66 protein-coding genes and 1 pseudogene (2 of these 67 running past the window's edge) are annotated in these 57,671 nt (G+C 41.5%); 63 read left to right on the forward strand and 4 right to left on the reverse strand.

Annotation, left to right across the window (positions count from 1 at the left end; genetic code table 11):
- Positions 1-357: the end of a hypothetical protein gene (locus ACXAEY_RS08670; RefSeq protein ID WP_474811378.1), read on the forward strand. Its footprint begins 1,371 nt before the window's first position; 357 of the gene's 1,728 nt are visible here — the last part of the coding sequence; the start codon falls outside the window, past its left edge; its stop codon occupies positions 355-357.
- Between the two features lie 150 nt (positions 358-507).
- Here ACXAEY_RS08670 and ACXAEY_RS08675 read toward each other — a convergent pair.
- Positions 508-1,023: pseudogene (locus ACXAEY_RS08675) on the reverse strand (asparaginase); the annotation flags it as partial.
- Positions 1,024-1,147: 124 nt separating this feature from the next.
- On the opposite strand from ACXAEY_RS08675, the gene prsW reads away from it, so the two are divergent.
- From prsW to rpsA, 7 genes are all read left to right on the forward strand, one after another.
- Complete coding sequence (gene prsW / locus ACXAEY_RS08680; RefSeq protein WP_270179079.1) at positions 1,148-1,834, forward strand: glutamic-type intramembrane protease PrsW; 687 nt, start codon at positions 1,148-1,150, stop codon at positions 1,832-1,834.
- Positions 1,835-1,957: 123 nt separating this feature from the next.
- On the forward strand, positions 1,958-2,746 hold the full coding sequence (gene sleB / locus ACXAEY_RS08685) for a spore cortex-lytic enzyme (RefSeq protein ID WP_270180572.1): 789 nt from the start codon (positions 1,958-1,960) through the stop codon (positions 2,744-2,746).
- Between the two features lie 16 nt (positions 2,747-2,762).
- Entirely contained in the window at positions 2,763-4,112 is a 1,350-nt protein-coding gene (gene ypeB, locus ACXAEY_RS08690; RefSeq protein WP_474811381.1) for a germination protein YpeB, read from the forward strand.
- Between the two features lie 12 nt (positions 4,113-4,124).
- The gene (locus tag ACXAEY_RS08695; RefSeq protein ID WP_270179077.1) at positions 4,125-4,292 is read left to right on the forward strand and encodes a DUF5359 family protein; all 168 of its coding nucleotides are present in this window, start codon (positions 4,125-4,127) and stop codon (positions 4,290-4,292) included.
- A gap of 133 nt (positions 4,293-4,425) precedes the next feature.
- The gene (gene cmk / locus ACXAEY_RS08700) at positions 4,426-5,097 is read left to right on the forward strand and encodes a (d)CMP kinase (RefSeq protein WP_270179076.1); all 672 of its coding nucleotides are present in this window, start codon (positions 4,426-4,428) and stop codon (positions 5,095-5,097) included.
- Positions 5,098-5,101: 4 nt separating this feature from the next.
- Positions 5,102-5,683, forward strand: coding sequence for a lysophospholipid acyltransferase family protein (locus ACXAEY_RS08705; RefSeq protein WP_474811384.1), 582 nt, complete (start codon positions 5,102-5,104; stop codon positions 5,681-5,683).
- A gap of 188 nt (positions 5,684-5,871) precedes the next feature.
- Complete coding sequence (gene rpsA, locus ACXAEY_RS08710; protein WP_270179074.1) at positions 5,872-7,017, forward strand: 30S ribosomal protein S1; 1,146 nt, start codon at positions 5,872-5,874, stop codon at positions 7,015-7,017.
- Positions 7,018-7,063: 46 nt separating this feature from the next.
- Here rpsA and ACXAEY_RS08715 read toward each other — a convergent pair whose 3' ends face one another.
- The gene (locus tag ACXAEY_RS08715) at positions 7,064-7,201 is read right to left on the reverse strand and encodes a YpzI family protein (protein WP_270179073.1); all 138 of its coding nucleotides are present in this window, start codon (positions 7,199-7,201) and stop codon (positions 7,064-7,066) included.
- Between the two features lie 119 nt (positions 7,202-7,320).
- Here ACXAEY_RS08715 and ACXAEY_RS08720 point away from each other — a divergent pair, with 119 nt between their 5' ends.
- From ACXAEY_RS08720 to ndk, 17 genes are all read left to right on the forward strand, one after another.
- The gene (locus ACXAEY_RS08720) at positions 7,321-7,923 is read left to right on the forward strand and encodes a YphA family membrane protein (protein ID WP_474811387.1); all 603 of its coding nucleotides are present in this window, start codon (positions 7,321-7,323) and stop codon (positions 7,921-7,923) included.
- Complete coding sequence (locus ACXAEY_RS08725; protein ID WP_270179071.1) at positions 7,920-8,810, forward strand: YIEGIA family protein; 891 nt, start codon at positions 7,920-7,922, stop codon at positions 8,808-8,810. Before ACXAEY_RS08720 ends, ACXAEY_RS08725 begins: the two co-directional genes overlap by 4 nt.
- A complete protein-coding gene (locus ACXAEY_RS08730) occupies positions 8,807-8,992 on the forward strand; it encodes a capping complex subunit for YIEGIA (protein ID WP_270179070.1) in 186 nt (61 codons plus the stop codon). The genes ACXAEY_RS08725 and ACXAEY_RS08730 overlap by 4 nt, the downstream gene beginning before the upstream one ends.
- Positions 8,993-9,165: 173 nt before the next feature.
- Positions 9,166-10,479, forward strand: coding sequence for a ribosome biogenesis GTPase Der (der, locus tag ACXAEY_RS08735; RefSeq protein WP_270179069.1), 1,314 nt, complete (start codon positions 9,166-9,168; stop codon positions 10,477-10,479).
- A 32-nt stretch (positions 10,480-10,511) separates the two neighbouring features.
- Positions 10,512-11,111 carry a glycerol-3-phosphate 1-O-acyltransferase PlsY gene (plsY, locus tag ACXAEY_RS08740; RefSeq protein WP_270179068.1) on the forward strand — a complete coding sequence of 200 codons (600 nt, stop codon included), beginning with the start codon at positions 10,512-10,514 and terminating at the stop codon, positions 11,109-11,111.
- Between the two features lie 13 nt (positions 11,112-11,124).
- A complete protein-coding gene (locus ACXAEY_RS08745) occupies positions 11,125-12,177 on the forward strand; it encodes an NAD(P)H-dependent glycerol-3-phosphate dehydrogenase (RefSeq protein WP_270179067.1) in 1,053 nt (350 codons plus the stop codon).
- An 85-nt stretch (positions 12,178-12,262) separates the two neighbouring features.
- Positions 12,263-12,514 (forward strand): stage VI sporulation protein F, encoded by a 252-nt coding sequence (locus tag ACXAEY_RS08750; RefSeq protein WP_270179066.1) that lies wholly within the window; start codon positions 12,263-12,265, stop codon positions 12,512-12,514.
- Between the two features lie 254 nt (positions 12,515-12,768).
- Positions 12,769-12,966, forward strand: a complete 198-nt coding sequence (locus ACXAEY_RS08755; RefSeq protein ID WP_270179065.1) for a DUF2768 domain-containing protein — start codon at positions 12,769-12,771, stop codon at positions 12,964-12,966.
- Between the two features lie 37 nt (positions 12,967-13,003).
- Positions 13,004-13,723 (forward strand): hypothetical protein, encoded by a 720-nt coding sequence (locus ACXAEY_RS08760; protein ID WP_270179064.1) that lies wholly within the window; start codon positions 13,004-13,006, stop codon positions 13,721-13,723.
- 220 nt (positions 13,724-13,943) lie between these two features.
- Complete coding sequence (gene spoIVA / locus ACXAEY_RS08765; RefSeq protein WP_270179063.1) at positions 13,944-15,422, forward strand: stage IV sporulation protein A; 1,479 nt, start codon at positions 13,944-13,946, stop codon at positions 15,420-15,422.
- A 297-nt stretch (positions 15,423-15,719) separates the two neighbouring features.
- Positions 15,720-15,992 carry an HU family DNA-binding protein gene (locus ACXAEY_RS08770; RefSeq protein WP_224877993.1) on the forward strand — a complete coding sequence of 91 codons (273 nt, stop codon included), beginning with the start codon at positions 15,720-15,722 and terminating at the stop codon, positions 15,990-15,992.
- A gap of 118 nt (positions 15,993-16,110) precedes the next feature.
- Positions 16,111-16,677 carry a GTP cyclohydrolase I FolE gene (gene folE, locus ACXAEY_RS08775; protein WP_474811392.1) on the forward strand — a complete coding sequence of 189 codons (567 nt, stop codon included), beginning with the start codon at positions 16,111-16,113 and terminating at the stop codon, positions 16,675-16,677.
- 21 nt (positions 16,678-16,698) lie between these two features.
- Entirely contained in the window at positions 16,699-16,920 is a 222-nt protein-coding gene (mtrB, locus tag ACXAEY_RS08780) for a trp RNA-binding attenuation protein MtrB (RefSeq protein WP_224877989.1), read from the forward strand.
- 126 nt (positions 16,921-17,046) lie between these two features.
- Positions 17,047-17,874 (forward strand): heptaprenyl diphosphate synthase component 1, encoded by an 828-nt coding sequence (locus tag ACXAEY_RS08785; protein ID WP_270179061.1) that lies wholly within the window; start codon positions 17,047-17,049, stop codon positions 17,872-17,874.
- Between the two features lie 4 nt (positions 17,875-17,878).
- The gene (locus ACXAEY_RS08790; RefSeq protein WP_474811396.1) at positions 17,879-18,598 is read left to right on the forward strand and encodes a demethylmenaquinone methyltransferase; all 720 of its coding nucleotides are present in this window, start codon (positions 17,879-17,881) and stop codon (positions 18,596-18,598) included.
- Positions 18,599-18,630: 32 nt separating this feature from the next.
- Positions 18,631-19,602 (forward strand): heptaprenyl diphosphate synthase component II, encoded by a 972-nt coding sequence (gene hepT / locus ACXAEY_RS08795; RefSeq protein ID WP_270179059.1) that lies wholly within the window; start codon positions 18,631-18,633, stop codon positions 19,600-19,602.
- Between the two features lie 99 nt (positions 19,603-19,701).
- Positions 19,702-20,145 carry a nucleoside-diphosphate kinase gene (gene ndk / locus ACXAEY_RS08800; protein ID WP_270179058.1) on the forward strand — a complete coding sequence of 148 codons (444 nt, stop codon included), beginning with the start codon at positions 19,702-19,704 and terminating at the stop codon, positions 20,143-20,145.
- 66 nt (positions 20,146-20,211) lie between these two features.
- Here ndk and ACXAEY_RS08805 read toward each other — a convergent pair whose 3' ends face one another.
- Positions 20,212-21,627 carry an amidase gene (locus ACXAEY_RS08805; protein WP_474811399.1) on the reverse strand — a complete coding sequence of 472 codons (1,416 nt, stop codon included), beginning with the start codon at positions 21,625-21,627 and terminating at the stop codon, positions 20,212-20,214.
- Positions 21,628-21,914: 287 nt separating this feature from the next.
- Between ACXAEY_RS08805 and aroC the strand changes: the two genes are divergently transcribed.
- The 23 genes from aroC to ACXAEY_RS08920 all read left to right on the forward strand — a co-directional run bounded on the left by aroC (position 21,915) and on the right by ACXAEY_RS08920 (position 43,101).
- On the forward strand, positions 21,915-23,087 hold the full coding sequence (gene aroC, locus ACXAEY_RS08810) for a chorismate synthase (RefSeq protein WP_474811401.1): 1,173 nt from the start codon (positions 21,915-21,917) through the stop codon (positions 23,085-23,087).
- Positions 23,088-23,090: 3 nt separating this feature from the next.
- The gene (gene aroB, locus ACXAEY_RS08815) at positions 23,091-24,167 is read left to right on the forward strand and encodes a 3-dehydroquinate synthase (protein WP_474811403.1); all 1,077 of its coding nucleotides are present in this window, start codon (positions 23,091-23,093) and stop codon (positions 24,165-24,167) included.
- A gap of 3 nt (positions 24,168-24,170) precedes the next feature.
- Positions 24,171-24,533, forward strand: a complete 363-nt coding sequence (gene aroH, locus ACXAEY_RS08820; RefSeq protein WP_474811404.1) for a chorismate mutase — start codon at positions 24,171-24,173, stop codon at positions 24,531-24,533.
- A gap of 364 nt (positions 24,534-24,897) precedes the next feature.
- Positions 24,898-26,334, forward strand: coding sequence for an anthranilate synthase component I (gene trpE / locus ACXAEY_RS08825; RefSeq protein ID WP_474811406.1), 1,437 nt, complete (start codon positions 24,898-24,900; stop codon positions 26,332-26,334).
- Complete coding sequence (gene trpD, locus ACXAEY_RS08830; protein WP_474811408.1) at positions 26,327-27,349, forward strand: anthranilate phosphoribosyltransferase; 1,023 nt, start codon at positions 26,327-26,329, stop codon at positions 27,347-27,349. Before trpE ends, trpD begins: the two co-directional genes overlap by 8 nt.
- Positions 27,342-28,109, forward strand: a complete 768-nt coding sequence (trpC, locus tag ACXAEY_RS08835; protein ID WP_474811410.1) for an indole-3-glycerol phosphate synthase TrpC — start codon at positions 27,342-27,344, stop codon at positions 28,107-28,109. Before trpD ends, trpC begins: the two co-directional genes overlap by 8 nt.
- Entirely contained in the window at positions 28,099-28,731 is a 633-nt protein-coding gene (locus ACXAEY_RS08840; RefSeq protein ID WP_474811412.1) for a phosphoribosylanthranilate isomerase, read from the forward strand. Before trpC ends, ACXAEY_RS08840 begins: the two co-directional genes overlap by 11 nt.
- A gap of 2 nt (positions 28,732-28,733) precedes the next feature.
- On the forward strand, positions 28,734-29,921 hold the full coding sequence (gene trpB / locus ACXAEY_RS08845; RefSeq protein ID WP_474811414.1) for a tryptophan synthase subunit beta: 1,188 nt from the start codon (positions 28,734-28,736) through the stop codon (positions 29,919-29,921).
- The gene (trpA, locus tag ACXAEY_RS08850) at positions 29,914-30,741 is read left to right on the forward strand and encodes a tryptophan synthase subunit alpha (RefSeq protein WP_474811416.1); all 828 of its coding nucleotides are present in this window, start codon (positions 29,914-29,916) and stop codon (positions 30,739-30,741) included. Before trpB ends, trpA begins: the two co-directional genes overlap by 8 nt.
- Before the next feature lie 9 nt (positions 30,742-30,750).
- Positions 30,751-31,854: a histidinol-phosphate transaminase gene (hisC, locus tag ACXAEY_RS08855; RefSeq protein ID WP_270179047.1), complete on the forward strand. Its 1,104-nt coding sequence runs from the start codon at positions 30,751-30,753 to the stop codon at positions 31,852-31,854.
- A complete protein-coding gene (locus tag ACXAEY_RS08860; protein WP_270179046.1) occupies positions 31,851-32,954 on the forward strand; it encodes a prephenate dehydrogenase in 1,104 nt (367 codons plus the stop codon). Before hisC ends, ACXAEY_RS08860 begins: the two co-directional genes overlap by 4 nt.
- A gap of 20 nt (positions 32,955-32,974) precedes the next feature.
- Complete coding sequence (gene aroA, locus ACXAEY_RS08865) at positions 32,975-34,261, forward strand: 3-phosphoshikimate 1-carboxyvinyltransferase (protein ID WP_270179045.1); 1,287 nt, start codon at positions 32,975-32,977, stop codon at positions 34,259-34,261.
- A gap of 258 nt (positions 34,262-34,519) precedes the next feature.
- Entirely contained in the window at positions 34,520-35,512 is a 993-nt protein-coding gene (locus tag ACXAEY_RS08870) for a hypothetical protein (protein WP_474811419.1), read from the forward strand.
- On the forward strand, positions 35,452-36,726 hold the full coding sequence (locus ACXAEY_RS08875) for a tetratricopeptide repeat protein (protein ID WP_474811421.1): 1,275 nt from the start codon (positions 35,452-35,454) through the stop codon (positions 36,724-36,726). The genes ACXAEY_RS08870 and ACXAEY_RS08875 overlap by 61 nt, the downstream gene beginning before the upstream one ends.
- A 71-nt stretch (positions 36,727-36,797) precedes the next feature.
- Positions 36,798-37,334 carry a ReoY family proteolytic degradation factor gene (locus ACXAEY_RS08880; RefSeq protein WP_270179042.1) on the forward strand — a complete coding sequence of 179 codons (537 nt, stop codon included), beginning with the start codon at positions 36,798-36,800 and terminating at the stop codon, positions 37,332-37,334.
- 71 nt (positions 37,335-37,405) lie between these two features.
- A complete protein-coding gene (locus tag ACXAEY_RS08885) occupies positions 37,406-38,230 on the forward strand; it encodes a GNAT family N-acetyltransferase (protein WP_474811423.1) in 825 nt (274 codons plus the stop codon).
- Entirely contained in the window at positions 38,227-38,697 is a 471-nt protein-coding gene (locus ACXAEY_RS08890; RefSeq protein WP_270179040.1) for a YpiF family protein, read from the forward strand. Before ACXAEY_RS08885 ends, ACXAEY_RS08890 begins: the two co-directional genes overlap by 4 nt.
- A gap of 131 nt (positions 38,698-38,828) precedes the next feature.
- Positions 38,829-39,326: a Rieske (2Fe-2S) protein gene (locus ACXAEY_RS08895; RefSeq protein ID WP_270179039.1), complete on the forward strand. Its 498-nt coding sequence runs from the start codon at positions 38,829-38,831 to the stop codon at positions 39,324-39,326.
- Between the two features lie 12 nt (positions 39,327-39,338).
- Positions 39,339-40,010 carry a menaquinol-cytochrome c reductase cytochrome b subunit gene (gene qcrB, locus ACXAEY_RS08900; protein ID WP_194221909.1) on the forward strand — a complete coding sequence of 224 codons (672 nt, stop codon included), beginning with the start codon at positions 39,339-39,341 and terminating at the stop codon, positions 40,008-40,010.
- A 57-nt stretch (positions 40,011-40,067) separates the two neighbouring features.
- Positions 40,068-40,835, forward strand: coding sequence for a menaquinol-cytochrome c reductase cytochrome b/c subunit (locus ACXAEY_RS08905; RefSeq protein WP_270179038.1), 768 nt, complete (start codon positions 40,068-40,070; stop codon positions 40,833-40,835).
- Positions 40,836-40,894: 59 nt separating this feature from the next.
- Positions 40,895-41,491 carry a lipoprotein heptaprenylglyceryl N-acetyltransferase LhaT gene (gene lhaT, locus ACXAEY_RS08910; RefSeq protein WP_442865064.1) on the forward strand — a complete coding sequence of 199 codons (597 nt, stop codon included), beginning with the start codon at positions 40,895-40,897 and terminating at the stop codon, positions 41,489-41,491.
- A 62-nt stretch (positions 41,492-41,553) separates the two neighbouring features.
- Positions 41,554-42,327: a sporulation protein YpjB gene (locus ACXAEY_RS08915; RefSeq protein ID WP_474811427.1), complete on the forward strand. Its 774-nt coding sequence runs from the start codon at positions 41,554-41,556 to the stop codon at positions 42,325-42,327.
- A 96-nt stretch (positions 42,328-42,423) separates the two neighbouring features.
- Positions 42,424-43,101 (forward strand): zinc metallopeptidase, encoded by a 678-nt coding sequence (locus ACXAEY_RS08920; protein WP_270179036.1) that lies wholly within the window; start codon positions 42,424-42,426, stop codon positions 43,099-43,101.
- Positions 43,102-43,337: 236 nt separating this feature from the next.
- Here the strand turns inward: ACXAEY_RS08920 and ACXAEY_RS08925 are convergent, their stop codons facing one another.
- The gene (locus tag ACXAEY_RS08925; protein ID WP_270179035.1) at positions 43,338-44,207 is read right to left on the reverse strand and encodes a YitT family protein; all 870 of its coding nucleotides are present in this window, start codon (positions 44,205-44,207) and stop codon (positions 43,338-43,340) included.
- A gap of 173 nt (positions 44,208-44,380) precedes the next feature.
- Here ACXAEY_RS08925 and ACXAEY_RS08930 point away from each other — a divergent pair, with 173 nt between their 5' ends.
- The 15 genes from ACXAEY_RS08930 to ACXAEY_RS09000 all read left to right on the forward strand — a co-directional run.
- Positions 44,381-44,722 carry a nucleotide pyrophosphohydrolase gene (locus ACXAEY_RS08930; RefSeq protein WP_270179034.1) on the forward strand — a complete coding sequence of 114 codons (342 nt, stop codon included), beginning with the start codon at positions 44,381-44,383 and terminating at the stop codon, positions 44,720-44,722.
- Between the two features lies 1 nt (position 44,723).
- Positions 44,724-45,524 carry a 4-hydroxy-tetrahydrodipicolinate reductase gene (gene dapB / locus ACXAEY_RS08935; protein ID WP_270179033.1) on the forward strand — a complete coding sequence of 267 codons (801 nt, stop codon included), beginning with the start codon at positions 44,724-44,726 and terminating at the stop codon, positions 45,522-45,524.
- A gap of 11 nt (positions 45,525-45,535) precedes the next feature.
- The gene (gene mgsA / locus ACXAEY_RS08940) at positions 45,536-45,949 is read left to right on the forward strand and encodes a methylglyoxal synthase (RefSeq protein ID WP_270179032.1); all 414 of its coding nucleotides are present in this window, start codon (positions 45,536-45,538) and stop codon (positions 45,947-45,949) included.
- Positions 45,927-46,634 (forward strand): bacillithiol biosynthesis deacetylase BshB1, encoded by a 708-nt coding sequence (gene bshB1, locus ACXAEY_RS08945; protein ID WP_270179031.1) that lies wholly within the window; start codon positions 45,927-45,929, stop codon positions 46,632-46,634. Before mgsA ends, bshB1 begins: the two co-directional genes overlap by 23 nt.
- A 10-nt stretch (positions 46,635-46,644) precedes the next feature.
- On the forward strand, positions 46,645-47,781 hold the full coding sequence (gene bshA, locus ACXAEY_RS08950) for an N-acetyl-alpha-D-glucosaminyl L-malate synthase BshA (RefSeq protein ID WP_270179030.1): 1,137 nt from the start codon (positions 46,645-46,647) through the stop codon (positions 47,779-47,781).
- Positions 47,778-48,965 (forward strand): CCA tRNA nucleotidyltransferase, encoded by a 1,188-nt coding sequence (locus ACXAEY_RS08955; RefSeq protein ID WP_474811432.1) that lies wholly within the window; start codon positions 47,778-47,780, stop codon positions 48,963-48,965. The genes bshA and ACXAEY_RS08955 overlap by 4 nt, the downstream gene beginning before the upstream one ends.
- A complete protein-coding gene (locus ACXAEY_RS08960) occupies positions 48,950-49,927 on the forward strand; it encodes a biotin--[acetyl-CoA-carboxylase] ligase (protein WP_474811434.1) in 978 nt (325 codons plus the stop codon). The genes ACXAEY_RS08955 and ACXAEY_RS08960 overlap by 16 nt, the downstream gene beginning before the upstream one ends.
- A 283-nt stretch (positions 49,928-50,210) precedes the next feature.
- Positions 50,211-51,050: a 3-methyl-2-oxobutanoate hydroxymethyltransferase gene (gene panB / locus ACXAEY_RS08965; RefSeq protein ID WP_474811436.1), complete on the forward strand. Its 840-nt coding sequence runs from the start codon at positions 50,211-50,213 to the stop codon at positions 51,048-51,050.
- Positions 51,047-51,910 (forward strand): pantoate--beta-alanine ligase, encoded by an 864-nt coding sequence (gene panC, locus ACXAEY_RS08970; RefSeq protein ID WP_474811438.1) that lies wholly within the window; start codon positions 51,047-51,049, stop codon positions 51,908-51,910. The genes panB and panC overlap by 4 nt, the downstream gene beginning before the upstream one ends.
- A gap of 5 nt (positions 51,911-51,915) precedes the next feature.
- Positions 51,916-52,299 carry an aspartate 1-decarboxylase gene (gene panD / locus ACXAEY_RS08975; RefSeq protein ID WP_474811440.1) on the forward strand — a complete coding sequence of 128 codons (384 nt, stop codon included), beginning with the start codon at positions 51,916-51,918 and terminating at the stop codon, positions 52,297-52,299.
- Between the two features lie 121 nt (positions 52,300-52,420).
- Entirely contained in the window at positions 52,421-55,216 is a 2,796-nt protein-coding gene (dinG, locus tag ACXAEY_RS08980) for an ATP-dependent DNA helicase DinG (protein ID WP_474811442.1), read from the forward strand.
- Between the two features lie 40 nt (positions 55,217-55,256).
- Complete coding sequence (locus ACXAEY_RS08985; protein WP_474811444.1) at positions 55,257-56,090, forward strand: ComEC/Rec2 family competence protein; 834 nt, start codon at positions 55,257-55,259, stop codon at positions 56,088-56,090.
- A gap of 230 nt (positions 56,091-56,320) precedes the next feature.
- A complete protein-coding gene (locus ACXAEY_RS08990; RefSeq protein ID WP_224877917.1) occupies positions 56,321-56,491 on the forward strand; it encodes a YpmA family protein in 171 nt (56 codons plus the stop codon).
- Positions 56,492-56,504: 13 nt separating this feature from the next.
- Complete coding sequence (locus ACXAEY_RS08995; RefSeq protein WP_270179022.1) at positions 56,505-56,990, forward strand: cell wall elongation regulator TseB-like domain-containing protein; 486 nt, start codon at positions 56,505-56,507, stop codon at positions 56,988-56,990.
- Between the two features lie 24 nt (positions 56,991-57,014).
- Positions 57,015-57,671: the 5' portion of a pyridoxal phosphate-dependent aminotransferase gene (locus ACXAEY_RS09000; protein ID WP_474811447.1), read on the forward strand. The gene runs 537 nt beyond the window's last position; 657 of the gene's 1,194 nt are visible here — the first part of the coding sequence; it begins with the start codon at positions 57,015-57,017; its stop codon lies off the right edge, out of view.

The following is a 57,671-nucleotide window of genomic DNA, read 5'->3' on the forward strand; positions in this document are numbered from 1 at the left end:
AAAGAAAATGATTTGAGTACTAAAAAATATTCTCCAGTAATACAAAATGAAAAGAACAAAAACCTTAATATTAATGCCATAGATCCCTATTTAATTAACCTATTAGCTTCAATTGACGGCGCAATTCTAATGAACTATAGGCTTGATGTTTTGTCATTTGGAGAAATGATTGATGTTGATAAAAAAATTAAGGAAGAGTATAGTGAGAATACTTTGCCGAGTAATGAGGATGAGCTTTATAGAGGGGCAAGAACTAACGCGGCAAGGGATGGTTCATACTTAGGGTTATCTGTCAAAGTTTCGGAGGATGGAGATATTGAGGTTTTTGAAAAAGGAATAAGAGTTTTCCGTATTTAAACACTGAAACAATTAATTTAGATATAAATATTATTTTTTAGATATAGCCCAGTTTGTTAGGGCTTTTTTTATGCCTTAATTCAATCTCATATAGTAGTAATGTTGAGTTATTGGGAAAATTATTGGTTGTTAAACCAAATGCATTCTCTAGGAATGTAACCTTACAAGGTTACTCGTGTGCGTTTTCGTAACGTTTTTTGCCGTATGTATTTCATCGTTCAAAACAACGAGTACGCCTTTTCCTTTCGCTTCCTGGCAGGACGCAACCTTCAAAGAGGAAATCAGATTATACGGGCCATCAGACCCAATTTCATTGCTCGACCTCATCGCTCCAGTCATCACGACTGGTAGGTCAGTTTGTAAGATAAGATCAAGTAAATAAGCAGTTTCTTCTAGAGTATCGGTTCCATGAGTGACGACTACTCCGCTAATATGTTCTTTTTTTATTTTGTTTTCAATGCGTTCAGCAATCTGAAACATCAGCTCAGGGTTCATATGAGGGGAAGGAATGTTAATAAAGTCATCGACGATAAGATCCACATCGTGGATGAGGTCACCTAATGTTGCGTTTAAAGGATTTCTTTCTCCTGGACTGACAGCTCCAGATTCTCCATTTTCCTCCATCGCGATTGTTCCACCAGTGTGTAGCACAAGTATTTTGCTCAAAAATCTCACCTCAGGCCAAATTTTATTTAGTTTCCATAAATAAAGTAACATGGTACGATAAGAAAAGTATAGGTATGATAAAGTTGCTTTTTCATCATCTACCGTGTAGAAATGGGGAAAGCCTATGTTAGCGGCTATAACTGCTGGAATCGCTCCAGGTATTGCGCTTCTTTGTTTTTTTTATTTAAAACACCATCAGTATGAGTCTGAGCCCATCAGACCAGTAGTCAGGAGCTTTGTATTCGGTGCTATGCTCGTATTTCCAGTGATGGTTATCCAGCATGGTTTTAAAGTTGAACAATTCCTGCAATCTCCTTTTAGTCAATCTTATATCATGTCAGGATTGCTTGAGGAGTTTCTAAAATGGTTTATCTTTTATTTTACCGTGTACATACATCTTGAATTCAGTGACTTTTATGACGGGATCGTTTACGGTGTCGCGATATCGCTAGGCTTTGCATCAGTAGAGAATGTTTTCTTTCTATTCGCTTATGGCATTCAAGAAGCCTGGTGGCGTGCTCTGTTGCCTGTTTCTAGTCACGCTTTGTTTGGGGTCATCATGGGATCTTATTTAGGTAGAGGAAAGTTTTCGCTGCAAAACAAAGTATTGAAGTGGATCATCTTGTCTCTTCTTATACCTGTTTTGTTCCACGGGACGTATAATTACCTCATTCTTCAGTTCAATACCAACATGATCTATATCATGATACCTTTCATGCTAGTATTATGGTCGATCGGACTTAGAAAAATAAAAGTGGCAGATATTAATCAGGCCAAGTTGATGCAAACAAAAGAAGATGCAAGTATATAAGTTTTGATAAAAGGTGCCTTAAGGGCATCTTTTTTTGTTTATCTTAAAAAGAAGGTTTGTATAAAATACCTTTTGATACAAAAACTACAACCATGAATACACATTGATCAGGAGGTCCAAATGATGAGGAAGCTATTTAATATATTTAAAATCCCTCTGATAATCGGTTTATTATGCGTGCCGCTTATGACGGTGCTTGACCATAATCACGAAGCAGACGCATTTTCAAATCAAGTTATTCAAAAAGGGGCAACAGGTGATGATGTGATCGAGCTACAAGCACGGTTACAGTACATCGGGTTTTACAAAGGAAAGATCGATGGTGTTTTTGGTTGGGGTACGTATTGGGCAGTTCGAAACTTCCAACATGAATTTGGCTTGACCGTCGATGGACTAGTAGGTTCTGAGATGAAGGCTAAATTAAACAAAGCGACGAAATATGATCCTTCGATAAAGCAAAAAGTGAATAAGGGAGAAAGTCCTAAGAACTACGGAGGAACCTCTGGTGGCGACGGAGGCACGAAGGCAACGCAAGGTAAGAATACACCTGCTGGATATTCACAAAATGACATTAAGCTGATGGCGAACGCTGTTTATGGAGAAGCAAGAGGTGAGCCGTACGAAGGACAAGTGGCGGTAGCTGCAGTTATTTTAAACCGAGTGCAAAGCTCTTCTTTTCCGAATACGGTATCGGGCGTTATCTTCGAACCACGTGCTTTCACTGCAGTATCAGATGGACAGATATGGCTGACTCCTAACGATAGGGCGAAAGAAGCAGTATTAGATGCAGTTAATGGCTGGGATCCTTCGGGTGAAGCACTTTACTACTTCAACCCTAACACGGCAACATCAGGTTGGATTTGGACCCGTCCTCAGATCAAACGAATCGGAAAACATATTTTCTGTGAATAGTGGAGGTGATTGAATAATGATTAGATCGATATTGATTGGAGCACTCGCCATTGGCGTCGTGTCGACAAGTTATTGGGGATATAAAGAACACCAGGAGAAAAATGCAGTGTTGATCAATGCCGAAAACAACTATCAACGAGCGTTTCATGAGCTGAATTTTCATGTTGATGCTCTTGAAGAGAAAATCGGGTCGACTCTTGCGATGAGTTCTCGAGCTAGGTTATCACCAGCACTTGCAGAAGTGTGGAGATTGACCTCAGAAGCTCAGAATGATGTTGGTCAGCTTCCGTTGACCCTGATGCCTTTTAATAAGACTGAGGAGTTTCTTTCAAATATAGGGCAGTTTAGCTATCGCGTAGCGGTTAGAGACCTTGATGAAAAGCCTTTGTCTGATGATGAATATGACACGCTTAAAAAGCTGCATAAACACGCTACTGAAATTAAAAACGAACTAAGAAAAGTACAGGCTATGGTGATCAATCATAACTTACGTTGGATGGATGTCGAGTTAGCGCTCGCTTCAGAAAAGCAGGCGCAAGATAACACGATCATCGACGGATTCAAAACAGTTGATAAACAAGTAGAAGGATATAGTGATGTGAATTGGGGGCCGGAAGTCACCCAGTTGAATGAGAAGAAAGAAAACCTTTCGAATAACGTACTAGGTGAGAAGGTTACTGAAGATGAAGCAAAGAAAGCTGTGATCGACTACTTGGATATCGAGAGTGATGCGAAGATAGATATCACCTCTACGGGAGAGAAAGCAGGGTATCAGGCATATAGCCTTTCGATCGAGAATCCGAAGAATAAATCTAGTGTAAATCTTGATGTAACGAAAAAAGGAGCTCATCCGATCTGGATCTTAATGGACCGTAAGATCGGGAAACAAAAAATCAGTTTGAACGAAGCTGCTTCAAAAGCGGAGGCATTTCTAAAAGAACATGACATCACGAATATGGTGATCTCTGAAAGCAGTCAGTATGATAAGATGGGCGTCTTCACATTCGTATATCAACAGGATGACATCAACATCTATCCTGACGCTGTTCATGTTAAAGTAGCGCTCGATAATGGAGATATTGCTGGATATGAATCGATCGAATATTTAACGAATCACCAAAAAAGAGAATTACCGAAGCCTGCAATGTCAAGAGAAGAAGCTTTAGCACAAATCAACGAGAGTGTTCAGATCATGGAGGAAGGGTTAGGCGTTATCCGAAATGATCTTAACGAAGAAGTATTGTGTTATGAATTTATGGGTACGATTGATAATGAAACGTATCGCATTTTCATAAACGCAGAAAACTTACGAGAAGAAAAGGTTGAAAAGATGGATGGCACAGAAACAAATTATGATGAGCTATAGTGAGGTGAGGAAATGGGGAAAGTTGAGCGTTTGTTGATCAAGTTAGTTGTGATACAGTTCGCGTTTCTCCTCATTGCTCAAACACTTCTTACTCATGAACCCTTTCGTATCTATTTGAGCAAAACATTGTATTATGAAGGGGTCGTGAACGGCGAACAGATGCCTTCTAAACGGCAATAGTTAATAGACCGTCTACTTTGATTGTGTTATGATTAACTTGAAACGTAGTGTACAAAAAAAGCAGGAATCCCTGCTTTTTTTGTACGTTGTAGAACGTATTTGGTGACCAATGAACGATGGGGGAAAGATGTTTATGAGAAGAAATATTAATATTGCAATAGATGGACCAGCAGGTGCCGGAAAAAGTACCGTAGCAAGAAGAGTAGCTGATAAGCTCTCTTTCCTATATATAGATACTGGTGCGATGTATCGAGCTCTAACTTATAAAGCAATCGAGAATAATGCGGACCTTGAAGATGGTCCTGTTCTTAAGAAGCTCCTAGATAAAACTGACATAGATCTTCAACTCGGTGAGAAGGACCAACATGTTTTGATCGATAGCATCGATGTAACAGAAGACATCCGCTCTCTAGAAGTTACGAACAACGTTTCTTTCGTAGCGAGACAAAGTGAAGTAAGAGGCGAAATGGTGAAACGTCAGCAGCTTTTAGCTGAAAAAGGCGGTGTGGTGATGGATGGACGTGATATTGGTACTCACGTGCTTCCTAAAGCGGAACTAAAGGTGTTCTTAAGTGCATCTGTAGAAGAAAGAGCTGCCCGTCGTTACAAAGAACTCGTTGATAATGGAGTACAAGCTAACTACGATCAGATCAAAGAAGAAATTGCACTTCGAGATAAACGTGATTCAGAACGTGAGGTAGCACCACTTGTAAAAGCAAAAGATGCGATTGAAATCGATACAACGTCCATGACGATTTCTGAAGTGGTACATCATATTCTACTATTAGCGAAAGAGAGGGCTTGAACCAGTGAGCTTATATGATGTGGGAAGAGGATTGTTCAGAGTCTATTTTAAACTTTTTAACAGAGTAACCGTTGTAGGAGAAGAAAACATCCCTTCTGATAAGGGGATACTACTCTGTTCAAATCATATTAACAACCTTGATCCACCGCTAGTTGGAGCGATGTGCCCACGACAGGTACGTTTTATGGCGAAGTCGGAACTATTTACGATCCCTGTGCTAGGTAAGTTGATCGATAAGGTTGGCGCTTTTCCGGTGAAAAGAGGGATGAGTGATAAACAAGCTCTCAGAAGTGGAATTGGCATCTTAAAAGATGGCGGAGTAGTTGGATTGTTTCCTGAAGGAACAAGAAGCAAAACTGGTCAGCTTGGAGAAGGGTTATCTGGTGCTGGTTTTTTCGCACTTCGCCCAGAGGTTAGAGTAGTACCTTGTGCAATTATGGGGTCTTACAAGCCGTTTGGGAAATTAAAGATCATCTATGGAAAACCAGTTGATCTATCACCTCTCCGTGAAGAACAGAGTGCAGCGAAGAAGGCTACACAGGCGATCATGAAAGAAATTCAACAACTAATCGATGCTAACCGTTAACATTTCATTATTTTCAAAAAAAATAAATAAATGTTGCAGGACACTTGACAAATTGACTGATTTTAGTGAAAGTTAAAGGAAAGGGTGATTAACTTTTCATAAAATTCTTTCGCTGATGGTAAGTGGAAGGCTTTTATAAATATTATTGAAAAGTTCTATTTCTTTTGGATTGAAGGAGGAGTTTGTCAATGGTTGAAGAGATGAATCAGGAAATGACTGAGTTCAAATCATTCGAAGTTGGAGATGTGGTGACTGGAAAGATCTCCAAAGTCGAAGAGAAACACGCATCGGTGGATGTGGGTTTTAAAATTGATGGAGTGCTGCCTATCAGCGAACTGTCAAGCCTTCACGTCGAAAAAGTCAGCGACGCACTCTCAGAAGGCGATGAAATAGAAGTGAAAGTGATCAAATTATCTGAGGACGAGCTAGTGCTTTCAAAGAAAGCAGTAGAAGCTGACAAAGCTTGGGATGAGCTCGAAGCAAAATATCAAAACAGCGAGGCTTTCGAAGTAGAGATTGCTGACGTTGTTAAAGGTGGACTAGTCGTTGACCTTGGAGTGCGTGGATTTATTCCTGCATCCCTTGTCGAGCGCCACTATGTTGAAGATTTTGCAGATTATAAGGGCAAGACCTTAAGTGTAAAGATCGTTGAATTTGATCCTGAAAAATCAAAAGTCATTCTTTCACACCGCGCTGTGCTAGAACAAGAAGCGGATGTGAAGAAGCAGGAAACGCTGGCTTCTCTTCAAGCAGGACAGATCGTTGAAGGTACTGTTCAACGTCTTACTGATTTTGGTGCTTTTGTAGACATCGGTGGAGTAGATGGACTTGTGCATATCTCTCAGATGGCACATCACCGTGTTGAAACCCCATCCGAAGTTGTAGCAGAAGGACAAAAGGTAAACGTTAAAATTCTATCAGTGGATAGAGATAATGAACGTATCTCGCTATCCATTAAAGAAACGTTGCCTGGACCTTGGGAAGAAATCGAAGGCAAAGTAAAAGCTGGAGACGAAATCGAAGGTACGGTTAAACGTCTTGTAAGCTTCGGTGCATTTGTAGAAGTTGCACCTGGAGTAGAAGGACTCGTTCACATTTCTGAGATTTCAAACAAACACATTGGTACCCCTCACGAAGCACTATCAGAAGGGGAACAAGTTCGAGTTAAAGTACTAGATGTAAATCTAAATGAAAAGCGCATCTCACTTAGTATTAAAGTACTAGAAGCAGAACAGGTGACGAGCCAGGTTGAAGAATATCAAAAAGATGGAGATGGAAATTCCCCATTTTCTCTTGGAGATATGATCGGTGATCAACTGAAAAAGTATAAATAATGATAAAGCTCTCTGCTGCAGCAGAGAGCTTTTTTTGTGTTGAACATTATTTTTGTCCGTTTCTTCTTCTTGCGTGATCAGGGCCTTCCATTGTAGAAGCTCCTTTATATTCTAATGATTGATCACGATCAGACTCTACACGCTTCGATTTCTTTAGTTTTTTCTCCTGTCTATCTCTTCCCAAGATCATCCCTCCTTTGCTTTATTATCATGAAATAAAAGGGAAAACGTTATACATTTTTTAATTGTTGGTCTAATCACGCAGAATTTTTACCATACTGAGCATAATAAGGAGTGATTGCTTTGGATGGGGCACTATTTATTTGGTTAAGTTGGATCGCTATCATCGTTCTTGTCTTCTTTGTTAAACCATCACAAACGACCCAAAATATCGTCGTTTTATGTTTGATCATGATTTGTGCAGCAAATGTGGAGATTTCGATCGTGGTTTTTAACGTGAACGGCGCATTGATTCTATGCTGGTTGATCGGCTATTTTATGTTAATGAAAACACTACATAGTAAGAAGTTGTACGCTGCTCTAGTCGTACTGATGCTTATGGCAGCTTACGCATCGATCGAACTCTTTTCGCTATATGATCCAGTGTTTAGCTATCTATACACATCATGGTCCATCGCTCTTGCACTGTTTGTTATCGTGCATTTGACGGTACAAGTAGCAGGACAAAGGTGCGCGCTTTTGATGCTTGCGATCGTACAAGGAGAACTTATTATGGCGGTAATCTATTATCAGATGGGCATTCAAACTGTGATCGGTAGGTATAGCTCTTTAGACATCATGGCGATATCTGTTACGGGCATCTTCATATGGGAAGGGTTTGTCCAGCTTACGAGCCACCTAGAGAACGTTATGAAAAAACATCAAGAAAGACGTGGTTATTCATGAATGAATTTACGGTTCCGATCTTGTTTAGTGTAATCATCGGTACGTTATCTCGAATCTATATGTTTCGTACCGATTATCGTCAGTATCCTACTTATCCTCATGGGATGATCATTCATCTTGCATTAGGGTTTATTGCAGCTGCACTAGGGGCATTAGTAGTGCCTTCAATCATGTCAGAAGAATTTACAGCGGTCACTTTCTTAACACTCGCGGCTTCGCAATTTAGAGAAGTAAGGAATATGGAAAGAAAAACGTTAACAGAAATGGATACGTTAGAGTTGGTGCCAAGAGGAGCGTCATATATCGAAGGAATTGCCGTTACATTTGAAGGTAGGAATTATTTAGTGATCTTCATTTCTTTTGTAACGTCGCTCGCTTATTTATCTTTAAACGTGTGGGCGTCTCTTGTAGCGGCGGTACTTTCATTTCTAGTAGCAAGAAAATATATGACTGGAAGTAAACTAGGTAAAATCGCATATATCGAACATTCTACACTTTCTTTTGAAGGCGCAGGGTTATATGTAGACAATATTTATATTATGAACATTGGGATACCTGAAAGACAGGAAGAAATTTTGAAACACGGACTAGGATTTGTAATTAGTCCTAAAAACTTTGACGCTAGGATGACGATCGGAAATCTTGGACAGAGACAAGCCATTCTTCACGATCTAGCAATTTCTCTAGGAGTTTATCGTGACTCAGGTACGCCAGCACTTGTTCCATTAATAAAACGTGACCTTGATGATGGGCGGATTGGCGTATTCATCCTTCCTCAGAATAATAATGTGGAACTTGCAAAAAAAATCATTTCGCAAGTGCCTACCCTTGAAAACGCTATTCGTATGCCTACTGAAACGAAAGAGAAGGGAAGTGATCAGTCGTGATCTTGGAAAAAGCGATACTGGCTGCTATTACGGATTCTGTACATAAAGTTCCGGTAGGTGCGAATGTGTTCGTTTGCGACACGAAAGCTGAAATGGATAAAGTTGCCGCGGAATTGGAAGCGATCCTGGACGGAATTGCCCATAAGTTGAGCAATGATGTGTATATTATCGTCAAACATTAGATAGATACTCTGTTGTTCATTGGTTGCTTTTTTGATAAGATATAAAAGCTATCAAGAGACTACACCCTTCTTAGTCAAGGAGGGTTTTTTACAATGAGCTACTGGAAAGTTTGTCCACGGCTTTCTAGAGGTAAGCTTAAGATAGATACTTATTTTGAAAGGGCGTGTACATATTGGCCAAGCCAGTTGTCGCAATTGTCGGTCGTCCAAACGTTGGTAAATCGACTATATTTAATCGTATTGTAGGAGAAAGAATTTCAATTGTCGAAGATACACCAGGAGTAACAAGAGATCGTATTTATAGTTCAGCAGAATGGTTGAACCGTGATTTTCATATTATTGATACAGGCGGTATTGAAATTGGAGATGCTCCATTTCTTTCACAAATTCGATATCAAGCTGAAATCGCGATCGATGAAGCTGATGTGATCATCTTTATGGTAAATGGTAGAGATGGCATCTCGAATGCGGATGAGGAAGTAGCAAAAATCCTCTACCGCTCAAAGAAACCCGTCGTTCTAGCAGTCAATAAAATTGACAACCCTGAACAACAAGCGTTGATTCATGATTTTTATTCACTAGGAGTAGGTGCTCCATTCCCGATTTCAGGATCCCACGGACTAGGACTTGGGGACTTACTAGATGAAGTATTTAAATTCTTCCCTGACGAAGGTGAAGTTGAATATGATGAGAACACCATCAAGTTTTCTGTTATCGGTCGTCCAAACGTTGGTAAATCGTCACTTGTTAACGCCATTTTGGGTGAAGAAAGGGTCATCGTTAGTAATGTAGCTGGTACAACTAGGGATGCAATCGATTCTTCCTTTACAAGAGAAGGACAGGATTACGTCATCATCGATACAGCCGGTATGCGAAAGCGTGGAAAAATTTACGAAAATACAGAAAAATACAGTGTGCTACGCGCAATGAGAGGAATTGAACGTTCAGACGTTGTTCTCGTTGTCATCGATGGAGAAGAAGGAATCATCGAACAGGATAAGAAAGTAGCAGGCTATGCACATGAAGCAGGTAAAGCTGTCGTAATCGTAGTGAACAAATGGGATGCTGTTGAAAAAGACGATAAAACGATGCGTAACTTTGAACAAAAAATTCGAGATCACTTCTTGTATTTAAGCTATGCACCGATCGTTTTCCTTTCTGCAAAAACGAAGCAGCGACTTCACACATTACTACCTGTTATCAATACCGTTGCAGAGAATCACACGCTTCGAGTAAAAACAAACGTGTTGAACGAATTGATCATGGATTCTGTAGCGATGAACCCAACGCCAACAGATAAGGGGAGAAGGCTAAAGATCAACTACGCGACTCAAGTTGCGGTAAAGCCACCTACCATCGTACTGTTCGTAAATGATCCTGAATTGCTTCATTTCTCATATCGACGCTTTTTAGAAAATAGAATCCGAGAGACGTTTGGCTTCCAGGGAACTCCGCTTCGCATTCTTGCGAGAAAGAAGAGTGAATAAGGTTTAAGCATCTCATTTGAGGGGGGAATTCGATGATCGCAATTCTGATTTGCGTAGCTGCTTATCTTCTCGGATCAGTTAGCTTCAGCTATTTAATCGCTCGAATTGTGAAGAAGATAGACATTAGAGAACATGGAAGCGGGAACGCAGGCGCGACCAACACTCTCAGAGTTTTGGGCACTGTACCTGCGGTCGTGGTTCTATTACTCGATGTGCTAAAAGGCGTTATCGCTGTTTGGTTAGGCTATTGGTTTTCAGCGGAACCCATCGTGCCTTTCTTAGCTGGTATCGCTGCGATTATCGGTCATAATTGGCCGGTATTCTTCGGGTTTAGAGGTGGTAAAGGAGTTGCGACTACGATTGGAGTATTCGCTACGATCGCCTTTTTACCAGCACTGTATGCAGGTATCCTTGCAATCATAGCTATTTTTATTACGAGATATGTGTCACTTGGATCACTTATTTTTGTTGTATTAACACCGGCATTTATCTTCTTACTCGGTGGTAATCCTGCATCGTATGTACTTCTAGGGTTTTTTGTAGCGATCTTATCACTATTTAGACATCGTACAAACGTGAAGAGACTTCTATCAGGAAATGAGAGTAAGATTGGACAAAAAGTAGAGCAGTGAGGAGTGAGATAGAATGGCGACGATTTCAGTAATAGGTGCAGGAAGCTGGGGGACAGCGCTTGCGATCGTTCTGGCAGATAACAACCACAACGTAAAAATGTGGGCAAGACGTGAGGATTTAGCAACAGAGATTAATGAAAATCATACGAATGAAAAATATTTGCCTGGTATCACCTTACCTGCATCTTTACACGCTACTACGTCCCTTGCTGATTGTGTGGAAGGTGCGGAAGCAATATTACTCGTTACGCCTACAAAGGCATTAAGAGACGTGTTACCTGAGCTAAAAGGATTGATCGCAGATCCTGTTTCGATCATCCATGCGAGTAAAGGTATTGAACCAGGGTCACTCATGCGTATATCACAAGTAATCGAAGAAGAAATCCCAGAGAATCTCAGAAAATCGGTGGTTGTGCTTTCTGGACCAAGTCATGCTGAAGAAGTAAGTCTTCGTCATCCGACGACCGTTACGGTTTCTTCTAAGGATATCAAGGAAGCTGAATATGCGCAGGACCTCTTTATTAATTCGAATTTTCGTGTTTACACGAATGATGACATAATTGGTGTTGAACTAGGAGGAGCTCTTAAGAATATTATCGCTTTAGGTGCTGGGTTATCAGATGGACTCGGTTATGGTGACAATGCGAAAGCTGCTCTTATTACAAGAGGTTTAGCAGAAATTGCGAGACTTGGAGCTTCGATGGGCGCGAACCCACTTACATTTATGGGTCTTACAGGAATCGGCGACCTTGTGGTGACATGTACGAGTGCCCACAGTAGGAACTGGCGTGCAGGAAATTTATTAGGTAAAGGCAATAGCCTCGATGAAGTTCTTGAGAACATGGGGATGGTCGTAGAAGGGGTTCGAACGACTAAGGCTGCTTATCATCTTGCGAAGGAACAGCAGGTAGAGATGCCGATCACATCCGTCTTATATGAAGTGCTCTTCAATAATATTGAACCAAAAGATGGCGTAGATCAGCTTATGGGCAGATTAAGAACTCATGAAACAGAGGATCTCACATCGTTACTGGCTGATAAATTCGAATTGAATCGTAAACAATAGCTTTCAATTAATTTAGATAGGGAAAGCACGAAGTATTCCTCCTTGCATACACTATGTTGAACCATAATGGTAAGGAGGAAACAGTGTGAGCGATTTGTTTGATAATATTGAAAAGAAAACCAATGTAAAAAAAGAAGACATATTTAAATTGGCTGACTCGGTCCAAGGCGCAGACTTTTCAGATGAACGAACTGTGCGAAGGCTAATTGCAAACGTTGCTCGTGTAGCCAACGTGCAGGTATCTAAAGAAAAGGAAGACCGGATCGTAAAGGCCATCGTGAATAAAAACATACCTTTGGATTTCGCTTCCATTGCAAAGTTATTCAGCCAAAAATAGGAAAAGTAAACGAAATTTAGGCGTTTAAACGATACCGGATGGATGAAACATCATATACTGATACAGAACGATTATTGAGCAGAAGCACACTTCAATGAAATTCATATAGTCAAAGCTGAGGAAAAGCCCCTTTCTTCAGCTTTTTATTTGTGGGTACATAAAGAGTTCACTATTTTATCGAAAGGGGTTAGGACTGATCGGTTAAATTTTGATATAATGGTGGGCAGCAGTTAGATTAGACTGGAGGAACGTATATGTCACCGGCATTAATAAAAATGTGGGTAGCGCTATCATCAATGGGGTTGATGTTCGTCGCTGTACTCGCGATCATGTTCAGTAGAGCTAAATTAAATGGAGTATTAAAAGTACTCGTGTCAACCTTCGCTTATTTATGCATGTTCACTTCGGGTGTTCTCATGCTCCTCGTTGTTTTTACAGGTCCAACAGACTGAGGAGTTCTCGAAATATTACGTTGAAGGACTGAAAAAAATGAAAAAACTTGGACTAAATCTTCTTTTATGGACAAGCCTTTTACTTATTCTCTCTGGGTGTTTGTATCCAGAAAGTAGAAAAGGCGAAAATAGGATACCCTATACGGATCAAATCGAGTCGGTTCAGACGGCTGTCAAACAATATCAAGATAATAAGTCCGTGCTTCCTATCAAAACGAGGGAACAAGGTACGCCTATCTATCAAAAATATCCGATCGACTTTAAAAAGCTAGTACCAGCTTATTTACAAGAGCCACCAGGAAACTCTTTTGAAAATGGGGGCGTCTTTCAATACGTACTGATAAATGTAGAAGAAGATCCGATGGTTCGAATATTGGATTTGATTATCGTTGAAGAAGTAAAAGACTTACAAATGAGAATCAACGATTATCGAAGAAACCATAAGTACCCACCGTTCAAAGACATCTTGGCAAAAGATCGATACTCTATCGATTACGAAAAGCTAGGATTGGACACCGAACCAACGATTAAAAGCCCTTTCACTAACGATGACCTTCCTTTTTTCCTCGATGAAAAAGGCAACGTACATGTGGATTATCGGAGCGATCTAAACAAGGCGATTACGAATAATCCCGATCATTCCTTTGAAGAAGGAGATGATATTAGGGACTTATTAGCTTTTAATTCTTTCTACGTTCCAGTTTCGTCCGTACCCTATACAATTGAAAATGGTAAAGCTGTTTTTTTAGCAAAATAGGTATTTTCCCTTCTCTTTAGCAATACAACTATTAAAAAGAGGAGGGACTTTTTTATGTGGAGGATTTATAGAGGAGGCAAGGTGTTTCTCGTAAATCAAATGCTTTTACTGTGATTTGTCATATTTATTGGACAACATCATAGAATGATAGTGTCCAAGTAAGTCTGCGGTCAGTATTGAATTATTCCATCCAATGAGGTGGAATTCAGGAGGCGATCACGTGGAGAGAGTGGATATCTTCAAAGATATCGCAGAGCGTACAGGAGGAGATATATACCTGGGGGTCGTAGGTTCTGTTAGAACAGGCAAATCAACATTCATCAAAAAGTTTATGGAGTTAATCGTACTGCCGAATATGGAAAGTGACTCCGATCGTGCAAGAGCACAGGATGAACTCCCGCAAAGTGCTGCAGGGCGCACGATTATGACCACTGAACCAAAATTTGTACCTAACCATGCGATTCAAATTCATGTCGAGGATGGACTAGATGTTAATGTAAGGCTTGTAGACTGTGTAGGGTATGCTGTTCCAGGGGCAAAGGGATATGAAGATGATGATGGACCAAGAATGATCAATACACCTTGGTACGAAGAACCGATCCCATTCCAAGAAGCAGCTGAGATCGGTACACGTAAAGTCATCCAGGAGCATTCCACTCTCGGTGTAGTGATTACAACAGATGGTTCTATCGGTGAAATTCCTCGCCATGATTATCTTGAGTCAGAAGAAAGAGTGGTTGAAGAATTAAAAGAAGTTGGAAAGCCGTTTATTATGATCGTCAATTCGGCTCATCCGCACCATCCTCAGACAGAAGCATTAAGAGGAGATTTATCCAATAAATACGATATTCCTGTTATCTCACTCAGCGTTGAGAGCATGACAGAGCATGATATCAACAACGTGATGAGAGAAGTTCTTTATGAATTCCCAGTTTTAGAAGTGAATGTGAACCTACCGAGCTGGGTGATGGTGCTCCATCAAGATCACTGGCTAAGACAGAACTACGAAGAATCCGTTAGAGAAACCGTTAAAGACATCAAAAGATTACGGGATGTTGATCGAGTAGTAGGCAATTTTGAAGAGTTTGAGTTCATTCAAAATGCTCGGTTAGCAGGAATTGAAATGGGTCAGGGAATTGCAGAAATCGACCTCTATGCCCCTGAAGACTTATATGACCAAATATTAAAAGAAGTTGTTGGGGTTGAGATAAGAGGGAAGGATCATTTACTTCAGTTGATGCAAGAATTTGCATTTGCGAAAGCTGAATATGACCAGGTTTCAGATGCCCTTCGAATGGTGAGACAAACTGGTTACGGAATTGCAGCGCCATCGATTGAAGATATGAGCCTCGATGAGCCTGAAATCATCCGTCAAGGATCAAGGTTTGGGGTAAGGCTAAAAGCTGTTGCGCCATCGATCCATATGATAAAAGTTGATGTGGAGTCAGAGTTTGCTCCAATTATCGGGACAGAGAAACAAAGTGAGGAGCTCGTAAGGTATTTGATGCAAGATTTTGAAGAAGATCCATTATCGATCTGGAATTCTGATATATTTGGAAGGTCTTTGAACTCAATCGTAAGAGAAGGCATCCAAGCAAAGCTTGGTCTTATGCCTGAAAATGCGCGATATAAGCTAAAAGAAACCTTAGAGCGAATTATCAACGAAGGTTCAGGCGGATTAATTGCGATCATACTATAATTGAGCCGACTCCAATAGCTGGAGTCGGTTTTTCGCATGGTAACGAAACGATTGCAAAATGATCTTCATTACTTCCCAAAAGATTGATATAAAGCGTTTACAATTAGATGAAATAGCGGATAATAGAGAAAAAATCCCCTAAAAATGGCTCAAATCGGGACAAACATATTGAATTCTTCAGCGTCTTCGTATATTATAGGGCTTGCAAACGTACTAAACGTGCATTGCTCCGTATAAATATCGGATATTTTGTGAATGAATGTATGTATGCATCTCTCTTGAGAGGAGGTGAACGGAATGAACAAGACAGATCTTATCAATTCTGTTGCAGAATCTGCAGAGCTTTCTAAGAAAGAAGCTACAAAAGCTGTTGATGCAGTTTTTGATAACATTATGCAGTCCTTGCAAGAAGGTGACAAAGTTCAACTAATTGGTTTTGGTAACTTTGAAGTCCGTGAGCGTTCTGCTCGTAAAGGGCGCAACCCTCAAACTGGCGAAGAGATTGAAATCGCTGCAAGCAAGGTACCTGCTTTTAAACCTGGTAAAGCCCTTAAGGATGCAGTTAAGTAAATACATAGGGCAAAAGAAGAGTCGCACCTTATGCGACTCTTCTTTTTTGCTAACTGATCCTCCGTGTGCTAAAATTTTCATATGTATTGTAAGGTCCTGAATGGAGGAGTAAAGAACAATGTTTGAAGTTAATCATGGAAAAATACAAGAAGCAGTTAAAATGATCCTAGAAGCGATCGGTGAGGATCCTGAGCGCGAAGGCTTACAAGATACGCCAAAGCGTGTTGCAAGAATGTATGAAGAGATTTTCCAAGGACTTAATCAAGATCCAAAAGAACATTTCCAAACGATATTTGGAGAGGATCATGAAGAATTAGTCCTTGTTAAAGATATTCCATTCTATTCAACGTGTGAGCATCACCTAGTTCCTTTCTTTGGGAAAGCTCACGTTGCATATATACCAAAAGGCGGAAAGGTTACTGGTCTGAGTAAGCTTGCTAGAGCGGTAGAAGCTGTTACGAAACGTCCACAGCTTCAAGAACGTATCACATCAACTATTGCGAATACGATGGTCGACACACTAGAACCTCATGGGGTGATGGTGGTTGTAGAAGCTGAGCATATGTGTATGACGATGAGAGGCGTGAAGAAGCCAGGCTCTTCAACAGTTACTTCTGCAGTAAGAGGAATCTTTGAGACTGATACTGCTGCAAGAGCGGAAGTACTTGGTTTAATTAAAGGTTAATCCTGATTCAGGAGGGATATCATGAAATTAGAGAACAATGATTTCTTTGTTATTAAAGCTCTTGAGAATGGTGTGAACGTTATCGGATTAACACGTGGGTCTGATACGAGATTCCATCATTCTGAAAAGCTCGATAAAGGTGAGGTAATGATCGCGCAGTTTACCGAGCATACTTCTGCAGTGAAAATTAGAGGGAAGGCCGTTATTCAAACTAGCCATGGTGAGATTAACAACGATGAGTAAAGCAGGGTATTAAAGCCTGCTTTTCTTCATTTGGCACCGCTTCAGTTCCGTTTTAGCACAAGCCTTCTTGTGCTATACTAAGTATAAATACATACTCTACTGGAAGATACGTTAGGGGTAAGGGATATGAAGAATTCTATGGATCATAAACATCAACAACTAAACGTCGTACGGGAGATGTTGCATGCTCGTTTGGCACATTCTTACTTGCTTCGTTTCATCGATATACCAGTTATCGATGAGGAGAAGCTGTATCTGTTCCACGAGATGCTAGAGCAGACCTCTTTAGAGAAGGAAAGAAAGCAGGATACATTGCTCTCCATCATGCTTGTTCAGATAGCATTGGACACTCACGAACGTATCTCACTGAAAGATATTCAAAATGAAGGTGAGCGTAAGACGAGACAGCTGACTGTCTTAGCGGGGGACTATTTCAGTAGCATGTATTACCATATCCTATCTAAATGGCAAGACAACGATTTGATTCGTACGTTATCTGGAGCGATCCAAGAAATCAATGAATCAAAGATGGCTTTTTACCATGCGGATGATCAGTCTGTTGATCATCTATTTAAAAACTTGAAGGATATAGAATCCATCTTGATACGAAAGGTTGCAGAACATTTCGATCTTGATGAATGGAAGTCGTTCGGTACCCAATATTTTTATTTGAATCGTCTGCTTTTTGAAAGAAAACAAGAGTTAATTCAGACAGGGACCAACCTTCTTCACAAAATCGCCTTCACGTTTCTTTCAGTTAAAGGATCTACATTGACGACCGAACAAACGGCAAAGGCAAGGTCAGTTCTAGATTCGTACGTTGAACATGCTAAGAAAGACATCGATTTTCTATTTCAACAGTATTCTGATTTTCATCGCTGGTTTTATAATAGGCATGAGTTTTACTGGGGAATGAACGGTGTACATGAGAAGAAAATGGCGGAAGAGGGATAAATAGATGGCTACCACCAAAGAAGAACGCGTTCATCAAGTGTTTCAATCCATTTCAAAACGATACGACGTGATGAATTCTGTCATCAGCTTTCAGCGTCACAAAGCTTGGCGCAAAGATACGATGAGACGAATGGAAGTAAAAGAAGGAGCAAGAGCGCTCGATGTATGTTGCGGTACAGCGGATTGGACGCTTGCAATGGCAGAAGCAGTAGGTGAAAGTGGAGAGGCGATCGGGCTAGACTTTAGTGAAAATATGCTCGAAGTCGGTAAAGAAAAAGTAAAGAATCAACAAAAGTCGAATGTGACGCTCATCCACGGAAACGCGATGGAGCTTCCTTTTGATAATAATTCTTTTGATTACGTCACGATTGGATTTGGACTGCGAAACGTACCGGATTACGATCAAGTGATAAAAGAAATGTATAGAGTTGTGAAACCAGGAGGTCGTGTCGTTTGTCTTGAAACCTCTCAACCGACGTTACCTGTTTTCCGACAAGTGTATTATGGGTATTTTAAGTTTGTCATGCCTTTACTCGGCAAGATGTTTGCTAAAAGCTATAACGAGTACTCCTGGTTACAGGAATCAGCCAGTTCTTTCCCGGGTGCGGAAGAATTAAGAAAGCTTTTTCTTTCGAATGGCTTCGAGCGGGTAGATGTGAAGCCATACTCTGGCGGAGCTGCTGCAATGCATATGGGCTTTAAACCAGAAAAAATCAACCATTAAAGATATTTGTGAAAATCAGTTAGGTGGATCTCATGAAACTAACAACGATATATGCCTCATTAAAAAAAGATTTAACTTTCATAGAGTCAGAACTCGAACAGACGGTGAATGCTCACCACCCAGTCTTGCGAGATGCATCTAACCACCTTCTTAAAGCAGGGGGGAAAAGGATACGTCCCGTTTTTGTACTGCTTTCCGGGAAGTTCGGAGATTATGACCTTTTAAAAATGAAGAATGTTGCGGTTGCTTTAGAGCTGATCCATATGGCCTCACTCGTGCATGACGATGTGATCGATGATGCTGAAATGAGAAGAGGAGCCAAAACCATTAAAGCCCAGTGGGACAACCGTGTAGCGATGTATACGGGGGACTACATCTTCGCCAGAGCCCTTGAATTAGTTACGGAACTAGAAGATCCTGAAGCAAACAGCATTCTGTCGAATGCAATCCTAGAAATGTGTATCGGTGAAATAGAGCAAATAAGAGATCAGTTTAATTGGAATCAGAATTTAAGAGATTACTTTAGAAGGATCAAACGGAAAACCGCGCTTCTGATTTCGATTTCATGTGAACTTGGAGCCGTTGCAGCAGGAGCATCTAAAGCTGAACAATGGCACCTCAAGCAATTCGGTTATTTCGTAGGGATGGCCTACCAAATCACAGATGATATTTTAGATTACACAGGTACTGTAAGGGAACTAGGGAAGCCAGCTGGTGGAGATCTTCTTCAAGGGAACATCACGTTACCCGTTCTCTATGCGATGCATCAGGGGAATGCAAAACACGACATCATGAACGTATTCTCCGATGGAAAACCAGTATCACAACGTGAAGTGGATCAGGTTCTCTCTATCGTAAAGTCTTCTGGGGGAATAGAATTCGCTCGAGAGATTAGTGATCGCTACCTTCAAAAAGCATTTCAAGCGCTAGAGCATCTGCCATCAACTTCTTCGAGAACCTCACTCAAGCAAATCGCAGAATACATAGGGAAAAGAAAACATTAAAAGTAATGTTGTTATTTTTTCGAAAATTTGATAGAATTTGGAGGGCAGAAAACGCTTTCTGCCCAATACATATAACTTGTTGAAAGTGAGGAGATTTACATGGAGAAAACGTTTTTGATGGTAAAGCCTGACGGCGTTCAAAGAAACCTTATCGGTGAAATCGTATCTCGTTTCGAGAAAAAAGGTTTTAATTTGGTGGGAGCTAAATTGATGACGGTTTCAAAAGAGCTAGCAGAAAACCATTATGGTGAACATAAAGAGCGTCCTTTCTTTGGAGAACTCGTTGATTTCATTACTTCTGGACCTGTCTTTGCAATGGTATGGGAAGGTGAGAACGTAATCTCAACAGCTCGTACGATGATGGGTGCAACAAACCCGAAGGATGCTGCTCCAGGTACAATTCGTGGGGACTACGGTGTTCAGGTTAGCATGAACGTTATCCATGGTTCAGATTCTCCTGAAAGTGCTGAGCGTGAAGTATCATTGTTCTTCAACGAAAAAGAAGTGAATGAGTATTCAAAGACCATTTCTAAATGGGTTTAATTTTTTAAGTTTTATGAAAGCGCTTATATACAACCGACCGGACAATTTGTCCGGTCGGTTGTTTTTTTATATGCTAGGTGAACTGGTGCCGTTTGCAGTTTGGATTACGTTTGCAATGCGAAGAAGGATCGAGTCATTAAATTTACTTGCTGAAGCCTGTAATCCAACGGGCAAACCACCTGAAAACCCTGCTGGGATCGAGGCAGCTGGATGTCCTGTACAATTGTAGAGCTGTGTCATCATCCAGTCAGAGATGGGCGCTGCATCCTTACCGTTTATTCGGTCAGGGCCTTCGATATCGTATGGGAAAGCGGTAACGCCTAGGACAGGGGATAGTAATGCATCATATTCGCTGTAAATATGCTGTAACTTATTCCAAATAACAGTTCGCAGCTCCTCCGTTCTACGAAGTTCGACTGCACTGATCGATCTTCCCTCATCGATCATAGTTGCTACTGAAGAACCAAATGATGCGGGGTTTCGGTCATAGAGATCGCCGTACGCTGTAGCAAGACCCGCATACCACATTCTATTAAAGAAAGATATTAATTCTCTGAGATCTAACCCAAAGTCTATTGGTACCTCTACTATTTTTGCGCCGTACTCTTCCAAAATAGGTAGAACGCTCTCAATGACACTGCTTACCTCAGAATCACACTCATATAATCCAAAATTTTTCGTGTAAGCAAACGTCATCCCTTTTATTCCTTTAAGCGCTTCTTCATTTAAATTTTCTTTTACAAGAGGGACTGAATAAGGGTCGTTGGGCTCATATCCTTCAAGTATTGATAGAAGGAGAGCGGAATCTTCTACCCTTCTACTCAAAGGTCCAAAATGAACGTATGGCTGCGTCGTACCAAATCGATTAATAGGTGAACTATCGAATGGAACTCGACCGAAAGTAGGCTTTAACCCGAAAATTCCGTTAAAGCTCGCTGGAATACGTATTGAACCGCCTCCGTCGCTTCCTTCTGCTAGCGGGACACATTTGCTTGCAACGGCGGCCCCTGAACCACCGCTCGACCCACCTGCAGTCATAGAGGGGTTCCAGGGATTTTTAGTAGGGCCTACGATTTCGTTATCCGTTGTACCTTTATGTCCAAATTCAGGTGTGTTCGTTTTTCCAACGATGATCGCTCCTGAATGTTTAATACGTTTGACGATTGTTGGTTCATGTGTAGCAATATGGTCTTTAAAGAGCTGTGAGCCAAACGTTGTACGTCTTCCTCGAATGGGTGTAAGGTCTTTTAGTGCGATCGGAACGCCGTGAAGTGGACCGAGGCTTCCTCCTCCCATCAATCGGTCTTCTGCTGATTTTGCTTCTTGTAATGCTTCGTTTCTAAAGACAGAAACAAACATATTCAGTTTCCCATTAAGCTGGTCGATTCGATCTAAGTGTGCTGAAACAACATCGACTGGGGAAATCTCTTTATGAGCGATCAGCCTCGCCATTTCTATGGCACTCAAGTCTATAATGTTCAATGTATCACTTCCTAAAATGGTCTATGAGTTTAACTTTAGCGAAAAAAAAGGCGGCGAGCAATTCTTAGACAGAAAAGCGAACTTGTAAAAATATACTTCGTGTTCCTATTCGATCATTTTGGTTAACATGAAGGCACACCAACTGCAATAACAAAGACGTCTACGGTGTTTTTTAAATTTTAATAGGAATTCGTAATGTCAGAATCGAAAAAATCATTACACGGATGTTTTTCATTATGATATAGTAGTACGTAAAAGCGCCAAAGTGTATTGGAGGAGGAAGTAGGATGAGATACTTAACAGCAGGAGAATCGCATGGACCACAATTAACAACAATTTTAGAAGGGGTACCTGCAGGACTAGAACTTCTTGCAGAAGACATAGATACAGAATTAGCCAGAAGGCAGCTAGGATATGGACGCGGACGAAGAATGCAAATTGAAAAAGACCGAGTTCAGATTATGAGTGGGGTTCGCCATGGAAAAACCACAGGTGCTCCTATTACGCTTGTTGTTGAAAACAAGGATTGGACACATTGGAAAAACTACATGGGAGCTGAGCCTCTTACAGAATCACAAGAGAAGAATATGAAACGTCAGATCTCTCGCCCAAGGCCAGGACATGCGGATCTTAATGGGGCGATAAAATACGGCCATCGTGATATGAGAAATGTTCTTGAACGATCTTCTGCACGTGAAACGACAGTTCGAGTCGCTGCAGGAGCGGTAGCAAAAAAACTATTAAAGACGCTTGGAATCAACGTCGCAGGACACGTTCGTATGATCGGTGGTATCGAGAGCAATTATAGCGGAGAGATGTCGCTAGAGGAGATGCAGCGTGTTTCAGAAGAATCACCTGTTCGGAGCCTTGATGAAGTAGCTGGTGAAAAGATGATGAATGCGATCGACGATGCGAAGAGTAATGGAGATTCGATCGGAGGCATCGTTGAAGTAGTCGTAGAAGGAGTACCGATCGGGTTAGGGAGTCACGTTCAATTTGATCGAAAGCTCGATTCAAAAATAGCTGCCGCCATCGTTAGCATCAATGCGTTTAAAGGTGTTGAATTTGGAATTGGCTTTGAAGCAGCTAGACTTCCAGGCAGTGAAGTGCATGATGAAATACAATGGTCGAATGATGAAGGGTACACGCGAAAAACGAATCGTCTTGGTGGTTTTGAAGGTGGCATGACGACTGGGATGCCTATCGTTGTGAAAGGTGTTATGAAGCCGATCCCAACTTTGTACAAGCCGCTACAGAGTGTCGATATCGATTCGAAAGAACCGTTCAATGCAAGCATCGAACGATCGGATAGCTGCGCCGTACCGGCAGCTAGTGTGGTAGCAGAGAATGTTGTCGCGTGGGAGATCGCATCTTCATTACTCGAAAAGTTTGGGCATGATCGTATTGAAGAGATCGCAAGCAACCTCAGTCAATACAAAACTTACAGTCAGGAGTTTTAAGTCATGGAATCAATGGTGATCGATACGACTAACAGAAGCTACCCCGTTTATATCGGGGTAGGGATAAGTAGGAATTGGCGGAAACTTATCGATCAGCTTCACCCTTATTCCAAGTACTTCTTAATTACTGATGAAACGGTATCTGAACAGTACCTTTCTTCTTTTTTAGACGAAGATAAAGATATTACTGTGCATGTTATCCCTTCTGGCGAGACGTCCAAATCGATGGAACAATATGCAGCGTGCTTAACGGCGATGTTAGAAGCAGGTCTCGATAGGAAGTCCTGTGTCATCGCGCTAGGTGGTGGCGTCGTAGGGGATTTAGCTGGCTTTGCAGCTGCAACGTATATGAGGGGCATCGACTTTGTTCAGGTACCGACTACCCTTCTCGCACATGATTCTAGCGTGGGTGGAAAAACAGGTATCAATCATGCTTATGGAAAAAACGTGATCGGAGCGTTTCATCAGCCTGCTGCTGTTATCTATGATGTGAATTTTCTCCGTACGTTACCGATCAAAGAGTGGCGATCTGGTTTCAGTGAAGTGATCAAACACGCCTTTATACAAGATGAAGCCTTTCTAGATTGGCTTATGAGCCGTGGGAAACGAGTAGAGTCCTATACGGACGGGGAATTAGAATATATCATCAAAAAAGGGATTAGTATCAAAGGGAAGATCGTAAAAGAAGATGAACGAGAAAAGGGCGTAAGAGCTCACCTTAATTTTGGTCATACACTTGGTCATGCGATAGAGGCTGAGCTTGGCTATGGCGTCATGACGCATGGTGAAGCTGTTGCGATCGGTATGATCTACGCACTAAAGCTGAGCGAATCATATTACTCGCTCAACCTACGTATTCATGATATAGAGAAGTGGTTTACACAAATGGAGCTTCCGACCGCCGTGCCTAAATCATTAAACGCTAATCGGTTATTGAGGAGAATGAAGAAAGACAAAAAAGCAGAAAATCAGAGTTTGACATTTGTTCTTCTCAAGAAAATCGGTGAGCCGCAAACGGTAACGCTCGATGACAACGCCGCTTTGAAGCTGCTTGAAACTAGTTTTGAAGGGGGAGAGTAAAGGTTGGTTAGAGGAGTTAGAGGTGCAACGACTGTTGAACAAAACGATAAAGATGAGATACTCGAGGCAACAGAAAAGCTATTACAAGAGGTGATTGACCTAAACAACGTCTTACCTGACAGAGTTGCTTCGATTCAATTCACAATGACGAGTGATCTAAATGCTGTTTTTCCTGCTGAGGCCGTTCGCGCTCTCGATGGATGGATGCATGTTCCTTTACTCTGTTCTTCTGAAATACCAGTTGATGGAGCTCTATCATCATGTATCCGCATTTTGATGATGATTGATACTGATTTGAATCAAGATGAAATCCAGCATGTTTATTTAGAGAAAGCGGTCGCGTTACGTCCTGATCTTGTAAGTTGACAAATAAACACGACCATACTAGTATGTATGTAAGTTTAGAAGAGATGAAAAAATTAGAACGAATTAGATTTTGAGCTGAGATAGTAGAGAATAGGATAGTTGAGTTGAGGAGAGCTTAGAGGGATACGTCTATTTATACCCCCTGAGACAATCAGGGGGATTTTTATACCCTTTTTAGGTATGTGAGTATTCAGACAATTTGTCTGTTATTTGGTATACCCCCATAATTGATCCTCATCATTACTCAGCTTTTCCATTCTCCATTTCAACCGATGGAGGAGTGAGAAAGTTGACCACAGAATTTTCTTCTTTTAAAAAGGATGCCGAGAATTACAGGACCATCCCATTAATGAGGTCGTATTTCATGGATACGACGACCCCAATCCAAATTTTTCAAAACCTTGGTGACCGTGCAAGTTTCTTGTTAGAGAGTAGTGACCAGGAATCGAAGTGGTCCAGATATTCCTTTATTGGATCAGATCCGATCTACTCATTGGTCGAGCTACAAGGGAAATTCTCTGTAATCGATCATAATGGAGCGACCGTCCTGACAAGTCATTCTTTTCAATCAGGCGTAGACGCATTGTTTCAGTTGATGAAGCCTAAAACGATCGATACCGATTTCCCTTTCTATGGTGGTGCTGTAGGCTATATCGGATATGATTCTATCAGTCAATTCGATAAAGTGCCTGAACATCCAAAGAGAGACAAGGATGTACCACTTTACCATTTACATGTGTGTGAGAATCTTTTGATATATGATCATCATTTGAAACGACTAACCGTTAGCCATAATGCAAGGGTTGATGAAAGAGAGCAAATCGATAACGTGTATGAACACGGTCTTCAAGTGATCGACGAACTAACAACGCTTGCTGCTTTACCAGTTCATACGAACGCAATAAATATTCCTAATAATATAGAGGATGAGGTTGATTTTTCTCAAGTAACCTCAAATTATCCAAAAGATAAGTTTTTGGCGGATGTTGAAAAAATAAAGCAATATATCCTTGAAGGAGACGTGTTTCAAGCGGTTCTTTCTCAACGTTTTGAAAAAGAAATCATGGTGGAAGGGTTAGACCTTTACCGCGTATTACGAGTTATTAACCCTTCGCCTTATATGTTTTATCTAAAAATGGACGATGTTGAGATCATCGGAAGCTCGCCAGAAAAACTTGTTCAAGTGAGAAATGGAACGGTTGAAATCGATCCTATCGCTGGAACACGAAAAAGAGGGAGAACAGAAGAGGAAGACGTTGCCCTTGAACAGGAACTCCTTCGAGATGAGAAAGAACGAGCCGAGCATTACATGCTTGTCGATCTTGCGAGAAATGATGTCGGCAGGGTTTCTGAATATGGAAGTATTTCTATCCCTCAATTGATGGAGATCGGCAGGTTCTCACATGTGATGCATATCGTCTCAAGGGTCACCGGGATATTGGCTCCAACCGTTACAAGCCTCGATGCTGTCATCGCATCTTTTCCCGCTGGAACGGTTTCAGGCGCACCCAAGATACGAGCGATGCAAATCTTAAGGGAACTTGAACCAACACCTCGCTCCATCTATTCTGGTGCGATCGGATACATTGGATTCGATGGCAATATCGATTCCTGTATCGCAATCCGGACGATGGTTTTAAAAGGTGGAAAAGCCTATATTCAAGCAGGAGCGGGTGTGGTAGCAGATTCGATCCCAGAGAATGAATGGGAAGAGACGCGTAATAAAGCGAGTGCTTTAATCAAAGCGATCCAGGTAGCGGAATCCATTTTTGGTAAAAGGGGAGAAGAGCTCAATGTTTAAACAGCAATTAAAAGAGATGTTAAATGGTTGTACATTATCTGAAATACAGGCGGAAAAGATGATGGATTCTATTATGGAAGGGCAAGTAGAGGATGCACAGATCGCAAGCTTTTTAACGTTATTAGAAGTAAGAGGTGAGACCGTAGATGAACTAACCGGCTTTGTAAGGTCACTGCGTAATCATGTACTACAGCTGGATCACGGAGGATTACCATTGATCGATACGTGCGGAACCGGTGGAGATGGTCATTCAACGTTCAACATTTCGACTGCTGCAGCAATTTTGGTATCGAGCCAAGGAGTGAAAGTCGCGAAGCATGGAAATCGAGCAGTTTCATCTAAGAGTGGAAGTGCGGACGTATTAGATGAACTTGGCATTCCGACACAATCTTCAAGAGAGATGGCCGTCGAAGTGTTAAAAGACCGAAACATGTGTTTTCTTTATGCGCCAAACTACCACGTAGCTATGAAACACGCTGTGAATGCTAGAAAAGCGATCGGATTTCGAACGGTATTCAATAGCCTTGGTCCATTAGCGAATCCTGCTGGAAGCCAATCCCAGCTGATCGGTGTATACTCACATGAGAAGGCGATGAAGATGGCCGAATCATTAAAACGATTAGGTACGAAGAGAGCGCTTCTCGTCACGGGAGGAGAAGGGATGGATGAATGCTCCATCAGCACATATACCGACTTTGTAGAATTAAGAGAAGGCGAGATAACGACGTATCGATTAACTCCTGAAGACGTCGGCTTAGAATCACAGCATTCAAGTGAGCTTCGAGTGGAAACAGCGAAGGAGAGTGCTCAAGTCATATCAGACATCTTTGAGAATAAAGCAAACAAAGCACGTAGAGGTGTCGTTCTGTTTAATGCAGGTGCTGCATTTTACCTTGCAGGAGTAAGTGAGTCCATTGCCGAAGGCGTGCATATTGCGAGAAAAGCGATCGAAAATGGAGAAGCTAGTAAACAGCTAACTTTGCTTAACGGAAGGGAGTTAAATGTACATGCTTGATAAGATTGTCGAAGTGAAGAAAGAAGAGTTAAAGAACTTTACCTTGCCAGAAAGAGTGGAAGTGAATCACGTATCCCTTAAAGACAGCATTATAAATGCTAATCATACGATCGGATTAATTGCTGAAGTTAAGAAAGCTTCACCTTCTAAAGGAATGATCAATGAAAATTTTGATCCGGTAGAAGTAGCGAAGGCCTATGAACGAGCTGGAGCGGATGCTATTTCTGTCTTGACTGATGAGACGTTTTTCAAAGGAAGTAACACATTCCTAACTGATGTTAAGAAGCATGTTAATCTTCCTGTTCTACGTAAGGATTTTATCATCGATAAAAGACAAATTGAAGAAAGTAAGCTGATCGGTGCTGATGCGATATTACTGATCGTTAAAGTACTTGGAGCTAAGAAAACAAAAGAATTTTATGACTTGGCTAAGGAATACAACTTAGAATGCCTTGTGGAAGTGCATTCAAGTAAAGAGATACAAGCACTTACGAATGAATTCGAACCAGACATCATCGGAATTAACAACAGAAATTTAGACACCTTTGAAACGTCTACGAAACATACGAGAGACATGAGTACGTTCGTACCTTCTAAATCATTGATGATCAGTGAGAGTGGCATTTCAAATCATCATGACATTCAAGATGTAATCAAGGCAGGTGCATCAGGCGTGCTCGTTGGTGAAGCTCTCATGAGAGGCGGAAGGTTTGAGGAAAGGATAAGCGATCTGTTTAGGGGCACTGTCTATGAAAGCTAAATTAAAACTATGCGGAAACAGTTCACTTGAAGATTGGAAGCTTGTAAGAGAAAGTCACGCGACTCATGCAGGATTTATCTTTGCAAACAGTCCAAGACGGGTTGAAGGAGAGACGGTGGGAAAATGGTTAAAGGACTTCCCACCGAATGGTAAGAAAATCGTAGCGGTTTTTGTTAACCCTGATTTAGAGGAGATCGCTGATATCGTGCGATCAGTCCCGGTCGACATCGTCCAACTACATGGAAGTGAAAATGCTTCGTTCGCTACGAAGATCAAGCAGATGACAGGGAAAGAGATTTGGAAAGTAATCCATCATAGACAATCAGCGATAGAAGACATGGAGCTTTTTGCAGGGATAGCTGATGGGTATGTTATCGATACGAAATTACCTGGACAGTGGGGTGGAACTGGGAAGAAGTTTGATTGGGAATCAATTCCTTCCTACAAAAAAGAAGCACATAAACAAGGTGTTCCTTTGTTTGTTGCTGGCGGCATCAATGAGAGCAACGTCACTGAACTTCTTTCGTATCAGCCTGATGGAATTGATTTATCGAGCGGAATAGAGCATAACGATGGAAAAGATCGCAATAAGATTGAAAAACTTCAGGGAAGGCTGTGTTAATCATGTCAACGATCGTACCAGATCAACGTGGAAGATACGGACAATTCGGAGGAAAATTTGTTCCGGAAACGGTAATGTATGCGCTAGAAGAATTAGAAGGTTCCTTGAACGAAGCGATGAGTTCTAAGGAATTTATCGAACACTATCACGAAGAATTAAAAAAATATTCTGGTAGACCAACACCGATTACTCATGCTGAAAATTTATCTAAACGGCTTGGAGGAGCACAAATTTATTTGAAACGTGAGGACCTAAATCATACTGGTGCTCATAAATTGAATAATGCGATCGGACAAGCATTACTCGCTGTAAGAATGGGCAAACAAAAGATCGTAGCAGAAACAGGCGCTGGTCAGCATGGGGTAGCTGCTGCAACGGTAGCAGCTAGGTATGGCCTTGAATGCAAAGTCTTCATGGGTGAGGAGGACATTAGACGGCAGGAATTGAATGTATTCAGAATGAAACTATTAGGGGCAGAAGTCGTCCCTGTGTCCTCTGGGAGTAAAACATTAAAAGATGCGACGAACGAAGCGATTCGATACTGGGTGTCTAATGTAGAGGATACATTTTATCTCATCGGTTCCGTAGTTGGGCCGCATCCTTATCCGAAAATGGTTCGAGATTTTCAACGTGTCATAGGCGATGAATCACGTGTTCAACTAGAGAAAACTCCGGACAAGATCATTGCTTGTGTTGGTGGCGGAAGTAATGCGATGGGAATGTTCTATCCTTATTTAGAAGAACAAGTTGATTTAATTGGGGTGGAAGCCTCAGGAAAAGGGATTCACACTGGAAAACACGCCGCGACTTTATCAGAAGGAAGGCTTGGGGTGATCCACGGTTCGATTACGTATCTTCTTCAAAATGAAACGGGGCAAATCCAAGAACCATACTCGATTTCAGCAGGACTAGATTATCCTGGAATAGGACCAGAACATGCATATTTATCTGAAACAGGACGTGTCACGTATAAAGGTATTACAGATCAGGAAGCATTAGATGCTTTGAAGATTCTTTCTGAAGAAGAAGGGATCATCCCTGCGATCGAGAGCGCTCACGCACTTGCTGAAGCGATTAAACAAGCACCAGAATTGACAGCATCTCAAGAAATCCTTGTTTGTTTATCAGGGAGAGGAGATAAAGACGTTCATACGATCATGGAGCACCTTGGAGGTGATGTAGATGAATAAACGATTCAAAGAGCATGTAGAGAATAAAAACGATCTGTTTATCCCTTTCATTACAGCGGGAGATCCTGAACCCGAGGCGACGATCGAACTAGCACTCATGTTACAAGAAGAAGGAGCTAACGCCATTGAGCTCGGAATACCATATTCTGACCCACTTGCTGATGGACCAGTGATTCAACGTGCATCAGAAAGAGCGTTAAAAAATGGAATGAGCCTCGAAAAAGCGATGGACTTGGTTCCGAAAATGCGTGAAAAAGGACTTGAAATCCCTGTAATTATATTTACTTATTATAATCTTTTGTTACAATTAGGAGAAGATCGCTTCTTCGCTTTAGTGCGTAAAAATGACGTCGATGGACTTTTAGTTCCAGACCTTCCGTTTGAGGAAAGTGGAGAATGGAAAGAGAGCTGTCTTAAAAATGAAACGGCTCTTATTTCTCTTGTAGCTCCTACTACTTCAGAGGAACGCCTAAAGAAAATTGCTGATGAAGCCACTGGCTTCCTATACTGTGTGTCCTCACTCGGTGTAACAGGAACTCGCTCTCATTTTCAGAGCTCAGTCTTTACTTTCGTCGAGAGGGTGAAAAAACAAAGTAAGGTGCCAGTAGCAGTTGGATTTGGTGTTTCTCGACCGGAGCATGTAAAGGAGCTAAAAGATTACTCAGACGGTGTCATCGTTGGAAGTGCGATTATTAGGCAAGTAGAATCACAAGTAGAAGCTTTACAGAATCCAGAGACACAAAAGGAAGCAATCGATCAGATCAGAGCATATGTGAGGGATTTGGTGGCTCCTTTTGAGAAAACGACAATACATTCGTGAGGTGCAGTTATGATTCCAAAACGTCAACTTAAGGGGCTAACTCCCTACAAGCCAGGGAAGCCAATTGAAGAAGTGAAGAAAGAGCTTGGTTTAAAAGAAGTGGTAAAGCTAGCTTCAAATGAGAATCCGTATGGTTCTTCCCAATCTGTAAAAGATGCTATACAGAAAGAGCTATCTCAACTTCATATCTACCCAGATGGATACGCAGCTTCACTACGGGATGCTGTTGCAGCTTTTCTTGATGTTGATCAGAATCAGTTAGTATTTGGGAATGGATCTGATGAAGTCGTTCAAATGATCTGTAGAACGTACCTTGAAAAAGGAACAAATACTGTTATGGCATCAACAACGTTTCCTCAATATCGTCATAATGCCGTTATTGAAGATGCGGAGATACGAGAAGTTCCGTTAAAATCTGGTAAGCATCAGTTAGGAAAAATGCTTGAGGCAATCGATAACGAAACACGTATCGTTTGGGTGTGCTCCCCGAATAACCCGACTGGAGAACACGTTACTGAAATGGAACTCATCGAATTTTTAGATCGCGTTCCTGAGCATGTGCTCGTCGTTTTAGACGAAGCGTACAAAGAGTATGTAACAGCGGATGATTTTCACGATTCGCTAGCTGCACTTCCAAACTATAAGAATCTTGTTATCTTGAGGACCTTCTCAAAGGCTTATGGAATCGCAGCTTTACGAGTTGGATATGGTGTTGCAAACCCTGAAGTCATTCAGACCATCGAACCATCGAGAGAGCCATTCAATACATCGAGAGTCGCTCAAGCAGCTGCAATTGCTGCACTTCAGGATCAAGAGTTTATCGATCGCTGCCGAGAAGAAAATGAAAAAGGCAGAGAACGTTACTATGAGTTTTGCCGCAAGTTCGGACTCACCGTTTATCCATCACAAGGCAATTTCGTGTTGATCGATTTTGAAGTACCTTCTGATGAGGTTTTTGAACACCTGCTTAAAAAAGGCTATATCGTCCGTTCAGGCAGTGCCCTTGGATTGCCTACTTCTCTTCGCATTACGGTTGGATCCGACGAACAAAATAAAGAAATCATTTCACATTTAACTCAGTTTGTAGAAGATCGGAGAAACTTGAACTCATGAATAAAGAAGTAGCAATTATTGGACTTGGTTTAATAGGTGGTTCAATCGCACTAGCGATCAAGCAGGCACATAAAAACGTAATGATTAAAGGATTCGATGTTAACGAAAATCAGCTCCAGCTTGCCAAAGCATTACGAGTCGTTGATGAAACAGCTTCTTCACTTGAAGGAGCTGTTGAATCAGCTGATGTCATCATCATTTCTACCCCAGTTGTTCAAACGGAAATGATACTCGATCAGTTGAGCAAACTCCAACTAAATCAAAACGTAATCGTAACAGATGTTGGAAGCACGAAGCAGTCGATCGTTGAACATGCAAAACAAACGCTGCCTTCGAACGTAACCTTTATTGGCGGCCATCCTATGGCAGGTTCTCATAAAACGGGTGTTTCAGCAGCTAAGTCACATCTGTTCGAAAATGCGTTCTATATCTTAACACCAGAAGTTGGATTGGATACAGATAAACTACGAGAATTGAAGGAACTGTTAAAGGGCGCGAATGCTACTTTTGTGGAACTAGATGCACAGGAGCATGATTACCTTGTTGGTTTAATCAGTCATTTTCCGCATATTTTAGCAGCCAGTCTTGTGAACTATGTGAGCTCTAGCAATAATGATGAACGCATCAATGTTGCAAGGTTCGCGGCAGGAGGATTTCGTGATATAACAAGGATTGCATCGGCAAGTCCAGTGATGTGGCGTGATATATTACTAAGGAATAAGCGCGTCCTGCTTCAGATGATCGATGATCTAAAAGAAGAACTAGGTCGTATTCACTCACATATCGAGCATGAGGACGGAGATGAAATTTACCGTTATTTTTCTGATGCAAAGGATTTTAGAGACGGACTTCCCGTTCGATCTAGAGGAGCGATCCCTGCCTTTTATGATTTGTTCTTAGATGTGGAAGACGAGCCAGGTGTTATCGCTGCTGTGACACAGAACCTCGCAAAAGAGGCTATATCGATCACGAACATACGTATTATCGAAACACGTGAAGATATCATGGGCGTATTGAGAGTTAGCTTCAGGTCTGAAGGCGATCGTGACCGGGCTAAACAGGTTCTCGATACATATTTTACGACGTATATAGATGACTGAGTAAGGAGATGCAGAACGATATGGAAACCATCATGAAAGCTACACGTTTACAAGGAAGTATTACGATTCCAGGAGATAAATCGATTTCACATCGAGCGGTCATGTTCGGGGCGATGGCAAAGGGTACGAGTCGAATATCAAACTTTTTACCTGGAGAGGACTGTTTGAGCACAATCTCTTGTTTTGAACAAATGGGTGTTTCTATTGAACATGAGGGCACATCCGTTGTCGTGCATGGTAGGGGAATCGAAGCGTTACAAGAACCAAATGAACTATTGAATGTTGGAAACTCAGGGACAACGTTCCGATTGATGATGGGGGTTCTCGCAGGAAGACCGTTTTATTCAGTCCTTGCGGGAGATGACTCGATAGCGAAGCGACCGATGAATAGAGTTTCCATCCCGTTGAAGGAGATGGGAGCAACGATCGATGGTCGTGATGATGGTACATATGCGCCAATCTCGATTCGTGGTGGTCAATTAATAGGAATGAATTATTCCTCCCCTGTTGCCAGTGCGCAGGTGAAATCTGCGATCCTACTAGCAGGTCTTCAAGCTAAAGGAACAACTTCTGTCACTGAAACGCACCGTTCGAGAAATCATACTGAAAATATGCTCGAAAGCTTTGGTGTGAAAGTGAACAGAGATGGATTAACAGTAGGCGTTGAAGGAGGACAGGAGCTTAAGGCAACCGATGTAGAAGTGCCTGGTGACATTTCCTCTGCTGCCTTCTTCCTTGTGGCCGGAGCAATCGTCCCGCACAGTACGGTAACCCTTTTAAATGTTGGAATCAATCATACTCGTTCTGGAATCATAGACGTACTAGAGCAGATGGGTGCAGATTTAACGATTCAGAATAGAAGAGTAATCAATCAAGAAGAAGTGGCTGATTTAACGATCAAAACGAGTGACCTTACTGGGATTACGATCGAAGGCGAAATGATCCCGCGTCTGATCGATGAAATACCTATTATTGCTCTGTTAGCTACAAAAGCGAAGGGGAAAACCGTTATCAAAGACGCAGAAGAGCTGAAAGTTAAAGAAACGAACCGCATCGATGCTGTTGTGGATGCACTGAGTGCGTTAGGAGCTGCAATAAAAGGAACTGAGGATGGAATGATCATTGAAGGTACAGATCGATTAAAAGGCGCTACTCTCTCAAGCCTAGGCGACCATCGGATCGGTATGATGTTAGCTGTTGCAGGTTGTATCACTGAAAGTGAGCTCACTTTAGAGAAGCCAGAAGCGATCAAAGTATCTTACCCAGGATTCTTTGACCACATGAAACAATTGAGAGTAAATTCTTAGGAATTTACTCTTTTATTAATGACTTTTAAAAATATTACTAATTTTTCTAAATTATCTGTTGATTTAATAGAAATCCCTGTTATACTAAGGATAGTAATGGTTTCTCTCCACTCCTATCCATATTTAACTTTGTCCCTGTGTTTTGAAAGCGCTATCAAACGCTTTCTGCGCAGGGAATTTTTTTATTGAGTGGGTTATCATATTCAAGACGTGTGCCACATAGCCTGTCATTATAAGAATGGCAGGGGAGGATTCCTTTTGAAGCAGCTATACAGTAAGGTTTCCATTGATGGCATGCGTGATGAGTATAAAATCGTTGCTGGAGAGAAAATAACATTTAAGACGAATACCGGCAGACTAGAAAAAGGGATTTGCTGTTCACTGAATGGATATAGGATGGAGCCAGGAAAAGTAGGTTTTGATGAAGAGATGTATCACTTTTCAAAAGATGAGATTCTAACTCAAATAGAACGATCCGTTTATCAGGGGATTACGACGATTATGTCGTGTGTACCGATCGCTTCAGAAAGAACCTTAGAAGAAGAATTGCAGAGTGCCCTACGCGCTTTTGAAGACTCCCCTATCGATTATGTACTAGGAATACGAATGGCTGCAGAACGAGTTACGCCAGAGGTGATGAGAAAGTGCGGTCGTTACCGCTTACCTTTTATCATAATCGAATTTGAGCATGAATCATCTTGGAATAACTTCGTGTTCGAATGGATTCATCAAGCGAATTTTCCATATCGTGCAGCAATGATGGTTGATTTCACGTTTTTGTCAGAAATTCCTGAGTCAAAACGCATGCGAGAGAAAAAGGTGTGTTACGACCTCCTTAGTGATAAGGGAATCGAACCATATGAGTATGATATCATTGAACCTCATCACGTATCGACTTCATTTTTAATGCGTACAGGTCTCTTCCCACTAAAAGGGTCATTGACCCAAGGGTCGCACTTTGATTATAACCTTTATTCTAATCATGAAAGCACTCGAGTTGATGAAGAGCAAATTCTTGATTATCATGGAGAAGAGCCAGCTATTATTGGACTACGTGGTGAAATCCTTAAAGTGGAAAAGAAGTTACACTTGGAGCGAGGATTTGGAGAGCGGTTGGACATAAGAAAACCGGGATTCTTCACCGCAAGTCATGGAAATAAAATAAGTAGAGTAAGAAGGAGTTTTGGGTCGTGGAGCGTCTTAAACAAGCTATCTCCCTCATTGAGGCAGGTAATTTCGAAGAAGGATTAAAAGAATTAACGAAAGTTCGTGAAACAGCGGATCATGAAGGGTTGTACGACTTATCTAACATTTATTACAACCTTGGACTAATAGAAGATGCTCGAGATGTTGTTGAAGAACTTTTGATGCATTATCCAAATGAAGGTGAGCTACTTGTACAAGCAGCAGAGTGCTATGTTGATCTTGAACAAGAACAAGAAGCGATCGCTGCACTCAGTAAAATAGATGAAAATGACGCTGCCTATCCGCCAGCATTATTGCTATTAGCAGACCTTTATCAAACGGAAGGTCTTGAAGAAGTAGCAGAACAAAAGCTACTAGAAGCGAAGCGTATATCTCCTGATGAACCGATCATCGACTTTGGTCTAGGTGAATTCTATTTAACTCAAGGTCATCACCTAAAGGCGGTTCCTTATTATGAAGCAGTGATCAATACGAAGAGTGAGCTTGCCAACGAAAATATAGAACTTAGACTTGCTGAAGCTCTCAGTGGAAGTGGACAGTTCGAAGAAGCACTAACGTATTACGAAAAAGGTCTTGAAAACGCACGGGAGATCAATGCATTGTTCGGTTATGGATTTACCGCTATTCAAATTAATGAGTATAAAAAAGCCATTCATGCATTCAAAGAGCTTAAAGATTTGGATCCACAGTATAGTACACTCTATCCATATCTAGCTAAAGCGTATGAAGAAGAAGGTGCCGTTACTGAAGCTATCGAAACATTAGCGCAAGGCATTAAGGTCGATGAGTTTAATGAAGAACTCTATCTTCAAGCAAGCCGACTAAGTTTTAAATCGCATGACGAAGAAAGTGGAGAGAGATATTTGAGAGAGCTTCTTGCGATCAATCCTTCACATATCGAAGCGGCTAAAACACTTGCGACTTTCTTTAGAACAGAAGAGCGTTATGACGACATCCTCGATCTTCTTCAAAATATTGAAGAAGGAGAACAAAGCGATCCTTATCTAGATTGGTCAGCAGCAACAGCTCTTCAACACGAAGAGAAATATAAAGAGGCAATAAATCGTTATGAAAATGCATATACTTATTTCAAAAACGATCCGTTGTTCCTTGAAGAATATGGATTATTCTTAATCGAAGAAGGCCGTAGAAAAGAAGCGATCGAGTTATTTAAACATGCATTGAAACAGGATCCTACATTAACTCACCTCGAAGAAGATATCATGCGATTCGAGGAAGAAAGAATTGAAGAGGATTAATCCTCGATTGGAAGGATATTCTTCTTCAATGACGAATTCTTAATTTAGGAAAATCTCAGGGAGGAATCGCTATGAGCAGCTCCGTTTCAGTCGTTGAAAAAAAGGACTTTCTTAAATGGTTCCTGAAAAATTATCAGGTGAAGAAGCGTGAATGTGTCTGGCTTTTGAATTATCTAATCAGCGACGAAGTGCTTATGGGAAATGTTCATTTTGTAGAGAATGCAGAATTTTGCCCGAAGGCTCTCGTTATTTCTACGCACTGTGTGGAAAACGCTCCTTTCAGATTTTACAAGCACAATATCATCACAACGGATCCTGAGAAGTCGTTTCACGATATTAGGTTGAATCAGGACGAGCCTATTTATATTCAGCTTAACTTCAAAAGTAAGAATGTGTCTCCACACTATGTAGCAGTGCTAGAAGAAAATCCTTTTCTGCCGGAAAATATGGCAGCAGATAAGAAGTATTCCTTCCTTGCTGAGATGGTACTGGACGAATCGTTTACACGATTTAAGCGTGAGTCGATTTTAAAAGAGATAGACGATGCTCTTGATCAAAAAGACATGGATCGTTTTCAGTATTTAAGCAAACAGTTGAATAACCTTTAACCCTTGAAACTTTTCAAGGGTTTTTTTATACTTTTAAAAGGTTTACATGGTGAAAATGTGGAGGTTCAAAGGTGATCAGATACTTAACATATTCAGATTATGGTCAACTAAAGGGAATGAAGACGAATATACAAGATGATTATATCGTTCGCATTTTTCCAAGACTTGTAGAAAACGACTCATTGGTAGGATACTTTGAAGACGACCGTTTAGTAGGGATAGCAGGGCTGACAACATTTGAGAATGAGATTGGCATTCTCGGCAGGTTACGTACAGATGTTGATTTCAGAGGGAGGGGAATCGCATCCTCGCTTATGAAAACGCTTATGGAAAGTGCTTATTCATCTTCATCGATCAAATGGATCGGCTATGCAACGGAGAAAAGCAATCTCCCTGCTAATCAGCTCTCAAAGAAACTGAATATGATGTTGACTTCGACTGTTGTTTCAGCGCGTATAAGAGCGGGAGTGATCAGAGGAGAGGTCGATTCAATAAGCTTCAATAAATTTCAAGACCCTATTACTAAAAGAAGTGCACTCTCTAACAGTTTTCAAGACAGTCGTTTTTCTTTCTTTCCATATGAAATTTACTATCCACTTCCCTACATTCCAGTTTTAAGTGATGTATACATTGAGAAAATAGAGTTGTATAGTAGTGAAGCTGGGGACTTTTTTCTCTCAAGGGAAGAAAAAGGTGATTCATATCTTCACTTGAAGCTATTTAACCCTACGCTTCTTAATAGCAAAGCAATGTGGACGATCGTGAATAATATTGCGAGTGAGGAAGATCGAAGAATCTGGATCGACTTACCTTTAGAACATGATCATCTTTTAAACAAAAAATTCGAAAAAACATTATGGCATTTAATTGGACAAGGAAGGGAGACGAGAACATGAAATGGACTGAATCGGATATAGGGGTTTATGTAAAAGAAAAAGAATACGTGGATACTGCTGTTATACCTTTGATCCCAATTTCTCTTACATCAAACGTAAAGAGCACCGTTTCGATGGGAGAGTATATTTCTATTATCGCAAATGAGCTCGAAAGGCAGTTGAAAGGGCGCCTTTTGCTTGTTCCTGCATTCACGTACCTCCAGACAGAAGATGAGGCATCTCGTACTGCTAGACTGAAACAAGTAGAAGCTGAACTGATGGAGGGTGGGATGAAGCATATCATTACCCTTACTTCTGACGTTGATTGGAAGCAGTCAGAAAATCAGCTCTCAAGCGGGTTATTATGGATGCCTGCGATCCCACTCGAACACATGGATGAGCAGTATAAAGTTGAAACGGTTTCAGCACAAATCAAACAAGTACTACAATTTGTAACAAATAAGTGGCAAAGTAGTATAAAAGGCTGATTTGAGGCAAGCTAAAGACTAATCAGAATATTGACAGCGTAAGAGTGACTACGCTATCATAGGAATGTCCTAGTTATATGTGTGTATTATACGTCCGGCTGGACTGACTTCATAGGATAGGGGGGAAACCAATGGCGAAGAAGAAGGAAGTAACAAGACGCCAATTTCTAAACTACAGCCTGACTGGTGTAGGTGGTTTTATGGCAGCTGGAATGCTTATGCCGATGGTTCGATTTGCGATCGACCCATTGTTAAAGGAAAAATCGACGCAGGACTTCGTTCCTGTTATGGAAACAAGTGAGATTACAAGTGAGCCAGTACGTAAAGAATTCAAGATCGACCAGGTTGATGGTTGGTACGAATCAGAAGTAACGCAATCCGCTTGGGTTTACAAAGATGAAAAAGATGAAATAGTCGCTCTTTCACCTGTATGTAAACACCTTGGATGTACTGTTGACTGGGCTTCAAATCCTGCATATCCTGATCAGTTTTTCTGCCCATGCCATGCAGGTCGTTACACGAAAGACGGCGTGAACGTTCCGGGCACACCGCCTCTTGCACCACTTGATGTTTACAACAAGAAAGTCGAAGATGGAAAACTTTACCTCGGAAAACCTGAACCACGTTAGGGGGCGTAATCTATGTTAAACAAGATCTATGATTGGGTAGATGAACGCTTAGATATTACGCCTATGTGGCGCGATATTGCGGATCACGAAGTGCCTGAGCACGTTAACCCTGCTCACCACTTTTCAGCGTTTGTTTATTGCTTTGGAGGATTAACGTTTTTTATTACAGTAATCCAAATTTTATCTGGGATGTTCCTTACAATGTATTATGTACCGGACATTGTGAACGCCTGGGAGTCCGTATACTACCTTCAGAACGAAGTAGCATTTGGACAAATTGTTCGAGGAATGCACCACTGGGGAGCTAGTTTAGTTATCGTTATGATGTTTCTACATACCCTACGAGTGTTCTTTACAGGTTCATATAAGAAGCCTCGTGAACTTAACTGGGTTGTCGGTGTACTAATTTTCTTCGTAATGCTTGGTCTAGGATTTACAGGATACCTTCTTCCTTGGGATATGAAAGCACTTTTCGCAACAAAAGTTGGTCTGGAAATTGCAGTTACAATCCCAGTAGTCGGTGAGTGGGCGAAAACGCTACTCGCAGGGGGAGAAATCATCGGGGCTCAAACACTTGCTCGTTTCTTTGCGATTCATGTGTTCTTCCTTCCAGCAGCGCTGCTTGGATTGCTTGGTGCCCACTTTATCATGATTCGAAAGCAGGGTATTTCTGGACCGTTGTAAGATACGGCTGATCGACTTGTAAATACCATATAATTTTTTTACGAAGGAGGGGGACAGATGCATCGCGGAAAAGGAATGAAGTTTGTGGGCGACTCGCGTATCCCTGCGCAGAGAAAGCCTAACATTCCAAAAGATTATTCAGAGTACCCCGGCAAAACAGAAGCGTTTTGGCCGAACTTTCTATTAAAAGAATGGATGGTTGGTGCTGTATTCCTTATCGGTTACCTAGCACTAACGATTGCTCATCCGTCTCCGCTCGAACGTGTAGCGGATCCAACGGATGCAACTTATACACCACTTCCAGACTGGTATTTCTTATTCTTGTATCAGCTCTTGAAGTATAAATATGCGGCAGGAGATTATACGCTTGTAGGTACGATCATCATGCCAGGTCTTGCTTTCGGTGCTCTATTGTTAGCGCCTTGGCTAGACCGTGGTCCTGAGAGACGCCCTGCGAAGCGTCCTGTAGCCACTGCTCTTATGTTGCTTGGTCTTATCTCGACTGTTTACTTAACTTGGGAATCTGTTGTTACTCATGACTGGGAAAAACAAGCTAAGCAAGGTGAAATTGTTGAGGCAACTGTAGACAAAGAGTCAGAAGGTTATCAGATTTATTCTTCTCAAAGCTGTATCGGATGTCACGGTGACAGCTTACAAGGTGGCTCAGGTCCATCACTTCTTGAGACCGGTTTGAAAGAAGAACAAATTAAAGACATCGCTGTAAATGGAATTGGCGGAATGCCAGCTAACGCATTTAAAGGTTCTGATGAAGAGCTTGATAAATTAGCTACCTTTATCGTTGAAACTGTTGAAGCGAATAAATAATTAGAAAAAAGCTGACTGTAACGGTCAGCTTTTTTTCAATCATTTAGAGGAGAAGTCAGATGATATACGAACTTTTCTATATACTTAGGTCGAAACCGTTCCTTTGGAGCATGTTGATCATCAATGTATTAGGCACAGCTTACGGGTATTACTGGTATGGCTGGCAGCTTGAAGATACTGAACCTATCTTCTTGTTATTTGTACCGGATAGTCCAACAGCTAGCTTGTTTTTTTGTTTTGTATTGATCGCATTTTTACTCGGCAAAAATTGGCCTTTACTTGAGGCGTTAGCTGCTGTAACGCTTTTCAAATATGGAATATGGGCCGTCGTTATGAACGTGATGGTGATGCAAGTGACGGGCGTTCTATCTCCGATTGCAATCATGCTGATCATCTCCCATTTTGGGATGGCGGTCGAAGGGCTGCTTTACTCTCCTTTCTATAGAATAAAAAGCTGGCATTTGATCGTCGTTGCGATTTGGACGCTACATAATGATGTGATCGATTACGTGTTTGGGCAGATGCCTAGGTATTCGATGCTTCATGAATACACATCTCAAATCGGTTATTTTACGTTTTGGCTATCGTTAGCTTCTATTCTCCTTGTTTACTTGTTAACGATTCGGAATTCACGATTCAAGTTAGATCTTCGCTAGAGTTAATGGTCTACTCTTGTCCCTTTTATCATACATTGAATTAGGATGAAGGAGGGACAGGTATGGTTAGAGGATTACTCCTGCTTTTATTGCTTTTCATTCTTCCTATTAACGCTTTTGCAGCTGAATCGGATACGAGACAAGCATGGGATGATTTCGCATCGAAAGTTCTAGAGTTTGGTAAGCAAGAAGAGTTTGAAAGGGCAAAAGCAATGCTCGAGAAGTTTGAAGAAGTGTTTCCAGGCGAAGAGAATACAGAATTGACGATCACTGAGATGCGCATTGTCTTGAACACTCACAATAGAGCTCTACATTCAGTCACAGCCGCCGATCAGGAAACGGAACAACGGATGAAGGCACTTACAGAATTTCGTCTCGCTGTAGATGCACTTGTTACAGAAGAACAGCCTATTTGGCGTCAAACGGACGATAAGATGCTCGGCTTGATTGATGAAATGAAAGCAGCCGTAGCGCATAGGGATTATAAGGTTTATGAAAGAGATCTCCAGCAGTTTTTAGGATCTTATAGCGTGATTCGACCAGCACTTGGCATCGATCTCTCGACAGAAATGCAGCAAAGACTCGACTCACATATTGCATTCTTTGAAAATTACGGATCTTCTCATAAAAAAGACCTGTCTAAACAGCTTGAAACGATGAAGTCAGACTTCAAAGAAGTTTATGAAGGTCATGTTGAGAAAAACGAGTCATCGATCGTGTGGATGATAATTTCTATAGGTGGGATAATAACGGTTACGTTGCTATACGTTCTTTACCGAAAGTACCGTGGAGAAAAGACGGATGTGAAGAAATATAAACAATTTGAGAAAGATTAAACCTTGGTATGACAGTAAAATGATTGACTTTTACTAGTTATTTGACTAAAATTGACGTTAAGATAGATAGAGATATACTACTATGGAGGAATGGAAATGGCTAGTATTCTAATTTATTTTGCTCTTCTTCTAATCATCCCACTTTGGGCTCAGAGTCGTGTGAAGAGCGCATACAAAAAATATTCAAAAGTTCCTAACTCATCTGGAATGACGGGTGCTGAAGTTGCTCGAAAAATTCTTGATGAAAATGGTTTATACTCAGTAGGAGTAGAAGAAGTTCGCGGTCATTTATCAGATCATTATGACCCGCGTTCTAAAACGGTAAGATTGTCATCAGGTAATTTCCACGGACATTCTGTAGCTGGAGCAGCAATTGCAGCTCACGAAGTAGGACACGCTATTCAGGACCAAGAGGATTATGCTCCATTACGCTTCAGACATTCATTGGTGCCTGTAGCTAACCTAGGTTCTAACTTCAGTTATTTCGTTATCCTAGCAGGTATTTTGATGTCTTCATCAAACTTTATCTTGCTTGGTATCATCTTCATGAGTGCTGCCGTTCTATTCCAATTAGTCACGCTGCCGGTTGAGTTTAACGCTTCTAGTCGTGCGATGGAACAAGTTGTTTCATCAGGAGTCATCCGAAATGACGAAGAACGTGAAACGAAGAAAGTATTGAATGCCGCAGCCCTCACGTATGTAGCAGCTGCTGTCGTTGCACTACTTGAACTTGTACGCTTCGTGTTCATCTTTCTCGGCATGAACGAAGATTAATAAATAAACCTCGCCATTGTTGGCGAGGTTTTTAATTTATAAAGAAATCTGATTAATTTGTTCGATTTGTCATAGGAGTCTGAATCCTACTTGATTTCGTGTGGACGAACGTCCGTTGGAGTTGGACAAAGGAAGAGGTATTCAATCCGTTACACTCAAAATCACTACCATATTCGAGTCTTTAAGACTGTTTCGAAATTACAAAAACCCCGCCCTTTATGCGAGGTTTATTTCAATTAATCTTCAATTGGATTTTTGTTTTCGTCTAATGTAAATCCTTCACCAAGCACATCGTGCACATCATTAACAGCAACGAAAGCGTGCGGGTCGACCTGGCGAATGATGCTCTTCAGTCTAGAAAGTTCGTTTCTTGCTACTACGCAATAGAGCACTTCTTTCTGCAGCCCCGAAAAACTTCCTTTTCCGTTTAAGACGGTAGCGCCGCGATCCATCTCTTTCATGATGGTATCAGCAATCTCTTTGTTATTTTCCGATATGATCATGGCAGCTTTTGCGGAATAAGCGCCTTGTTGGATAAAGTCGATCACACGTGCTGCTATAAATACTGCGACGAGTGTATACATTGCTTCTTTGTAGTTTAAGTAGACGAGGGAAATCGCGATCACACAAAAATCAAATACGAACATCGTCCTGCCCATGCTCCAGCCCGCATATTTAAAACCAAGTCTTGCGATGATGTCTACGCCCCCAGTTGTCCCTCCATATCTAAAGATAATACCTAAACCTAAACCGATAAATACACCTGCGAAAAGTGCAGCGAGCGTCATGTCGTCTCTTAAAGGAATCGAAAGAGCTGAATAACGTTGAAATATCCATAAAAATACCGAGAGCGCTACAGTTCCTAGTAAAGTATAGATAAATGATTTCCTGCCAAGTAAACGCCATCCAATAAAGAATAACGGTATGTTTAATACTAGGTTTGAAATGGCTGGATCGATATCAAAGAGAAAATAGAGTAGAAGGGTTATACCTGTAAAACCACCTTCAGCTAAGTTGTTCTCCATATTAAAATGAACGAGTCCAAAAGCAAAAATTGCAGAACCTAATAAAATGAAGATCACATTCTTCATGCGAATTCCTTCCATATGCATACATCCTTTCCGTCCTATACAGCCAACAGCATTCATTATAATCAAATATTGAGCGAACAGCAATTTGATTTTGGTATACTTTCTACAGAGCGGTGCGATGGTTAAATATTTGTCAAACACATGTCTTTTAGCTAACATAGTAGCAGATGAGAAAGGTGGGAGCACTCGTGTCTGAAAAGACGATTAAAGATATGCAAGAAGAAGTGGATCAATACATAGGTCAATTCAAGGAAGGGTATTTCAGCCCCCTTTCGATGTTAGCAAGAATGACGGAAGAACTAGGTGAGCTTGCTAGAGAAGTTAACCATTATTATGGTGAGAAGCCAAAGAAAAGTGAAGAAACACAAAGGTCGATGGAAGAAGAAATGGGTGACCTTCTGTTTGTGTTAACATGCTTTGCAAATTCACTTGATATCGATTTAGATGAAGCGTTCGATCGAGTGATGACAAAGTTTAATACAAGAGATAAAGACCGTTGGACGAAGAAAGAAGAGGAGAGTGAATCATAATATGGATACGGTAAAGATCGTTATTGCAGGACCAAGAGGAAAGATGGGGAGCGAAGCAGTTAAGCTTGTGGCTCGTACAGACCACTTTTCGTTATCAGCTGTAGTGGATTCAAGACAATCTGGAGAGACTGTTAAAGACATTCCGGATCTTCCGTCGTTAGACTCCCCGGTATACACCGATCTTGACGTGTGTCTATCTGAGGTTGAGTGTGATGTGTTAATCGATTTAACGACGCCAGAGTACGGAAAAAAGCATATGGAGATCGCGTTTCAACATAATGTAAGACCTGTAGTAGGTACGACCGGATTTTCGAACGAAGATGTTGAAAGACTATCGGAGTTAGCAGAGCAGAAAGGGATCGGCGCGATCATCGCTCCTAACTTTGCGATCGGTGCAGTATTAATGATGAAGTTTGCTTCGATGGCAGCAAAATATTTTCCTGATGTTGAGATTATTGAGCAACATCATGATCGAAAGCTCGATGCGCCATCCGGAACAGCAGTTAAAACTGCGAAGATGATTTCTGAGGTTCGTGAACCTAAAGTTCAGGGGCATGAAGATGAAAGCGAAGAACTCCAAGGGGCTAGAGGTGCCGATTACGAAGGTATGAGAATTCATAGCGTAAGGCTGCCAGGTCTTGTGGCTCATCAGGAAGTGCTATTTGGCGGAGAGGGACAAACTCTAAAGATTCGTCATGATTCAATGCACAGAGGTTCGTTTATGCCTGGCGTTCAGCTTGCCGTTGAAACCGTCTTAAAGATCGATCAGTTGGTTTATGGACTTGAGAATATAATGGAATAGGGGATGGTGTCATGAATATCGCCTTGATTGCTCACGATAAAAAGAAAGATGACCTCGTTCGATTTGCTTTAGCATATAAACAAATATTAGAGCCTCACACGCTTTATGCAACTGGAACGACCGGAAAACGCATTATCGATGAAACAGGGTTGACGATTCATCGCTTTCAGTCTGGTCCTTTAGGTGGCGATCAACAAATCGGTGCGATGATTGCTGACAACGCGATGGATGCCATCATCTTCTTCCGTGATCCATTGACAGCGCAGCCTCACGAGCCAGATGTTACAGCTTTGATCAGATTGTGTGATGTGTATAACATCCCGCTCGCAACAAACATGGGAAGCGCTGAAATCCTTGTACACGCATTGGGTCGAGGAGAACTAGATTGGAGAGAAATTGTACATGGAAGAAACACAGAAACTTGATGTATTAGCATTTGGAGCACATGCAGATGATGTAGAAATCGGTATGGCTGGTACATTAAAGAAGCTTGCTCTGGAAGGTAAGCGAACTGGTATTTGTGATTTAACTGAAGCAGAACTATCATCGAATGGCACAGTATCGCAAAGAAAGGTAGAAGCTAAAGCAGCAGCAGACATTCTTAAAGTTTCAAATCGCTATAACCTCGGTCTACCTGACCGGGGACTTAGTGTTAACGAAGGTTCTTTGGAAAAGTGCGTTGATCTTATCCGAGCGGTTAAGCCATCTGCGGTTTTTATCCCATACTTTGATGATCGTCATCCTGACCATGGGCATGCGGCAACACTGGTCGAAGAAGCCGTCTTTTCAGCGGGGATACGGAAGTACAAACCTGAGCTTGGGAGTGCACACAAAGTAAAGCGCATTTACTATTATTTTATAAATGGTTTTCATAAACCGCAGTTCACAATTGATGTTTCCGAACAGATTGATGCGAAGAAAAAAGCGTTAGAAGCTTATGAAAGTCAATTTGTACTAGGGGAAGATAGTGTAGCAACACCATTAACAAACGGGTATGTTCAAAAAGTCATTCACCGTGAATACCTTTATGGAAAAGAGTCAGGTGTTGATTACGCAGAAGGATTTATTTCAAAGAACATGCTCAGTATGAAAGAGATACCGTTAGAATAGGAGAAAGAGAATGAAGTTAAAAATCGGCATCACATGTTATCCGACGGTTGGTGGTTCGGGAGTAATCGCGACTGAGCTCGGAAAAATGCTAGCTGAAAAGGGGCACGAGGTACATTTTATTACGAGCAGCGTCCCGTTTAGGCTCGATACATTTCATCCAAACATATTCTTTCATGAGGTAGAAGTTAATCAATACGCCGTATTCCGTTACCCACCTTATGACCTGACATTAGCAAGTAAAATGGCAGAAGTCATCCAACGTGAGAACCTGGACCTCCTCCACGTTCATTATGCTGTTCCACATGCGGTATGTGCGTTTCTTGCGAAAGAAATGGTTGGAGGCGATGTCAAGATCGTGACAACTCTTCACGGAACAGACATAACAGTGCTTGGCTACGATCCTTCTCTTACACAGCTAATTCGCTTTGGAATCGAGAAATCGGATAGTGTTACGGCGGTTTCTGATGATCTAGTTAGACAAACGCAAGAACTGCTCGAGACAAGTAAACCGATTGAAACCGTTTATAACTTTGTTGATGAAAGAGTTTACTATCCTAAGCGACGTGAAGATTTACGAAAAGGGTATGGTATTAAAGAGGAAGAGAAAGTTATCGTTCACATTTCGAACTTTAGAGGTGTGAAGCGAGTACCAGACGTCATAAAAGTTTTCGATCGTGTTCAAAAGCAGTTACCAGCTAAACTTCTGCTGATAGGCGATGGTCCTGAAATACAAGTTGCCTGTCGCCTAGTAAGTGAACTTGGATTGAATGATAAAGTGAAATTTCTTGGGAAGCAGGAAAACGTTGCTGAAATCCTGTCGATCAGTGATTTAAAATTACTCCTGTCTGAGAAAGAAAGCTTCGGCTTAGTTGCTTTAGAAGCGATGGCTTGTGGAGTTCCTGCAATCGGAACAAACATAGGGGGAATCCCTGAAGTCATTGATCATGAAGTAAATGGATACATTGCTGAGGTAGGGAATATAGACGAAATCGCATCCTATGCTCTCCGACTACTATCAGATCGTGAACTACATCAAAAGTTTAGTGAAGCGTCTCTTAAAGCCGTTCAAAGAAAATTTGCATCGGAGTTAATCTTAGAGCAATACGAATCGCTTTACTATAAAACCATTCAGGAGGAGCTAGTTTGATCCAATTCGAGGGTGAGACTGCTAAGAAGTCTCTTAAAGTGATGAGGACATTGAAGAACGCAGGACATGACGCATATATCGTAGGAGGAGCAGTCCGAGACCTTATATTAGGTTTACCTGTTTCAGATTTCGATCTTGCTTCTTCTGCTCATCCAAATGAGGTGATGAAGCTTTTTGAAAAAGTCATTCCAACTGGCGTTCAACATGGAACGGTAACAGTCATCTTTGAAGATGAACCCTTCGAAGTAACAACGTTCCGTTCAGAGGATAACTACAATGATTTCCGTCATCCTTCCGAAATCACTTTTTTGAATCGTATTGATGAAGACCTCGCGAGAAGAGACTTCACGATGAACAGTATGGCGATTGGAGAAAATGGTGAAGTTGTGGATCCGTTCGGTGGAAGAGAAGACTTAAAACGCGGAGTGATTCGTACAGTAGGTGATCCAGATGAGCGGTTTTCAGAAGATCCTTTGAGAATGTTAAGAGCATTACGATTCTTGAGCGTGTTCTCATTTCGCTTTGAAGAAGAAACCTTAGAGGCTATTAAGAAGAGTGCTCCTTTGTTATCACATATCGCGGTCGAAAGAATGACAGTAGAATTCAACAAGCTTCTCGCGGGACCTGCAGTCGTCAAAGCCCTAAAATTAATCGTAGATACCGGAGTATACGCTTTTTTGCCGGGATTGGCAGATCGGAAAGCGTACTTAGAAAAAGGAATGGATGTAAGTATTTTAGAGTCTAAAGAAGAAAGACTCGCATGGCTTGCAAATGATCATGATGATCCAACTACGTTTTTGAAAGGGTGGCGGCACTCGAACGACGTTCTAAAGAAGGTTAATAAAATTCTTAGTACCATAGAGAAAGTGAAGATCGAAGGATGGAATCGCGAGACCGTATATTTTGCCATTCCATACGAGAAAGAAAGTGAACGTGTCTTAGCTTGTGTGCAAAATCGTGTTCCTACATATGAAAACATCGATCAGATCGCATTAGATCTTCCTATCACTTCTTCTAATGAGCTAGCGGTAACAGGCGAAGATCTTTTATCATGGACCGGACAAAAACCAGGTCCATGGGTAGGAGAAACCCTTGAACGAATTGAGCAAGGGGTACTTAAAGAAGAAATTAAGAATGAGAAAACTAGCATTAAAAGGTGGCTTGAATATTGGCAGACTCAATAAGACAGCGATTGTTGCAAATGCTTGAAGACCATACCGACACATATGTATCAGGACAGATGATCAGTGATTCGTTAAACGTTTCACGAACGGCGATATGGAAACATGTTGCTGAACTAAGAAAGAATGGGTATGAAGTTGAAGCTGTTCAAAAGAAAGGATATCGTATCGTAACGCGTCCGAATTCGCTCTCTAAGGAAGAAATCAGCCTGAAACTCTCTACCGACTTTATCGGTAGAGAGATCCATGCCTATTCTTCTGTTGAAACGACGCAGTTTATTGCCCATAACTTAGCACATAGCGGGATACAAGATGGAGCGATCGTCGTTGCTGACGAGCAAACAAAAGGCAAAGGAAGATTAGGAAGATCATGGCATTCCCCAAAAGGCAGTGGCATTTGGACAAGCATCATCTTGCGACCGAAGTTACCGCCTCAGCGCGCACCTCAATTTACTTTGATCGCTGCGGTAAGTGTTGTTCAAGCAATCAAGAAACAAACCGGCTTGGAAGCTGAAATAAAGTGGCCGAACGATATTTTGATAAATGGCAAGAAAATCGTTGGTATTCTAACAGAACTCCAGGCAGAAGCGGATCAAATCAAGTCGGTGATCATTGGAATGGGAATCAATGTAAATGCAGATGAAACAGATTTTCCAACAGATTTGACAACAGCAACTTCGTTGAAAATCGAAAGCGGTGACGATGTTAATCGTGCAGCACTACTCGCAGCGATTTTGAATGAGCTTGAAGTACTTTATACCGAGTATATGGAAAATGGCTTCCGTATGATCAAGCTTTTATGGGAAAGCTATGCGATCAGTCTTGGAAGAAAAATCAAAGCAAGAACGTTAAACGGGGTTATCGAAGGATTAGCGAAAGGGATTACAGAAGAAGGCGTTTTGTTGTTAGAATCGAGTGACGGCAAGACGCACCACATCTATTCAGCTGATATTGAAATCTGCTGATTCCTTTCCACAAACGTAAGATAATCTGCTATACTACAGGTGTAAGGGCGGTATCTTCTTTAAGAACCGCACCGTTTTATGAGTGAACAAAAAATATTCTGCCTTGATCCGTAGCGGACTGGGACAGAGGGATGAAACCGATATGTAACCTCCTGGATGTTGGAGTGTTGCGGTATGCCTGTGTGCATTCTCAGGCCGATTAGGGTACCCCTGTCAACCGTTAACCTCTTCCAGGAGTTTTTTTGTACGGTTTTAGTTTCCTCTAGAAAAGGAGGAGAAAGAATTGAAAACAACGAGTGATTTCAAAAAGATGAAGCAAAACAATGACCCAATCGCCATGTTAACTGCGTATGATTATCCTTCAGCAAAACTTGCAGAGGAAGCTGGAATCGACCTTTTATTAGTAGGAGACTCCGTTGGTATGGTCGTCCTTGGCTATGATTCTACTGTTCCTGTAACGATGGATGATATGGTTCTCCATACAAAGGCCGTTAATAGAGGCGCCCGTCATACGTTTATTGTAAGCGATTTACCGTTTCTCACGTACCATAGTTCGCCTAGTGAAACGTTAGCTCATGCAGGAAGATTGATGCAAGAAGCAGGAGCGCATGCCGTAAAGCTCGAAGGCGCAGGAGATGTTATCACGCATATCGAGAAACTAACCACGGCAGGAGTACCGGTAATGGGTCATCTTGGACTAACGCCGCAATCTGTTGGCGTATTAGGTGGTTATAAAGTGCAAGCGCGAGGAAGCGAGGAAGCAGCCAAGCTGCTCGATGATGCAAAGGCGATCGAACGTGCTGGTGCATTTGCACTCGTCCTTGAATGCGTACCACAGCAATTAACGGAAATCGTGAAGACAGAGCTTACGATTCCGGTGATAGGAATAGGAGCAGGTGTCCAAGCAGACGGTCAAGTGCTCGTATACCATGATTTAGTCGGTTACGGAAGTGGGCACGTGCCTAAGTTTGTGAAACAGTACGCCGAGATAGGTGAGACCGTATCGAATTCGATCACGTCCTATATAGATGATGTTAAAAAGCAATCATTTCCAGAACAAAAGCACTCATTTAACATGAAGGAAGAACAGCTCGCTGCGATTTATGGAGGTGAGAAGTCGTGAAGATCATATCCTCAATAAAAGACATGCAACTAGAAGCGAAAAAACAAATGAAGCTAGGCAATACGATCGGGTTTGTCCCTACGATGGGGTTTCTTCATGAAGGTCACACGAGTTTAGTTAAAAGAGCTAGAGAAGAGGATGACATCGTTGTGATGAGCGTATTTGTTAATCCACTTCAATTTGGACCAAACGAAGACTTCGACAGGTATCCAAGGGACATTAAACGAGATGAAGAGCTAGCAAGAGAAGCTGGCGTGGACATATTATTTTATCCGCATGTTCGTGAGATGTACCCTGAGGACCGGACGACAACGTTAACTGTGAATAAACGAGTTGATACTCTCTGCGGTGAATCAAGACCTGGACATTTTGATGGTGTAGCAACAGTCGTACTAAAGTTATTCCAAATCGTTTTACCAGATCGTGCTTATTTTGGATTAAAAGATGCACAGCAAGTCGCTGTTATCAAAGGATTAGTAGAAGACTTCAATGTACCTGTTGAAATCGTCCCTTGTCCCATCGTAAGAGAAGTGGATGGTCTTGCAAAAAGTTCACGGAACGTCTATTTAACACCATCAGAGCGAACGGATGCATCCGAGCTCTCAAATAGTTTAGTAAGAGCAAAAGAATCGATCAGGAATGGTGAAACTAGCGCAAGTAAAATCAAACGATTAGTTGAGGAGATGCTTCAACAGACCGTTGGAGAGATCGATTATGTAGAAGTGCTTTCTTATCCAGGTTTAAAGCCGATCGAAGCGATCGATGAAGATATCATCGTAGCTGTAGCTGTTCAGTTTTCTGCAGCAAGACTGATCGATAATGTGATCGTAACTAGAAGTGAAATCCCGATAGGAGTGTAATCAGCATGTTTTTGACGATGATGAAGGGCAAGATCCACAGAGCCCGCGTAACGGAAGCCAACCTAAATTATGTTGGGAGTATAACGATCGATGAGGATATTATCGATGCTGTGGGGATGTACCCGAATGAAAAGGTTCAAATCGTAAATAATAACAATGGTGCAAGGCTCGAAACGTACATTATCCCAGGGGAAAGAGGTTCTGGCGTCGTATGCCTTAATGGAGCGGCAGCACGACTCGTGCAACCAGGTGATGTTATCATAATCGTTGCCTATGCGATGATGAGTGAAGAAGAAGCTAAACAGTTCACACCTCGTGTGGCGATCATGAACGATCGAAATGAAATCGTAGATATGATCAGTGCGGAACCTGCTTCAACCATCCTATAGGTATAAAAGCTCTGGTAAACGTTCCAGAGCTTTTCTTTTTCAAAATTATTTTCCGTTCGACTTAAAAAGTGATAAAGTTATACAGGTGAGAGTAAGGTTTGAAGCAACTGGAGTGAAAAGAATGAACCGCTATACAGTTATTGATTTTGAAACAACGGGAAATTCTCCGAAAAATGGAGATCGAATCATACAGATCGGCTTGGTTGTTATAGAAGATGGAACCATCGTGGACCGATATTCGTCCTATGTGAACCCAGAACAGCCTCTTCCATCATTTATACAGCAGTTGACTGGGATTTCTGACGAAGATGTTAAAGACGCTCCACTTTTTGATGAAGTAGCTCCTGAGCTGCTAAAACGACTTGATGGGGCTTATTTTGTTGCGCACAATGTTAGATTTGATTTGAACTTTATGAACGCAGAGCTTGATGAAAGTGGATACGAGCCTTTTGATGGTCCGATTCTGGATACTGTAGAGCTCGCAAGAATCTTCCTTCCACAAGCAGAAGCTTATAAATTGTCGTGGTTAGCCGACCACCTTGAAATCGTTCACGACAACCCGCATCAGGCGGATAGTGATGCAGAGGTGACAGGAGAACTTCTGAAGTACTTATTTCATAAACTCGAATCTCTTCCAGTCGTCACGTTAAAACAGCTAGCTGAACTTAGTCCAAGACTCTTAAGTGACATGGAAACCATTCTTCAGGAATTAATAGAAACGAAAGAGAAAGCGATTGAGCCTGAAGGGGAGTTTGAAATCTTTCGCGATATTGCGTTAAAGAGGCAAGTAGAGGTTCAAGAAGCCGAACCATTAAAAGAACCGATCCCATTTGATGAGATTCAACAAAATCTAGCTACGACCATGGCAACGATCATACCTGGTTATGAAACACGTGATGGGCAGAACGACATGATGAGAAGTGTAGCAGATGCTTTTGATACAAATCATCATGTACTGATCGAAGCAGGAACGGGTATCGGCAAATCGCTTGGCTACCTTTTGCCAGGTGTGTCTCATGCGAAAAACACGAATAAACCAGTCGTCGTAAGTACGCATACGATTCAACTTCAGGAGCAATTGCTTCAAAGAGATATTCCGTTCTTAAAAGAAATCTTACCGTTTGATTTTAAAGCAACGGTTTTAAAGGGTAGAAGCAACTATCTTGATATGACGAGGTTTGAACAACAGCTTTTTCAATTCGAAGAGAATAACTATGACACCATCTTAACGAAAGCTCAAATACTTGTCTGGCTGCTTGAGACGGACTATGGAGATGTAGAGGAACTAAACCTTTCGAGCGGTGGAAAGTTATTTTGGCAACAAATAAAGAGCGATGCAACTGTATCAGCAAATCACCGTTCACCATGGTTTTCAAGAGATTTTTATCACCGCAGAAAACGGTTAGCCATGAATGCTGATCTTATCATCACGAACCACGCTCTTCTCTTCAGTGATTTGATCAATGATCATCAGCTCTTACCAGCGTATCAACAAGCCATCATCGATGAAGCTCATCATCTTGAGGATATCGCTACTGAGTTCTTTGGAGTGAAAACCGATTACTTTTCGATTCTACAAGGCTTCGTAAGAATGGGTCTGAAAGACGGAGATGGTCTTTATGGAAAAACGGTGAGTATCCTTAAAGACATCGGTGTTGAACTTGATGAGATCACATCAGATATCGATGCATACGTTAAAACGATACTGTCTGATTTAGATGAGCTCTTTAGAATGCTGCATCGGTATGTGCAGAAGAATATCAACCGTTCGAATGAAATCGGTCGCTTAAGTTATAGACTTACTGATGAAAAGGGCTCAGCCTGGGATGCGATCCAGGAAGCAGCACATCGGCTCGTCTTTTACTTAAAAGACCTCGATAAATTGTTAGTGAAGATCGAAAAAGAATTAGATCTTAATGAAGACGACTTAACGCGAGAGCAAATCAATGCTGCTGCAGATTTCAAAGGCCTGCATGCTTCCGTATTGGAAGAGCTTGCGAAGATCGATTATTTATTGCTACAAGATCAGTCGAATGACGTTAAATGGGTAGAGATCGATCCGAAAGGTGCGATCAACTCAGCTTTTCTATTCAGTCGGCCTGTTGAGGTAGGCGAACTGTTATCACAAGAATACTTTGGGAAAAAGAAGAGTATTCTTCTTACTTCTGCAACGCTAACCGTTCGAAATTCATTCGACTTTATCATTAAGAGGCTTGGACTGGATGAGTATGGACCTAAGACGTATCGTTACGAATCACCGTTCGATTATTCTGAACAAGCCAGGTTGATGATTCCAACGAACCTTCCAATGATTAAAGATGTCTCTGACTATGAATTCGTGGATCACATTACAGCCGCGATTTTAAAAATAGCAAGAGTCACTAGAGGAAGGATGCTTGTGCTATTCACCTCGTACGACATGCTCAGAAAAGCTCACCTAAGGATGAAAGAGCTTATGCAGCATGACGACTTAACGTTGATCAGTCAAGGCGTCGATAGCGGTAGTCGCGTTCGATTAACGAAGAACTTTAAAGAAAGTGACGATGCGATTCTTTTTGGAACGAGCAGCTTCTGGGAAGGTGTCGATATTCCTGGTGAAGATCTAAGTTGCCTGATCATCGTTCGGTTGCCGTTTTCGCCTCCAGACAATCCTGTATTTCAGGCAAGGTCTGAGAAACTAAAACATTCTGGAGGAAATCCTTTCATGGAACTTTCCTTACCTGAAGCCATCATACGATTTAAGCAGGGGTTCGGTCGTCTAGTGCGGTCTCAAAAGGACAGAGGAGCGGTTTTTGTGTTCGATAAGAGGATCGTCTCAACAAGATATGGCCGCTTGTTCGTAAAATCTTTACCTGACGTACCGATGATAAAGGGGAGTGTAGAAGAGCTTGTGAACGAACTCGACCTCTGGTTATAAATCATGATTTTTTCACACACTACTTTCAGGGGGTAGTGTGATGAAAAGATCAATGATGTTTCTCTTTTTATTCTTGGTTCTATCTGTAAATACAGCTGGTTCAAATGCACCGATCCAATCAGTAGATTTGAATTTAGAAAACCAGGAAATCGCTGTGACGTTCTTTGATTTAACTGTAGGTGAAGCAATCCTCGTTCAGGATCCGATCGGAGGGACCGTCCTGATCAATACAGGAAGTTCTGCTTCAGAAGAAGAGCTGATCGACCGTCTTCAAATGTATCAAGTGAAGGAAATAGAAGAGATCTGGTTAACGAATGCGGACGAAGCCTATTCTGGCAATATCAATTCCTTACTTAGGTATTTTAATGTAAAGAAAATCATTGCTCCTGAACGCCTCGTCGATTCATTGATTCAAGAAATTCCTTCTCAAACGAAGGTAGGTAACTTGAATGTGGAGGAAAAGGTAGAAATCGTAGAAGGTGCATCAATCGATATCATCGATATATCTAAGGCAGGAGTTACTACATTTATGCTATCCTTAGGTAGTCAAGACTTATTGTTTATGGGTGAAACCAATCGCGAGCTTGAGGAAGAGATAGTAGCTTCTGGAAGAACTGCAGAAGTATTAAAAGTGGCGAATTTTGGAAGTGATATCGGAACGACCTCTCAGTTTCTAGATGCGATCAACCCACAGATGGCTGTTATTTTTCGTCATAAAAAAATCGACATCAGTGAAGCCATTCTCGAACGACTCAGTGAAAATTGGACAGAAGTGTATTATCCATATCGCATTGGGAGTGTGACCATTCGGATGCAGCTCGATGGTTATGATGTGATCACCATTCCTACGAAGACGACTCCACAGAGCCATTGAAGAATAAGTATTGCAAAAATCATCAACTTATTTAAAAATAAGGTTAGGTTGTTTGTAAAACGTAAAAGCCTGCGTTAAAACGCAGGCAATCGTTGGATAGTGGGGCGTGTATTACGGTTTGCACCGTTCCCGCTTTTGCGGTACTTTTAGTTTGTCACGAAGAATCTAAACTATAAGTAGCAAATATTTGCGTTGATGGAATATCCAAACTATATAGGGAGATGACACGAGTGGAGAGTAATATCGAAGTATTATCGACAGTAAAAGTAACAAAGTCTCTTGATATTTATAAAATCGTCGATGCGTTGAATCGCACATTAAAAGAGAGAGATCTAATGTTCGGACTGGCACTCGACGAAGAGGATCAGGAAAAGATGGTATTTACAATATATCGTACATAAATAGGGTGTTCGTATGCGAATTTTGGGGATTATATTAGTTTTAGTTCTAGGTTTAGTGATCTGGCAAGGGGTGTCTTTTTATCAATCGATTTTGGAAAGTCCTAATAAGCTTGAAGAAAAAGCCAAAGGTGCTGTAGGGTTAAGCGAAGTGGACGAAACGATCCATTATCATGGAACGAACGGCGCGTACGTTGTTTTTAAAGGCAAGAATGAAGACGGTGAGGCTGTCTATACATGGGTACCTGAGAAAAAGGGATCCCCTGTCACAAAGAAAGAAGATGAAGGTGTTGCTTCAAACGTTGTAAAATCGAATCTGAACGATCGATTTTCACCGACTGAGATAATAAGTATCAAACCTGGAATCGAAGTGAACCAGGATGGTCAAGAAGTGCTTGTTTGGGAAGCGACGTTTGTTGACGATCAGGATCGCTATACGTTTGCATACTACTATTTCAGTAACGGTGAATACTGGCGCTCGAGGAGCATCAGACAAAGTTAATGAACCTGAAGGAGGAAGAGTGAGATGAAACTATCTAACAGAGTGGCGGCATTGACGCCTTCTGCCACACTAGAGATTACCGCGAAAGCGAAAGCATTGAAAGAAGAAGGTCATGATGTGATTGGCCTTGGAGCTGGTGAGCCTGATTTTAATACACCAGAACATATTCTATCTGCTGCTGAGAAAGCAATGAATGATGGACTTACAAAGTATACGCCCTCAGGTGGAATTCTTCCCCTTAAGAAAAGCATCATAAGTAAATTTAAAAAAGATCAGGACATATCGTACACACCAGAAGAAGTCATCGTCTGTACAGGTGCAAAGCACGCTTTGTATACATTGTTTCAAGTTATTCTAGATGAAGGGGATGAAGTGATCATTCCGACCCCATATTGGGTAAGCTACCCTGAGCAAGTGAAACTTGCTGGTGGGAAGCCGGTTTATGTAGAAGGAAAAGAAGAGAACGAATTCAAGGTGTCGGTTGAACAGCTACAAGAAGTCGTGACTTCAAATACGCAGGCAATCGTAATCAATTCGCCATCAAACCCGACTGGATCCATCTATTCAAGAGAAGAGCTAGAGGCGATCGGTGCATTCTGCCTTGAACATGATATTCTTATCATCTCTGATGAGATTTACGAAAAGCTTGTATATGAAGGTGCGAAACATACATCTATTGCT

The organism is Anaerobacillus sp. ABA4_114, from assembly GCF_056159065.1.

Excerpts from the sequence above, each read along its gene's own strand:
- prsW (WP_270179079.1), top strand. The coding sequence starts at position 1,148 with ATGTTAGCGGCTATAACTGCTGGAATCGCTCCAGGTATTGCGCTTCTT.
- sleB (WP_270180572.1), top strand. The coding sequence starts at position 1,958 with ATGAGGAAGCTATTTAATATATTTAAAATCCCTCTGATAATCGGTTTA.
- ypeB (WP_474811381.1), top strand. The coding sequence starts at position 2,763 with ATGATTAGATCGATATTGATTGGAGCACTCGCCATTGGCGTCGTGTCG.
- ACXAEY_RS08695 (WP_270179077.1), top strand. The coding sequence starts at position 4,125 with ATGGGGAAAGTTGAGCGTTTGTTGATCAAGTTAGTTGTGATACAGTTC.
- cmk (WP_270179076.1), top strand. The coding sequence starts at position 4,426 with ATGAGAAGAAATATTAATATTGCAATAGATGGACCAGCAGGTGCCGGA.
- rpsA (WP_270179074.1), top strand. The coding sequence starts at position 5,872 with ATGGTTGAAGAGATGAATCAGGAAATGACTGAGTTCAAATCATTCGAA.
- ACXAEY_RS08725 (WP_270179071.1), top strand. The coding sequence starts at position 7,920 with ATGAATGAATTTACGGTTCCGATCTTGTTTAGTGTAATCATCGGTACG.
- plsY (WP_270179068.1), top strand. The coding sequence starts at position 10,512 with ATGATCGCAATTCTGATTTGCGTAGCTGCTTATCTTCTCGGATCAGTT.
- ACXAEY_RS08745 (WP_270179067.1), top strand. The coding sequence starts at position 11,125 with ATGGCGACGATTTCAGTAATAGGTGCAGGAAGCTGGGGGACAGCGCTT.
- ACXAEY_RS08755 (WP_270179065.1), top strand. The coding sequence starts at position 12,769 with ATGTCACCGGCATTAATAAAAATGTGGGTAGCGCTATCATCAATGGGG.
- ACXAEY_RS08760 (WP_270179064.1), top strand. The coding sequence starts at position 13,004 with ATGAAAAAACTTGGACTAAATCTTCTTTTATGGACAAGCCTTTTACTT.
- ACXAEY_RS08770 (WP_224877993.1), top strand. The coding sequence starts at position 15,720 with ATGAACAAGACAGATCTTATCAATTCTGTTGCAGAATCTGCAGAGCTT.
- folE (WP_474811392.1), top strand. The coding sequence starts at position 16,111 with ATGTTTGAAGTTAATCATGGAAAAATACAAGAAGCAGTTAAAATGATC.
- mtrB (WP_224877989.1), top strand. The coding sequence starts at position 16,699 with ATGAAATTAGAGAACAATGATTTCTTTGTTATTAAAGCTCTTGAGAAT.
- ACXAEY_RS08785 (WP_270179061.1), top strand. The coding sequence starts at position 17,047 with ATGAAGAATTCTATGGATCATAAACATCAACAACTAAACGTCGTACGG.
- ACXAEY_RS08790 (WP_474811396.1), top strand. The coding sequence starts at position 17,879 with ATGGCTACCACCAAAGAAGAACGCGTTCATCAAGTGTTTCAATCCATT.
- hepT (WP_270179059.1), top strand. The coding sequence starts at position 18,631 with ATGAAACTAACAACGATATATGCCTCATTAAAAAAAGATTTAACTTTC.
- ndk (WP_270179058.1), top strand. The coding sequence starts at position 19,702 with ATGGAGAAAACGTTTTTGATGGTAAAGCCTGACGGCGTTCAAAGAAAC.
- aroC (WP_474811401.1), top strand. The coding sequence starts at position 21,915 with ATGAGATACTTAACAGCAGGAGAATCGCATGGACCACAATTAACAACA.
- aroB (WP_474811403.1), top strand. The coding sequence starts at position 23,091 with ATGGAATCAATGGTGATCGATACGACTAACAGAAGCTACCCCGTTTAT.
- trpE (WP_474811406.1), top strand. The coding sequence starts at position 24,898 with ATGGATACGACGACCCCAATCCAAATTTTTCAAAACCTTGGTGACCGT.
- trpD (WP_474811408.1), top strand. The coding sequence starts at position 26,327 with ATGTTTAAACAGCAATTAAAAGAGATGTTAAATGGTTGTACATTATCT.
- trpC (WP_474811410.1), top strand. The coding sequence starts at position 27,342 with ATGCTTGATAAGATTGTCGAAGTGAAGAAAGAAGAGTTAAAGAACTTT.
- ACXAEY_RS08840 (WP_474811412.1), top strand. The coding sequence starts at position 28,099 with ATGAAAGCTAAATTAAAACTATGCGGAAACAGTTCACTTGAAGATTGG.
- trpB (WP_474811414.1), top strand. The coding sequence starts at position 28,734 with ATGTCAACGATCGTACCAGATCAACGTGGAAGATACGGACAATTCGGA.
- trpA (WP_474811416.1), top strand. The coding sequence starts at position 29,914 with ATGAATAAACGATTCAAAGAGCATGTAGAGAATAAAAACGATCTGTTT.
- hisC (WP_270179047.1), top strand. The coding sequence starts at position 30,751 with ATGATTCCAAAACGTCAACTTAAGGGGCTAACTCCCTACAAGCCAGGG.
- ACXAEY_RS08860 (WP_270179046.1), top strand. The coding sequence starts at position 31,851 with ATGAATAAAGAAGTAGCAATTATTGGACTTGGTTTAATAGGTGGTTCA.
- aroA (WP_270179045.1), top strand. The coding sequence starts at position 32,975 with ATGGAAACCATCATGAAAGCTACACGTTTACAAGGAAGTATTACGATT.
- ACXAEY_RS08880 (WP_270179042.1), top strand. The coding sequence starts at position 36,798 with ATGAGCAGCTCCGTTTCAGTCGTTGAAAAAAAGGACTTTCTTAAATGG.
- ACXAEY_RS08890 (WP_270179040.1), top strand. The coding sequence starts at position 38,227 with ATGAAATGGACTGAATCGGATATAGGGGTTTATGTAAAAGAAAAAGAA.
- ACXAEY_RS08895 (WP_270179039.1), top strand. The coding sequence starts at position 38,829 with ATGGCGAAGAAGAAGGAAGTAACAAGACGCCAATTTCTAAACTACAGC.
- qcrB (WP_194221909.1), top strand. The coding sequence starts at position 39,339 with ATGTTAAACAAGATCTATGATTGGGTAGATGAACGCTTAGATATTACG.
- ACXAEY_RS08905 (WP_270179038.1), top strand. The coding sequence starts at position 40,068 with ATGCATCGCGGAAAAGGAATGAAGTTTGTGGGCGACTCGCGTATCCCT.
- lhaT (WP_442865064.1), top strand. The coding sequence starts at position 40,895 with ATGATATACGAACTTTTCTATATACTTAGGTCGAAACCGTTCCTTTGG.
- ACXAEY_RS08915 (WP_474811427.1), top strand. The coding sequence starts at position 41,554 with ATGGTTAGAGGATTACTCCTGCTTTTATTGCTTTTCATTCTTCCTATT.
- ACXAEY_RS08920 (WP_270179036.1), top strand. The coding sequence starts at position 42,424 with ATGGCTAGTATTCTAATTTATTTTGCTCTTCTTCTAATCATCCCACTT.
- ACXAEY_RS08925 (WP_270179035.1), bottom strand. The coding sequence starts at position 44,207 with ATGGAAGGAATTCGCATGAAGAATGTGATCTTCATTTTATTAGGTTCT.
- dapB (WP_270179033.1), top strand. The coding sequence starts at position 44,724 with ATGGATACGGTAAAGATCGTTATTGCAGGACCAAGAGGAAAGATGGGG.
- mgsA (WP_270179032.1), top strand. The coding sequence starts at position 45,536 with ATGAATATCGCCTTGATTGCTCACGATAAAAAGAAAGATGACCTCGTT.
- bshB1 (WP_270179031.1), top strand. The coding sequence starts at position 45,927 with ATGGAAGAAACACAGAAACTTGATGTATTAGCATTTGGAGCACATGCA.
- bshA (WP_270179030.1), top strand. The coding sequence starts at position 46,645 with ATGAAGTTAAAAATCGGCATCACATGTTATCCGACGGTTGGTGGTTCG.
- panD (WP_474811440.1), top strand. The coding sequence starts at position 51,916 with ATGTTTTTGACGATGATGAAGGGCAAGATCCACAGAGCCCGCGTAACG.
- dinG (WP_474811442.1), top strand. The coding sequence starts at position 52,421 with ATGAACCGCTATACAGTTATTGATTTTGAAACAACGGGAAATTCTCCG.
- ACXAEY_RS08985 (WP_474811444.1), top strand. The coding sequence starts at position 55,257 with ATGAAAAGATCAATGATGTTTCTCTTTTTATTCTTGGTTCTATCTGTA.
- ACXAEY_RS08995 (WP_270179022.1), top strand. The coding sequence starts at position 56,505 with ATGCGAATTTTGGGGATTATATTAGTTTTAGTTCTAGGTTTAGTGATC.